The sequence below is a fragment of the Micromonospora sp. URMC 107 genome (genome assembly GCF_051386315.1).
Lineage (GTDB): Bacteria > Actinomycetota > Actinomycetes > Mycobacteriales > Micromonosporaceae > Micromonospora.
On sequence record NZ_JBPQTK010000042.1, the window covers coordinates 1 to 42,972 of the forward strand.

General features: G+C 75.3%; 43 protein-coding genes and 1 pseudogene. 23 read left to right on the plus strand and 21 right to left on the minus strand.

Annotated elements, in window-relative coordinates; translation table 11 throughout:
- The 3 genes from ACSNN9_RS12415 to ACSNN9_RS12425 form a co-directional block, all read right to left on the minus strand.
- The coding region (locus ACSNN9_RS12415; RefSeq protein ID WP_436673200.1) for a mechanosensitive ion channel family protein at nucleotides 1-1,188 on the minus strand (1,188 nt) is incomplete at its 3' end.
- Between the two features lie 82 nt (nucleotides 1,189-1,270).
- Nucleotides 1,271-2,092 (minus strand): DUF1206 domain-containing protein, encoded by an 822-nt coding sequence (locus tag ACSNN9_RS12420; protein ID WP_436673201.1) that lies wholly within the window; start codon nucleotides 2,090-2,092, stop codon nucleotides 1,271-1,273.
- Nucleotides 2,093-2,152: 60 nt separating this feature from the next.
- Nucleotides 2,153-2,518, minus strand: coding sequence for a hypothetical protein (locus ACSNN9_RS12425; RefSeq protein ID WP_357876999.1), 366 nt, complete (start codon nucleotides 2,516-2,518; stop codon nucleotides 2,153-2,155).
- 89 nt (nucleotides 2,519-2,607) lie between these two features.
- On the opposite strand from ACSNN9_RS12425, the gene ACSNN9_RS12430 reads away from it, so the two are divergent.
- Both ACSNN9_RS12430 and ACSNN9_RS12435 read left to right on the plus strand, forming a co-directional pair.
- Complete coding sequence (locus ACSNN9_RS12430; protein ID WP_436673202.1) at nucleotides 2,608-3,834, plus strand: cysteine desulfurase-like protein; 1,227 nt, start codon at nucleotides 2,608-2,610, stop codon at nucleotides 3,832-3,834.
- A complete protein-coding gene (locus ACSNN9_RS12435; protein ID WP_436673203.1) occupies nucleotides 3,831-4,118 on the plus strand; it encodes a GNAT family N-acetyltransferase in 288 nt (95 codons plus the stop codon). Before ACSNN9_RS12430 ends, ACSNN9_RS12435 begins: the two co-directional genes overlap by 4 nt.
- Before the next feature lie 18 nt (nucleotides 4,119-4,136).
- Here ACSNN9_RS12435 and ACSNN9_RS12440 read toward each other — a convergent pair whose 3' ends face one another.
- Nucleotides 4,137-5,633 carry a glycoside hydrolase family 3 protein gene (locus ACSNN9_RS12440; RefSeq protein ID WP_436673204.1) on the minus strand — a complete coding sequence of 499 codons (1,497 nt, stop codon included), beginning with the start codon at nucleotides 5,631-5,633 and terminating at the stop codon, nucleotides 4,137-4,139.
- 259 nt (nucleotides 5,634-5,892) lie between these two features.
- Between ACSNN9_RS12440 and ACSNN9_RS12445 the strand changes: the two genes are divergently transcribed.
- The 4 genes from ACSNN9_RS12445 to ACSNN9_RS12460 all read left to right on the plus strand — a co-directional run bounded on the left by ACSNN9_RS12445 (nucleotide 5,893) and on the right by ACSNN9_RS12460 (nucleotide 9,645).
- The gene (locus ACSNN9_RS12445; protein ID WP_255474757.1) at nucleotides 5,893-6,015 is read left to right on the plus strand and encodes a hypothetical protein; all 123 of its coding nucleotides are present in this window, start codon (nucleotides 5,893-5,895) and stop codon (nucleotides 6,013-6,015) included.
- Nucleotides 6,016-6,106: 91 nt separating this feature from the next.
- Nucleotides 6,107-7,057 carry a TIGR03557 family F420-dependent LLM class oxidoreductase gene (locus ACSNN9_RS12450; protein WP_436673205.1) on the plus strand — a complete coding sequence of 317 codons (951 nt, stop codon included), beginning with the start codon at nucleotides 6,107-6,109 and terminating at the stop codon, nucleotides 7,055-7,057.
- A 385-nt stretch (nucleotides 7,058-7,442) separates the two neighbouring features.
- Nucleotides 7,443-9,074, plus strand: coding sequence for a RecQ family ATP-dependent DNA helicase (locus tag ACSNN9_RS12455; protein ID WP_436673233.1), 1,632 nt, complete (start codon nucleotides 7,443-7,445; stop codon nucleotides 9,072-9,074).
- Nucleotides 9,075-9,141: 67 nt separating this feature from the next.
- Nucleotides 9,142-9,645, plus strand: coding sequence for a hypothetical protein (locus ACSNN9_RS12460; RefSeq protein ID WP_334607723.1), 504 nt, complete (start codon nucleotides 9,142-9,144; stop codon nucleotides 9,643-9,645).
- Nucleotides 9,646-9,796: 151 nt separating this feature from the next.
- Here ACSNN9_RS12460 and ACSNN9_RS12465 read toward each other — a convergent pair whose 3' ends face one another.
- Both ACSNN9_RS12465 and ACSNN9_RS12470 read right to left on the minus strand, forming a co-directional pair.
- A complete protein-coding gene (locus tag ACSNN9_RS12465) occupies nucleotides 9,797-10,570 on the minus strand; it encodes an ABC transporter permease (protein ID WP_436673206.1) in 774 nt (257 codons plus the stop codon).
- Nucleotides 10,563-11,522 carry an ATP-binding cassette domain-containing protein gene (locus ACSNN9_RS12470; RefSeq protein ID WP_436673207.1) on the minus strand — a complete coding sequence of 320 codons (960 nt, stop codon included), beginning with the start codon at nucleotides 11,520-11,522 and terminating at the stop codon, nucleotides 10,563-10,565. The genes ACSNN9_RS12465 and ACSNN9_RS12470 overlap by 8 nt, the downstream gene beginning before the upstream one ends.
- 98 nt (nucleotides 11,523-11,620) lie before the next feature.
- Between ACSNN9_RS12470 and ACSNN9_RS12475 the strand changes: the two genes are divergently transcribed.
- On the plus strand, nucleotides 11,621-12,376 hold the full coding sequence (locus ACSNN9_RS12475) for a TetR/AcrR family transcriptional regulator (RefSeq protein WP_436673208.1): 756 nt from the start codon (nucleotides 11,621-11,623) through the stop codon (nucleotides 12,374-12,376).
- A gap of 105 nt (nucleotides 12,377-12,481) precedes the next feature.
- Nucleotides 12,482-13,519 (plus strand): helix-turn-helix domain-containing protein, encoded by a 1,038-nt coding sequence (locus ACSNN9_RS12480; protein WP_436673209.1) that lies wholly within the window; start codon nucleotides 12,482-12,484, stop codon nucleotides 13,517-13,519.
- A 157-nt stretch (nucleotides 13,520-13,676) separates the two neighbouring features.
- Here the strand turns inward: ACSNN9_RS12480 and ACSNN9_RS12485 are convergent, their stop codons facing one another.
- From ACSNN9_RS12485 to ACSNN9_RS12520, 8 genes and pseudogenes are all read right to left on the minus strand, one after another.
- Complete coding sequence (locus ACSNN9_RS12485) at nucleotides 13,677-14,660, minus strand: DNA topoisomerase IB (protein ID WP_436673210.1); 984 nt, start codon at nucleotides 14,658-14,660, stop codon at nucleotides 13,677-13,679.
- Nucleotides 14,644-15,597, minus strand: a complete 954-nt coding sequence (locus tag ACSNN9_RS12490; RefSeq protein WP_436673211.1) for a glycosyltransferase family 9 protein — start codon at nucleotides 15,595-15,597, stop codon at nucleotides 14,644-14,646. The genes ACSNN9_RS12485 and ACSNN9_RS12490 overlap by 17 nt, the downstream gene beginning before the upstream one ends.
- Nucleotides 15,594-16,295 (minus strand): SDR family oxidoreductase, encoded by a 702-nt coding sequence (locus ACSNN9_RS12495; RefSeq protein ID WP_436673212.1) that lies wholly within the window; start codon nucleotides 16,293-16,295, stop codon nucleotides 15,594-15,596. Before ACSNN9_RS12495 ends, ACSNN9_RS12490 begins: the two co-directional genes overlap by 4 nt.
- A 199-nt stretch (nucleotides 16,296-16,494) precedes the next feature.
- Nucleotides 16,495-17,905 (minus strand): annotated as a pseudogene (locus ACSNN9_RS12500) (PfkB family carbohydrate kinase); the annotation flags it as partial.
- A 13-nt stretch (nucleotides 17,906-17,918) separates the two neighbouring features.
- Nucleotides 17,919-18,566 carry a D-sedoheptulose-7-phosphate isomerase gene (locus ACSNN9_RS12505; RefSeq protein ID WP_436673234.1) on the minus strand — a complete coding sequence of 216 codons (648 nt, stop codon included), beginning with the start codon at nucleotides 18,564-18,566 and terminating at the stop codon, nucleotides 17,919-17,921.
- Nucleotides 18,563-19,780, minus strand: coding sequence for a glycosyltransferase (locus ACSNN9_RS12510; protein WP_436673213.1), 1,218 nt, complete (start codon nucleotides 19,778-19,780; stop codon nucleotides 18,563-18,565). Before ACSNN9_RS12510 ends, ACSNN9_RS12505 begins: the two co-directional genes overlap by 4 nt.
- Nucleotides 19,765-20,742, minus strand: a complete 978-nt coding sequence (locus ACSNN9_RS12515) for a glycosyltransferase (RefSeq protein ID WP_436673214.1) — start codon at nucleotides 20,740-20,742, stop codon at nucleotides 19,765-19,767. The genes ACSNN9_RS12510 and ACSNN9_RS12515 overlap by 16 nt, the downstream gene beginning before the upstream one ends.
- Nucleotides 20,742-22,370, minus strand: coding sequence for an HAD-IIIA family hydrolase (locus ACSNN9_RS12520; protein ID WP_436673215.1), 1,629 nt, complete (start codon nucleotides 22,368-22,370; stop codon nucleotides 20,742-20,744). The genes ACSNN9_RS12515 and ACSNN9_RS12520 overlap by 1 nt, the downstream gene beginning before the upstream one ends.
- 317 nt (nucleotides 22,371-22,687) lie before the next feature.
- Here ACSNN9_RS12520 and ACSNN9_RS12525 point away from each other — a divergent pair, with 317 nt between their 5' ends.
- The 3 genes from ACSNN9_RS12525 to ACSNN9_RS12535 all read left to right on the plus strand — a co-directional run bounded on the left by ACSNN9_RS12525 (nucleotide 22,688) and on the right by ACSNN9_RS12535 (nucleotide 25,001).
- On the plus strand, nucleotides 22,688-23,116 hold the full coding sequence (locus ACSNN9_RS12525; protein ID WP_357878303.1) for an SRPBCC family protein: 429 nt from the start codon (nucleotides 22,688-22,690) through the stop codon (nucleotides 23,114-23,116).
- Nucleotides 23,113-24,114, plus strand: coding sequence for an SDR family oxidoreductase (locus ACSNN9_RS12530; protein ID WP_436673216.1), 1,002 nt, complete (start codon nucleotides 23,113-23,115; stop codon nucleotides 24,112-24,114). The genes ACSNN9_RS12525 and ACSNN9_RS12530 overlap by 4 nt, the downstream gene beginning before the upstream one ends.
- Nucleotides 24,115-24,233: 119 nt before the next feature.
- Nucleotides 24,234-25,001: a polyprenol monophosphomannose synthase gene (locus tag ACSNN9_RS12535; RefSeq protein ID WP_357878309.1), complete on the plus strand. Its 768-nt coding sequence runs from the start codon at nucleotides 24,234-24,236 to the stop codon at nucleotides 24,999-25,001.
- Nucleotides 25,002-25,780: 779 nt separating this feature from the next.
- On the opposite strand, the gene ACSNN9_RS12540 is transcribed toward ACSNN9_RS12535, so the two are convergent.
- Complete coding sequence (locus ACSNN9_RS12540; protein WP_436673217.1) at nucleotides 25,781-27,385, minus strand: phytoene desaturase family protein; 1,605 nt, start codon at nucleotides 27,383-27,385, stop codon at nucleotides 25,781-25,783.
- A gap of 70 nt (nucleotides 27,386-27,455) precedes the next feature.
- Here ACSNN9_RS12540 and ACSNN9_RS12545 point away from each other — a divergent pair, with 70 nt between their 5' ends.
- Nucleotides 27,456-28,889, plus strand: a complete 1,434-nt coding sequence (locus tag ACSNN9_RS12545; protein ID WP_436673218.1) for an aldehyde dehydrogenase family protein — start codon at nucleotides 27,456-27,458, stop codon at nucleotides 28,887-28,889.
- A 60-nt stretch (nucleotides 28,890-28,949) separates the two neighbouring features.
- On the opposite strand, the gene ACSNN9_RS12550 is transcribed toward ACSNN9_RS12545, so the two are convergent.
- A complete protein-coding gene (locus ACSNN9_RS12550; protein ID WP_436673219.1) occupies nucleotides 28,950-29,351 on the minus strand; it encodes a ChaB family protein in 402 nt (133 codons plus the stop codon).
- A 164-nt stretch (nucleotides 29,352-29,515) separates the two neighbouring features.
- On the opposite strand from ACSNN9_RS12550, the gene ACSNN9_RS12555 reads away from it, so the two are divergent.
- The 4 genes from ACSNN9_RS12555 (at nucleotide 29,516) to ACSNN9_RS12570 (ending at nucleotide 31,854) form a co-directional block, all read left to right on the plus strand.
- Nucleotides 29,516-30,496, plus strand: coding sequence for a YihY/virulence factor BrkB family protein (locus tag ACSNN9_RS12555; protein ID WP_436673220.1), 981 nt, complete (start codon nucleotides 29,516-29,518; stop codon nucleotides 30,494-30,496).
- Between the two features lie 72 nt (nucleotides 30,497-30,568).
- Nucleotides 30,569-30,985 carry a DUF2795 domain-containing protein gene (locus ACSNN9_RS12560; protein ID WP_132235968.1) on the plus strand — a complete coding sequence of 139 codons (417 nt, stop codon included), beginning with the start codon at nucleotides 30,569-30,571 and terminating at the stop codon, nucleotides 30,983-30,985.
- Nucleotides 30,986-31,037: 52 nt separating this feature from the next.
- Nucleotides 31,038-31,499, plus strand: coding sequence for an SRPBCC family protein (locus tag ACSNN9_RS12565; RefSeq protein ID WP_436673221.1), 462 nt, complete (start codon nucleotides 31,038-31,040; stop codon nucleotides 31,497-31,499).
- A gap of 94 nt (nucleotides 31,500-31,593) precedes the next feature.
- Nucleotides 31,594-31,854: a hypothetical protein gene (locus tag ACSNN9_RS12570; RefSeq protein WP_436673222.1), complete on the plus strand. Its 261-nt coding sequence runs from the start codon at nucleotides 31,594-31,596 to the stop codon at nucleotides 31,852-31,854.
- A 10-nt stretch (nucleotides 31,855-31,864) separates the two neighbouring features.
- Here the strand turns inward: ACSNN9_RS12570 and ACSNN9_RS12575 are convergent, their stop codons facing one another.
- Nucleotides 31,865-33,073, minus strand: coding sequence for an MFS transporter (locus tag ACSNN9_RS12575; RefSeq protein ID WP_436673223.1), 1,209 nt, complete (start codon nucleotides 33,071-33,073; stop codon nucleotides 31,865-31,867).
- 154 nt (nucleotides 33,074-33,227) lie between these two features.
- Between ACSNN9_RS12575 and ACSNN9_RS12580 the strand changes: the two genes are divergently transcribed.
- The gene (locus ACSNN9_RS12580; protein ID WP_436673224.1) at nucleotides 33,228-33,440 is read left to right on the plus strand and encodes a hypothetical protein; all 213 of its coding nucleotides are present in this window, start codon (nucleotides 33,228-33,230) and stop codon (nucleotides 33,438-33,440) included.
- Nucleotides 33,441-33,494: 54 nt separating this feature from the next.
- Here the strand turns inward: ACSNN9_RS12580 and ACSNN9_RS12585 are convergent, their stop codons facing one another.
- A complete protein-coding gene (locus tag ACSNN9_RS12585; RefSeq protein WP_436673225.1) occupies nucleotides 33,495-33,944 on the minus strand; it encodes a hypothetical protein in 450 nt (149 codons plus the stop codon).
- Nucleotides 33,945-34,107: 163 nt separating this feature from the next.
- Between ACSNN9_RS12585 and ACSNN9_RS12590 the strand changes: the two genes are divergently transcribed.
- On the plus strand, nucleotides 34,108-34,485 hold the full coding sequence (locus ACSNN9_RS12590) for a DUF6401 family natural product biosynthesis protein (RefSeq protein WP_436673226.1): 378 nt from the start codon (nucleotides 34,108-34,110) through the stop codon (nucleotides 34,483-34,485).
- A gap of 128 nt (nucleotides 34,486-34,613) precedes the next feature.
- Here the strand turns inward: ACSNN9_RS12590 and ACSNN9_RS12595 are convergent, their stop codons facing one another.
- On the minus strand, nucleotides 34,614-35,480 hold the full coding sequence (locus ACSNN9_RS12595) for a mechanosensitive ion channel family protein (protein ID WP_436673227.1): 867 nt from the start codon (nucleotides 35,478-35,480) through the stop codon (nucleotides 34,614-34,616).
- 190 nt (nucleotides 35,481-35,670) lie between these two features.
- On the opposite strand from ACSNN9_RS12595, the gene ACSNN9_RS12600 reads away from it, so the two are divergent.
- From ACSNN9_RS12600 to ACSNN9_RS12610, 3 genes are all read left to right on the plus strand, one after another.
- A complete protein-coding gene (locus ACSNN9_RS12600) occupies nucleotides 35,671-37,797 on the plus strand; it encodes a SpoIIE family protein phosphatase (RefSeq protein WP_436673228.1) in 2,127 nt (708 codons plus the stop codon).
- A gap of 41 nt (nucleotides 37,798-37,838) precedes the next feature.
- Entirely contained in the window at nucleotides 37,839-38,519 is a 681-nt protein-coding gene (locus tag ACSNN9_RS12605) for an HAD family hydrolase (RefSeq protein ID WP_436673229.1), read from the plus strand.
- A gap of 105 nt (nucleotides 38,520-38,624) precedes the next feature.
- On the plus strand, nucleotides 38,625-39,914 hold the full coding sequence (locus ACSNN9_RS12610; RefSeq protein ID WP_436673230.1) for a cation:proton antiporter: 1,290 nt from the start codon (nucleotides 38,625-38,627) through the stop codon (nucleotides 39,912-39,914).
- A gap of 24 nt (nucleotides 39,915-39,938) precedes the next feature.
- Here the strand turns inward: ACSNN9_RS12610 and ACSNN9_RS12615 are convergent, their stop codons facing one another.
- Nucleotides 39,939-40,880 carry an NAD(P)/FAD-dependent oxidoreductase gene (locus ACSNN9_RS12615; RefSeq protein ID WP_436673235.1) on the minus strand — a complete coding sequence of 314 codons (942 nt, stop codon included), beginning with the start codon at nucleotides 40,878-40,880 and terminating at the stop codon, nucleotides 39,939-39,941.
- Between the two features lie 153 nt (nucleotides 40,881-41,033).
- Between ACSNN9_RS12615 and ACSNN9_RS12620 the strand changes: the two genes are divergently transcribed.
- Nucleotides 41,034-41,249: a DUF3072 domain-containing protein gene (locus ACSNN9_RS12620; protein WP_089001095.1), complete on the plus strand. Its 216-nt coding sequence runs from the start codon at nucleotides 41,034-41,036 to the stop codon at nucleotides 41,247-41,249.
- Here the strand turns inward: ACSNN9_RS12620 and ACSNN9_RS12625 are convergent.
- The gene (locus ACSNN9_RS12625) at nucleotides 41,243-41,758 is read right to left on the minus strand and encodes a metallophosphoesterase family protein (protein ID WP_436673231.1); all 516 of its coding nucleotides are present in this window, start codon (nucleotides 41,756-41,758) and stop codon (nucleotides 41,243-41,245) included. The genes ACSNN9_RS12620 and ACSNN9_RS12625 overlap by 7 nt on opposite strands.
- A 213-nt stretch (nucleotides 41,759-41,971) precedes the next feature.
- On the opposite strand from ACSNN9_RS12625, the gene ACSNN9_RS12630 reads away from it, so the two are divergent.
- On the plus strand, nucleotides 41,972-42,972 hold a 1,001-nt coding region (locus ACSNN9_RS12630; RefSeq protein ID WP_436673232.1), incomplete at its 3' end, for a glycoside hydrolase family 6 protein.

Here is a 42,972-nt window from a genome sequence, read left to right on the forward strand (position 1 = left end):
GGATTCGGCGGGTTCGTCGGGGCCGATGAAGGCCTCGCTGCGGGCGTCGCCGTCGTCGCTGCCGCCGAAGACCCGGGCGTCGTCGGGCACCTCGGCGTCGGTGCGGCGACGCACCGGCCGGCGGGGGCGTACCCACTGCCACGCCAGGTTGCTCTCCGCGTCCCCGACCTCGGTACGCATCCGGGGCATGGCGGTCGGCCGGTGGTCCCGGATCCAGGCCACCAGCTGCTCGCGGACCAGGCAGCGCAGGTCCCAGAGGCTGCCGGCGTCGGCGGCGCTCACCAGGGCGCGCACCTTGACCGTTCCGCCCGTCGCGTCGGTCACCTGGAGCACGCAGACCCGGCCGTCCCACAGGTCGGTGGCCTCCACCAGACGGCGCAGCTCCTCCCGCATCGCCTGCACCGGGATCGCCCAGTCGAGGTCGAACTCGGCGGTGCCCAGCACCGCCGCCTCGGTCCGCGTCCAGTTCTGGAACGGCTTGGTGGTGAAGTACGAGGTGGGCAGGATCAGCCGCCGGTCGTCCCAGATCTGCACGACCACGTAGCTGAGCGTCAGCTCCTCGATGCGGCCCCACTCCCCCTCGACCACCACCACGTCGTCGAGGCGGACCGCGTCGCTGAAGGCGAGCTGGAGGCCGGCGAAGACGTTGCTCAGCAGACTCTGCGCGGCCAGCGCGGCGACCACACCGGCCACACCGGCGCTGGTCAGCACGCCGGCGCCGATGCCGCGTACGGCGGGGAAGGTCATCAGCATCACGCCGACCGCCAGCACGACGATCACCGCGATCGTCAACCGGCGCAGCATCACCACCTGGGTCCGCACCCGCCGCGCGTGCCGGTTGTCCGGCACGTCCACCCGGAACCGGGCCAGTGCGGTGTCCTCCGCCACGACGAGCAGCGAGGCGACCAGCCAGGCGACGCTGGCGATCACGGCGAGCACCAGCAGGTGCAACAGCACCCGCCGCCACTGGTCGCCGACCGCGTAGCCGGTGCTGAACCGCACGGCGAACTGGACGGCGACGACCGTGGCGGCGACCTGGATCGACCGGTGTGCGTGGTCGGTGAGCTCGGTCAACAGCAGGGAGCGCCGACCGACCCGCCGGATCACGCGGTGCGCGACCTCGACCGCGAACAGGGCGATCGCCGCCGCGGCGAGCGTGGCGACGATCGTCCCGAGGTAGCTCTGCACAGGTTCTTTCCTCCTCCTGGCACCGGGCACGTGCTTCGGGCAAAGGCCCAATGGTGCCCGGCGACGCCGGAATCGACCAGGCTCAGACCTTGCGATACCGGGACTGGAGGAAGCAGAACAGGCCGAAGGCGGCGATACCGAGCGCCACCAGGGTGAGCAGCACCTGGCCGTACGCCTGGTCACGCAGCGTGCGCAGGGCCGCGTCCAGGCCGCGGGCCTTCTCCGGGTCGTAGTTCACGGCGGCCAGGATGATCAGCAGGCCGGAGATGCCGTACGCGACGCCCTTGGCGACGTAGCCGGCAATGCCCAGCCGGCGGGTGAGCTGGCGCGTCTTCGGGCTCATCTCACCGGTCTTGAGGTGCTTCTCGAAGCGCTTGATCAGCCCGTAGATCACCAGGCCGACGCCGATCGCGGCGAGGACGAGCCCGGCCAGGCCGACCAGCCAGCGGCCGCCGGAGGACTCCATGGCCCTGCCGGTCAGCGCCTCCTGCTGGTCGGCACTGTTGGAGCGGGCGTCCTTGAAGACCTTGAAGGCCGTCCAGGCGAAGTAGAGGTAGACGATGGTCCGCCCCAGCGACGCGAGCCGCTCCCAGACCCGCTCCTTGCCGCGCTCGGCGCGGTGCCCGACGGCCGCCTCCAGGGCCTGCCAGATCGCCATGGCGAGCAGGCCGACCGCGATCGTGACGACGAGGAACTTGCCCAGCGGCTGGGCGGCGATGGTGCGCAGCGCGCCGGACTGGTCGCCGTCGTCGCCGGGCTTGCCGAACGCGATCTGCAACGCCAGCCAGGCGAACAGGAGGTGCACGGTGCCGTAGCCGATGAATCCGACTCTGGCCAACAGTTCGAGCCACCTGCTGTTCGCCGTGCGGGAGGCGGTGGCTTCGGCGTTCCGGGTGAGTGACATGGCGCCACAATCACCGAATAGGAAGATTTCCAAACGTCGGCCACCGCCGCCCCGGCCAGGTCAGTTGCCCGGGTTCCTCGACACCCTGATCTTGACCTCCTGGTCGGTGACGCTGTCCAGCGTCACGGCGAAGCCGCCGACCTCGGTGGCCTGCTGGCCCGTCGTCAGCGACAGCTGCTCACCGGCGACCTCCACGGTCACCTGGTCGCCCTGCGCGCCGATCAGCTTGGCCTCGACGCCGAGGATCGTGGCGCTGGCGTCCACGCCCCGGTCGAACGTGACCGTGCAGGCGTCCAGGCCGCAGTCGGTGCTGGCGCCCTCGGAGCTGCAACCGGCGAGCACGGCGACGCCGAGCGCCAGGCCGGCCAGCAGGCCGGCGGCCCGGCGGGTGGGGGTCAGCGGGGAGGGAACACGTCGGTTCGTCACCCCGCCAAGGGTACGAGACGCCGGCCACTCCGGCAGTGCGTGATCATCCGCCCAGGTGGGGCGCCCGCGACGGGGTTAGGGTCCCGGGCATGCCGTTCGACATCGCCCGCACCCGGGCCACCTACCCCGCCCTCGCCGAGGGCTTCGTCCACCTCGACGGCGCCGGCGGCACGCAGACCGCCGGCCCGGTGATCGACGCGGTCACCGCCGGCATGCGCGCGGCGGTGGGCAACCGCAGCGCGGCCTTCGCGCCCGGCCGGCGGTCGCTGGAGATGGTGGCCGCCGCCCGTACGGCCGTGGCCGACCTGCTCGGCGCCGAGCCCGACGGGGTGGTGCTGGGCCCGAGCGCGACGGCGCTGACGTACACCCTGGCCCGGACCCTGGGCGCCGGGTGGCGCCCCGGCGACGAGGTCGTGGTCTCCCGGTTGGACCACGACGCGAACGTACGCCCCTGGGTGCAGGCCGCCGAGGCGGCCGGCGCGACGGTGCGCTGGGCCGAGTTCGACCGGGACACCGCGGAGCTGCCGGCGGCCCGCTACGCGGAGCTGGTCGGCGAGCGGACCCGGCTGGTCGCCGTGACCGCCGGCAGCAACGCGACCGGCACCGTCCCGGACGTGGCGGCGATCGCCGCGACCGCGCACGCCGCCGGCGCGCTGGTCTGCGTCGACGGTGTGCACTCGGTGCCGCACGGCCCCACCGATGTCGCCGCGCTGGGCGCCGACTTCCTGGTCACCAGCGCGTACAAGTGGTCGGGCCCGCACCTGGCCGCGATGGTGGCCGCCCCGGCGACGTGGGAGCGGCTGCGTCCGGCGAAGCTGCTGCCCTCCTCCGACGCGGTGCCGGACCGCTTCGAGTACGGCACCCCGAGCTTCCCCCTGCTGGCCGGCGTGGCCGCCGCCGTCGACCACCTGGCTGCGCTGGACCCGAGCGCCACCGGCAGCCGGCGCGAGCGGCTGCTCGCCGGGCTGGCCGCCGCGCGGGCGTACGAGGAGTCGCTGCTGGAGCGGCTGCTCGCCGGGTTGGCCGCGCTGCGCGGGGTCACGGTGCTGGGCTCCCCCGCCCGGCGTTGCCCGACGGTGTCCTTCCGGCTGGCCGGGCTCTCCCCGCAGCGGACGCAGGAGGAGCTGGGCGCGGCCGGCCTCTGCCTCTCCGCCGGCGACTACTACGCCTACGAGTACTTCCAGGCCATGGGGCTGCGGGACAGCGGCGGGGCGGTGCGCGCCAGCCTCTACCACTACAACACCGTCGACGAGGTGGACCGGTTGCTCGGCGAACTGGACCGGCTCGCCGGTGGCGGGGGCAGAATGGCCGGGTGAGCACCCTGGTCGAGGACAATCCCGCCAAGCACCGGTTCGAGATCCTGGTCGACGACGCGCTGGCCGGCTTCACCGCGTACCTGCCGCGCGGCGAGGTGCTGGTCTTCACCCACACCGAGGTCGGCTCGCGGTTCCAGAACATGGGCGTCGGCGCGGCCCTGGTGCGGGGCACCCTCGACCAGCTCCGCGAGCGCGGCACGACGGTGGTGCCGCGCTGCCCGTTCATAGCGGCCTTCATCGACCGCCATCCCGAGTACGCCGACCTGGTCACCCCCGAGCCGTAGCGCGGGGGCGCCGGGTGGTCAGCGGCCCGCCAGCAGCCCGGCGGCGGCGTGGGCGGCGGCCCGGGTGGCGCCGTGGGTGGCGACGTGGACCGCGCCGGTGACCAGCTCGGGCACGCCCAGCTCGACCACGACCGCGTCCGGGCGGGCGGCCAGCGCGCGGGTCACCGACGCCCGCATCCAGTCGTGCCGGTGCAGGTCGCGTACCACCAGCACCACGCACCGCCCGGCCGCCCCGGCGGTCGGGTCATCGGGCACGTCGGCCTCGGCGTAGCGGACGGTGGTGGTGCCGGCGAGCAGGTCGGCCAGCGGGGCGGCGAGGCCCCACGGGGTCTCCGGACCGATCGCGATGTTGCGCGGCGGCTCGAACTCGACCACGTGCGCGGGACCGGTCAGCGGCAGCGCGCCGACGCCGGCGGGCGCGGTGGTGACCCGCAGCGCCCGGCGGGCGGCGGCCAGCCCGACGGCCGAGCCGGCGGCGGTCGGGCGGGGCCGGGGCGGCCGGTCGGCCCGCGCGGCCACGGTCCATTCGGCGAGCTGACCCACCCGCTTGGCCGCCTCGGTGAGGCGCTCCTCGGGCAGGTCGCCGGCGACGACCGCGGCGACGATGGCGTCCCGCAGCAGCCGGGCCGATCCCTCGTCGGCGCGCTCCCCGCCCACGCAGATCGCGTCGGCGCCGGCGGCGAGGGCGCGCACCGCCGCGCCCGCGAAGCCGTACCGGTCGGCGACCGCCCGCATCTCCACCGCGTCGGTGACCACGACGCCGGAGAAGCCCAGCTCGTCGCGGAGCAGCCCGCCCAGGATCCGACCGCTGAGGGTGGCCGGCAGCTCCGGGTCCAGCGCCGGCACCAGCAGGTGGCCGGTCATGACCGCCTGCACCCCGGCGGCCACGGCGGCCCGGAACGGGGCCAGCTCCACGGCGTCGAGGCGGGCCCGGTCGGCGGTGATCCAGGGCAGGTCGTGGTGCGAGTCGACCTTGGTGTCGCCGTGCCCGGGGAAGTGCTTGGCGCAGGCGGCGACCCCGCCCGCCTGGAGGCCGCGCACCCAGGCGGCGGTGTGCCGGGCGACCAGGGCCGGCTCGGCGCCGAAGGCGCGTACGCCGATGACCGGGTTGGCGGCGTTGGAGTTGACGTCGGCGTCGGGGGCGTAGTTGAGGGTGATCCCCAGGGCGGCGAGGTCGGCGCCGAGGTCGTGGGCGACCTCCTCGGTCAGGGCCGGGTCGTCCACCGCGCCGAGGGCGAAGTTGCCGGGCCGGGAGCTGCCCCGGGCGGACTCGATCCGGGTCACGTCGCCGGCCTCCTCGTCGATGGCGACGACGACGTCGGGGCGCTCGGCGCGCAGGGTGGCGGTGAGGGCGGCCACCTGCTCCGGGTCGACCACGTTGCGGGCGAAGAGCACCACGGAGCCGAGGCCCTCGCCGAGCCAGCGGCAGATCCAGGGCGGCGGCGTGGTGCCGACGAACCCCGGCTGCAGGACGGCGGCGGCCAGGGAGGCCAGGCTCCCGCCGGCGGCGCTCACGCCGGCACCCCCGCCCGGCGCGCGGTGGCGCGGGGCGCCACCCCCCGGCGTTCCGTGGTCGGCTCGGTGCGCCCGCTCACGCCGGCCCGCCCGCGTGGTGGCTGATGTGTCGCTCGCTCATGCGGTCGTCGTACCCCCGTCTTCTCCGCGCCCGGGCGGCCCGCCACCAGCGGCGGTGCTGACATGGTCACACCGCGCGAGGAAATAGTCAATAAACCTTACAGTTGCCCTCCGGCCCGGCGCTGGGGACAGTTCGGGGATGGATCCCCTGCTGCTGGCCGACGCGACGAGCCCGGCCGACATCCCCGGCGTACGCCTGCTCGGCCTGGTCGTGGGCGGTCTGTTGCTGCTCGCCGCGATCCGTGCGATGTTCCGGCGCTGAGCGCGCCGCGTGCCGCCGCCCGCGGTTCGACGGCGGCCACCGGGGTACCGCCTGCCTCGTTGACCCGGTAACGACACGGCGAGGGGGAACGATGAGGATCGGCTACTTTCTGTCCACCGAGGAGTACACGCCGGCCGAGCTGCTGGAGCAGGCGCGCGGCGCGGAGCGGGCCGGCTTCGAGGCGCTGTGGATCTCCGACCACTACCACCCGTGGACGGACGCGCAGGGGCAGAGCCCCTTCGTCTGGTCGGTGATCGGCGCGCTCAGCCAGGTCTGCCAGCTTCCGGTCACCACCGCCGTCACCTGCCCGACCGTGCGCATCCACCCGGCCGTCGTGGCGCAGGCGGCGGCCACCAGCGCGGTCATGCACTCCGGTCGGTTCGTGCTCGGGGTGGGCAGCGGCGAGGCGCTCAACGAGCACATCCTCGGCGACGTCTGGCCGCAGACCGACGTCCGGCTGGAGATGCTGGAGGAGGCCGTCGAGGTGATGCGCGAGCTGTGGCGCGGCGGCTTCGTCAACCACCACGGCAAGCACTACACCGTCGAGCACGCGCGGATCTACACGCTGCCGGACACTCCCCCGCCGGTCTACGTCTCGGGCTTCGGCCCCAAGGCCGTCGACCTGGCGGCCCGCATCGGTGACGGCTTCGTCAACACCTCGCCCGACGCCGAGCTGGTCCGGCGGTTCCGGGAGGGCGGCGGCGGCGACAAGCCGTGCCAGGCCGGCTTCAAGGCGGCGTACGCGCAGACCGAGGAGGAGGGCGTGCGGATCGCGTACGAGCGCTGGCCGAACGCCGGGGTGCCGGGCGAACTGTCCCAGGTGCTGCCCTCTCCGCGGCACTTCGAGCAGGCCGCGGAGCTGGTGCGCCCGGAGATGATGAAGGACGCGTTCGTCTGCGGGCGGGACGGCGACGCGCATCTGGCGAAGATCGAGGAGTACGCCAAGGCGGGCTTCGACGAGGTCTACGTGGCCAACACCGGCCCGAACTGGCAGGGCCTGCTCGACCTCTACGAGCGCGAGGTGTTCCCCCGCGTGCGCTGACCGCGCCGTCCCCGGGCACCCCGCCGGTGGGGCTGCCCGGGCTCAGCGCGGGCACACCGCCCGGAGCAGCCGGTACGCGCCGAGGAGCCCGGCACGTACGACTTCGACTGGCTCAGCGGGCCGCACGACTACGGCTTCGGCCTCTCCGGGGTTGCCGGTGCCCCGATGAGCCGGGCCGCGATGGAGGAGGCCATCCGCGGCTTCCTCGCCGAGATCGACCCCGCCACCGGCTACCTGGCGGAGTGACGGCGACGGGCGGCCCTCGACGAAGGCGCGGGTGGTGGCCGCGACCCTGCCGTCCCTCGGCCACCAGGCGTGCCGGGTCGCCGGCGTCACCCGGGCCGGCGGTTTCGCCGCTGATCACGGCGGGTACCTCCGGCCCTCGATGAAACCGTCCACGCACTCGACGACACTGCGCCGCGCGGCCAAGAGCCTCTTCGGCTGGACCGCACTGCGGCCCCACCAGTTGGCCGCCATGCGGGCGGTGATGAAGCGCCGCGACGCCTTGGTGGTGCTGCCCACCGGCGCCGGCAAGTCGGCGATCTACCAGATCCCGGCCAGCCTGATCCCCGGCCCGACAGTGGTGATCTCCCCGCTGCTCGCCCTCCAGCAGGACCAGATCGCGGCGCTCAACGAGCGGCAGCGACCGGAGCTGCGCGCGGTGCGGATCAGCTCGAACGAGTCGGCGGCCCAGCAGGCGGAGGCGATCGCCGAGATCCGCGACGGGCGGGCCGAGTTCCTCTTCATCACCCCGGAGCAGCTCGCCAACCCCGACCGGATGGCCGAGGTGAAGTCGCTGAAGCCGGCGCTCGTGGCAATCGACGAGGCGCACTGCATCTCCGCCTGGGGGCACGACTTCCGCCCCGACTACCTGGCGCTGGGCCACCTCATCGACGGCATCGGCCGGCCGCCCGTGGTGGCGCTGACCGCCACCGCCTCCCCGCCCGTACGCGACGACATCATCGCCCGGCTGCGGCTGACCGAGCCCGAGGTGGTGGTCTCCGGGCTGGACCGGCCGAACCTGTTCCTCGAGGTGGCGCACTGCCCGACCGAGGACTACCGGTGGCGGCGGCTGATCGCGCTGCTGCGCGACGACACCCGGCCCGGCATCATCTACGTGCCCACCCGGCGCTCCGCCGAGGAGCTGGCGGCCCGGCTCACCGACGCCGGCTTCCCGGCGCAGTACTACCACGGCGGGATGGCGGCCGGGGCCCGCGCCGAGCTGCACGAGGCGTTCCTCGCCGACCAGGTGCCGATCATGGTGGCCACCTCGGCCTTCGGCATGGGCATCGACAAGCCGAACATCGCCTGGGTGGTCCACATGGCGCTGCCGGACTCGCCCGACAGCTACTTCCAGGAGATCGGGCGGGCCGGCCGGGACGGCGCCCCGGCCCGGGTACTGCTGCTGTGGCAGGCCGAGGACGTCGGGCTCCAGCGCTTCTTCAGCGGCGGCCTGCCGGACGCCGACGAGCTGCGCGACCTCTCCGCGCTGCTGCGCAAGAAGGCCCGGACCAAGAAGGAGCTGCGCGAGGTCACCGGCCTCGGCCCGCGCAAGCTCGGCCAGTACCTCGCCCTGCTGGAGCAGGTGGGCGCGGCCGAGCCGAGGGCGAGGCAGCGCATCGGCGCCCCCCGCTACTCCCCCGCGCCGGTGGACGCCGCCGCGGCGGCCCTGGCGGAGGCCGAGCGGCAGCAGACCGTGACCCGGTCGCGTACGGACATGATGCGGGCCTTCGCCGAGACCACCGCCTGCCGGGGGCAGACGCTGCTGGCCTACTTCGGTGAGCAGATGACCCAGGTCTGCGGGCACTGCGACAACTGCCACGCCGGCACCAGCACCCCGGACGACGGCGCGGTCGGGCCGTTCCCCGTGCACAGCCAGGTCCGGCACCCGGAGTGGGGTCACGGTCTGGTGCTGAGCTACGAGGAGGACCGGATGACGGTTCTCTTCGACGAGGTGGGGTACAAGACGCTGTCCGTCAGCGTGGTGTCCGAACAGGGCCTGCTGACCCTCGACTAGCCTGAGCCGGGCACCGCTGGCGGGGCCGTGGACGACGAGCGACATCAGTGCGGAAAGGGGCGTTGCCGTGATCGAGCAGCCGGCGTACACCGGATTCGGCTTCTCCGACGAGGAGTGGGGGCTGCTGGTCGGCCTGCCGCAGTCGGTGCTGACCGCGGCGAGTGCCGCCGAGTCCGACGGCACCCGGCGCACCATGGCCGAGAACGCGGCCGGGTTGGAGACCATCGCCGCCGGCCGGGAGTCGGCCAGCCCGCTGGTCGCGGCCGTAGCCGGCGAGATCGTCTCGCGGGTGGGCGACCCGGAGGCCGGCGAGGAGATGCCGGTCATCGCGCCGTCCGATCCGCGCGCCTACCTGGAGGACGTGCTGGGCCGGGCCAGGGAGGCGGCGGTGCTGCTGGCCGCCCGGACGGACGAGGGCGAGGCCGGCGCCTACAAGCACTGGCTGGTCGACATCGCCGAGCAGGTGGTGGGCGCCGCGTCCAGCGGCGGCATCCTGGGCCTCGGCGGGGACGTCGTCAGCGACTCGGAGCGCCGCTTCCGCGACCGGCTCTCCCAGGTGCTCAACGACTGACGCGCCGACGACCACGGCGGCACCGGACGAGGTCCGGTGCCGCCGTCGCGTACCCGGCGATGGTGGGCGTGCCGGGCGCCGGTGGCGGCGCGGCGCGTTCGTTGCCGTCGCCGGCGCGGCGGCCGGTGGGCGCGGCCCGGGGTGGTGGCGGTCAGGCCACGCGGCGGCGGAACAGCACGGCGGTCAGTGGCACCGAGACGGCCAGGAAGCCGAGGCACCAGGCCACCGCCAGGGTCGGAGCCGTGCCCGTCGGCGTGCCCAGCAGCAGGGCGCGCAGCGTCTCGATGACGGGCGTGACGGGCTGGTGGTCGGCGAAGCCGCGGATCCAGCTCGGCATCGTCTCCACCGGCACGAAGGCGCTGCTCGGGTACGGCAGGAACATCGCCAGGAAGGTGAAGCCGCTGGCGGCCTCCGGGGTGCGGACCAGCAGTCCGAAGGCCGCCGACAGCCAGGACATGGCGAGCAGGAAGAGCAGCAGCACCCCGAACGCGGCCAGCCAGCGCAGCGGGTCGACGGCCGGGCGGAAGCCGATGGCGACGGCGAGGGCCAGCACCAGCACGGTGGAGACGGTGTTGCGGGCGATGCTGGCGGCGACGTGCCCGCCGAGGATCGCGGTGGCGCCGACGTCCATCGTGCGGAACCGCTCGATGACCCCGTTGGTCAGGTCGGTGGTCACGCTGACGGCGGTGTTCGCCGCGCCGAAGCTGGCGCAGAGCAGCAGGACGCCGGGCACCACGTAGGTGACGTAGCGGGTGCCGGTGTCGATCGCACCGCCGAACAGGTAGACGAAGAGCAGCATCAGCAGCACCGGCAGCAGCAGCGAGGTCAGCAGCGCGTCGACGTTGCGGCGGGACAGCCGCAGGCAGCGCGCCACCATGACGAACGCCTCGCCGGCGCGGGTCGGACGCAGGGTCAGTTCAGACACGGGCCACCTCCGGGTGGGCGGTCACCGGGTCGCCGGTGAGGGTGAGGAAGACGTCGTCCAGGGTCGCCTCGCGGACGATGAAGCGGGCGAGGCCGCGCCGGTCGGGGTCGGCGTGGTCGAGCAGGTGGCGGATCTCCGCCGCGTCGCCGCCGGTGGCCACCGCCAACTCCAGGCGGGCCGGGTCGCGGTGCGTGACCAGGTCGCCGAGGCGCTGGCCGACGGCGGCAAAGCTCTGCGCGTCGCGCAGGGTCAGTTCCAGCCGGTGGGCGCCGAAGCGGCGCTTGAGTTCGGCGGCGCTCCCCTCGGCGGCGAGCCGGCCGCGGTGCAGCACGGCGATCCGGTCGGCGAGCCGGTCGGCCTCCTCCAGGTACTGCGTGGTGAGCAGCACCGTGACCCCGGCCCCGGCCAGCTCGGCGACCACCTCCCACAGGCCCTGCCGGCTGCGCGGGTCGAGGCCGGTCGTCGGCTCGTCGAGGAAGATCACGGACGGTTCGCCCACCAGGCTCGCCGCGAGGTCGAGTCGGCGGCGCATCCCGCCGGAGTAGGTCGCCACCCGCCGGCCGCCGGCGGCCACCAGGTCGAAGCGCTCCAGCAGGTCGCCGGCCCGCCGCCGGGCGGCGGCCGGGGCCAGCCCGACCAGCCGGGCCATCATGCGCAGGTTCTCCACGCCCGTCTGCTGGTCGTCGAGCGCCGCGTGCTGGCCGGCGAGGCTGATCGCCCGCCGCACCCGGCGCCGGTCGCGGACCACGTCGTGGCCGTCCACCCAGGCCGTACCCCCGTCGGGCGCGGTCAGCGTGGCCAGGATCCGTACGGTCGTGGTCTTGCCCGCCCCGTTGGGGCCGAGCAGGGCGTGCACGCTGCCCCGGGCCACCCGCATGGTCAGCCCGTCGAGGACCGCCACCCCGCCGTAGCGCTTGCACAGGTCGACGGTCTGCACCGCTGCTGTCTCCATCACCCCTCACCCTCCGCCTTCTGCGTACTACGTACGCTGTTCTGCGTAGACCATACGCAGAAGATAGGATGGCGGTCAAACACGCACCGGGAGGTGGGATGAGCGACGCCGACGTCGAGCTGCCGGAGAGCATCGAGCTCGCCTGGGGCCTGCGGGAACGTCCCGGCAAGGGCCCCCGGCGCAGCCTCACGATGGAGCAGGTGGTGGCCGCCGGCATCCGGGTGGCCGAGGCCGACGGGCTGGCGGCGGTGTCGATGAACCGGGTGGCCGGCGAGCTGGGCGTGGGGACCATGTCGCTCTACCGCTACGTCTCCGCCAAGACCGACCTGTTGGAACTCATGGCCGACGCCGGCTACGGGGATCCGCCCGCGCCACGCGGCCCGGACGAGGGCTGGCGGACGGCCCTCGCCCGCTGGGCGCACGCCAACGTCGCGGCGATCCACCGCCACCCGTGGATCCGGCAGGTCCCGATCGGCGGCCCGCCGATGGGCCCCAACGGGGTCCGCTGGATGGAGCAGGGACTCGCCGCCCTGCGCGGCACCGGCCTGCGCGGCCTCGAGCGGCTCTCGACGATCCTGCTGGTCAGCGGGTACGCCCGGTACTGGGCCACGCTGACCGCGGACCTCACCGAGGCGGCGGCACGGGAGCAACTCAGCCCGGACGAGGTCGGCGCGCGGTACTGGCAGCAGCTCGAACGGCTGACCCGCAACGGCCCGTACCCGGCGGTCCGGGAGTTGCTGGCGGACGCCGCGGACGAGATGGACGAGGAGCTCGACGCGGAGTGGCGGTTCGGCCTCGACCGGATCCTCGACGGCGTCGAGGCGCTGATCCGCAGCCGGACGGCCACGGACTGAGCCGGCGCGACCGGCGCCGCCGAGCGGGGCGGATGACGTCGCGGGCGGGCGGAGCGCCCACGATGGACAATGGGCACCGCAACGGCGCGAGGACGGGGGAAGCGGATGCTTCGGCGGACCACCGTCGACACCGAGCAGGTGCCGGCGGGCGACCGTTTCGGGATGTGGCTCGACCTGGTGGCGCGCACGGCGTCGCCGCTGCGGATCCGTACGGAGCACGCGCACGACTTCACCGCCCGGGCGGAGATCGTCGAGCTCGGCCCGATCCAGGTGGTCAACTACCGGTACCCGTCGCTGGAGGGCGTCCGGACACCGAGGCTGGCGCGCGAGTCGGCCCCGGAGATCTACACGCTGGCGCTCACGGTCAACGGCGACGGCGCGGCCAGCCAGGCCGGCCGCAGCGCCGTGCTGGGGCCGGAGGAGTTCATTTTCTACGACGGGTCGCGGCCGCACGGGGTCCGGCACCTCGGCGACGACGACGGCCGCGAGCCGGCCCGCTCCGTCGTCGCGGTCATCCCGCACGCCGCGTTACCGCTGCCGCCGGACCGGCTGGCGCCCCTGCTCGGCGGCCGGATGTCCGGCACCGAGGGGATCGGCGCGCTGCTGGCCCAGTTCCTCCTCCAGATCGCCCGCCATCCCGAGCAGTACCACGCCACCGACGCCGCCCGGCTCGGCACCGTCGGGCTCGACCTGGCCTCCACCATGCTCGGCCGGCACCTGGTGGCCGAGGACGCCGTGCCGACCGAGGTCCGCCGGCGCGCCCTCGTCGCCCAGGTGCGGGCGTACATCCAGCGGCATCTCGGGGACGCGACGCTCAGCCCGCAGGTGGTGGCGGACGCGCACCACGTCTCGCTGCGTACCCTGCACCGGCTCTTCGAGGCCGAGGAGTCGACGGTCGCGTCGTACATCCGCGAGCTGCGGCTGGCGCGGTGCCGGCACGACCTCGCCGACCCGGTCCTGCGCGGCCAGCCGGTCCAGGTGATCGGGGCCCGCTGGGGCTTTCCCGACAAGGCGCACTTCAGCCGGGTCTTCCGCAAGGCGCACGGCGTCGGGCCGCAGGCCTGGCGGGCCGGCCAGCCGGAGGAAGCGGCACGGGAAGTCAACCCGGCGGCGTCCACGGTCAACCCGGTCGGGGCAGACTGACCTCCGAGGTGGCCGATCCCGCCCCGCCACGGCGTCGGGACCGGACCGCCAACGGGGGCCGTGGCGAGGCGCCCGCCGCCCGCGGAGGCGGCGGGCGGCCGCCCGGTGCCCACCGGCCCCCGCAGCCCCTCGCCCGGAGCGGACGAGCCGGGCCGCCTCAGGCGTCCTCGAGCAGTTCGAGCACGATCCGCTCGGCCTTCTCGCGGGGCGTCGCGGGGTCGACCGGGGCCACCACGCCGTCGTGGAAGAGGTCGACCACGCGCGGGTCGACGTAGGACGTGCGCGCCACGGTGGCGGTGTTGCCGAGCAGCTCCGCGACGTCGCGCATCACCGCCGCGACCGCCCTCCTGCGGGCGGTGGCCGAGCGCGGCGTGCCCACCGTCGCCAGTTCGGTCGCCGCCAGCACCGTGGCGTGCCAGGTGCGGAAGTCCTTCGCCGTCATCTCCCCGCCGCTGGCGTCCCGCAGGTACTCGTTGACCTCGTCGCTGCGCACGTCGCGCCAGTCCTCGCCGTCCCGGTAGCCGAACAGCCGGTCGGCGGTGCGCCGCCGGCGGCGCAGGTTGACCAGCACCCGGCACAGCTCCGGGTCCTCGATGCGGCGCACCTGCTCGATGCCGCCCTTCGCGGGGAACTCGAACACCACGCAGCCGCCCCGGGACCGGGCGTGCTCGGGGCGCAGGGTGGACACCCCGAACGTGGGGTCGTCGCCGGCCGCGTACTGGTCGCTGCCGACCCGGAACATCCCCATGTCGAGCAGCCGGGTCACCGTCGCCAGCACCCGGTCGCGGTGCAGTCCTCGGCCGGACAGGTCCCGCCCGACGCGCTCGCGCAGCACCGGCAGCCGCCGGGCCACCTCCAGCACGTGGTCGAACTTGGCCTCGTCGCGCTTCTCGCGCCACGTCGGGTGGTAGAGGTACTGCTTGCGCCCGGCCGCGTCGATGCCGGTGGCCTGGATGTGCCCGTTCGGGTACGGACAGATCCACACGTCGCGCCAGGCCGGCGGGATCACCAGCTCGCGCAGCCGGCCCAGCTGGTCGGGGTCGCGGACCGGCTGCCCCGAGGGGTCGAGGAAGAGCCAGCCCCGACCGCGCCGGCGTCGCCCGTACCCCGGCCTGCCCGGATCACTACGCCGCAACCGCACCGGAGACCCGCACCGCCCGTTCCACCTCGGCCACGGCGGCCACCACCTCGTCGACTCCGATGGCCGCCAACATCGGATGGCTTCCTACCCCGTCCCACCTGGGCCAATCCCCCGAGCCCGCCCACAGCGCGCGGTGCCGGGGCCGGCCCGGCGGCGGCCCCCACCGGGCCGGGGAGACCGGGCCGAAGAGCACCACCGACGCGGTGCGGTAGCCGGTCGCCAGGTGCGCCACGCCCGTGTCCCCGCTGACCACCAGCCGGGCGTACGCCACCAGCGCCGCCAGCGCGCCCAGGTCCGTCCGGCCGGCCAGCACCGCGTCGGCGGGCAGCCCCGCGTCGTCGGCGATCCACTGCGCCGTCGCCTGCTCCTCGGGGCTGCCGGTCAGCACCACCCGGTGCCCCCGCGCGGCCAGTTCCCGGGCCAGCGCGGCGAACCGTCCGGGCGGCCACCGCTTCGCCGGGACCTTGGAGCCCGGGTGCAGCACGGTCACGCCGCTCGGCACGCCGCCGGGGGCCGGGCGCCGCAGGTCCAGGTCGGTACGGTCGGCGGGGATGCCGTACCAGTCGAGCAGCCGGCACCAGCGGTCGACCTCGTGTTCGTCGGCGCGCCAGCCGGGGCCGTCGTGGTGACCGGCCTCGGGGTTGGCGTAGGCGAGCAGCCGGCCGGGGCGGGTGCCGGCGAGCATCCGGTGGGACTCGGGGCCACGCCCGTGCAGGTTGACCGCGAGGTGCGGCGTCCGCAGGGCCGGGTCGGGGCGACCGAGCCCGTCCGTGGGCACCAGCCGGTCGACGCCGCCGACCAGGTCGACCAGCGGCGCCAGCCAGCCCGGTGCGGCGAGGACGAGCTCCCGGTCGGGGTGGGCGGCGCGCAGGGCGCGCAGAGCCGGGGTGGCGGTGGCGAGGTCGCCGACGCCGAGGGCGCGCAGGGCGAGGATCACGGGTAGGAGGTTTCCCGGTCGGCGCAGACCACCATCTCGCGGACGGCGCAGCCGGCGGGCTGGGACAGCGCGAACATGACGGCGGCGGCGGTGTCGACGGGGTCGTTGAGGACGGCGTCGGCGCCGGGCTTGTACGCGGCGTCGCGGTCGTCGAAGAAGGCCGTGCGCATGCCGCCGGGCACGAGGAGGGTGACGCCGACCCTGCCGGCGAGTTCGGCGGCGAGGGCCCGGGTGAAGCCGACGACCCCGAACTTCGCGGCGCAGTACGCGGTCGCGTCGGCGACGGCCTTGACCCCCAGCGTGGAGGCGACGGTCACGATGCTCCCCCGGGAGGTCTCCAGGAAGGGCAGGGCGGCCCGCACCACGGCCGCCGTGGCGAGCAGGTCCACGGCCACGATCCGGTCCCAGGTCTCGCCGGGCACGTCCGCCAGCTTCCCCGGCACGTCCACCCCCGCCGCCGTGACCACCGCGTCCAGCCCGCCCGACCGCTCGGCGAGCTGCCGGGTGGCGGCCTCGGCGGCGCGGGTGTCGGCCAGGTCGCACTCCACCCACGGCACCCCGTCGGCGGGCGCCTGCCGGTCCAGCACCAGCGGCCGTCCGCCGGCGCGGGCCACGGCCGCGACCACGGCGGCGCCCAGGCCGCTCGATCCGCCGGTGACCAGCACGGTCCGCCCCGCGCCGGGCGGCCCCCCGCTCATCGGGTGCCCTCCGCCCTGCTCCGCCGGCCGAGGCCGGGCCGACCGGCCCGCGTCCGTTCCGGCTCGCCGCCGGACCGTGGCGACGAGCCGCCGGGCCGTGTCGACGAGCCGCCGGGGGCGGGGCCGGGTGGCGGCGCACAGGCCGGCGGCACGGTGTCGGAGAGCGGCGGCCCGCCGAGCGGACGGGCCGCGCCGGCGGCGCCGGTCGACCGGGCGGCGGCGATCAGCCCGGTGGTGGAGCGGCCGTCCAGGTACGGCACCACGACGGCGTTGCCGCCCCACCGGCGCAGCACCTCCGCCTCGGGCAGGGCGGGCTCGCCACCGTCGCCGGCGTAGTCACCGCCCTTCACCCAGACGTCCGGCCGCAGCCACGACAGCGCCGCGTGCGGGGTGGCCTCGTCGAAGATCATGACCGCGTCGACGCAGCTCAGCGCCGCGAGCAGCCGGGCCCGGTCGCCCTGCGGGGTCACCGGCCGGTCCGGGCCCTTCAGCCCCGTCACGCTCGCGTCGGAGTTCAGGCAGACCACCAGGCAGTCGCCGAGCTGCCGGGCGGCCTGCAACGTGGCCACGTGCCCGGCGTGCAGCAGGTCGAAGCAGCCGCCGGTGGCCACCACCGTCCCGCCGGACGCGCGTACCGCCGACACCACGCCGGCCGCGGCGGCCACCCCGACGCGCTCGCCGCCGGGGCTGGAGACCGCCGGCGGCAGCGGACGCGCCGGGCGTGGCAGCGCCGTCGCCACTCCCCCGCCCGCCACGTACGCCGACGCCTCGGCGACCGCCTCCTGCACCGCCTCGGAGACCAGCGCCCCCCGCGCCAGGGCGAGGCTCGCGGTGGCCGCGAACCGGTCACCGGCGCCGCAGGTGTCCCCCTCGGCGGTGGCCGGGGCGGGCACCACCATCGGGGTCGCGCCGGCGTGGCAGAGCAGCGCGCCGTCCCCGCCCAGGGTCACCGCGACCGCGCCCGCGCGCCAGCGCTGGCGCAGCCCCTGCGCGCCCCGGGACGCCGTCGCCAGCCGGGTCGCCCCCGGCGGGACCGTGACCAGCTCCCGCACCTCGGACTCGTTGGGGGTCACGAGGTGCACCCCCGGCACGGCCGCCGGTCCCCGCGGGTGCGGGTCCCAGACCACCGGCGCCCGGGTGGCGGCGAGGGCCGCCCGCAGCGCGGGCTGCCGGGCGACGCCCCGCCCGTAGTCGCTGACCAGCACGGCGGAGGCGCGGGCGATCACCCGCAGCACCGCCTCGGACGGTTCCCCCGGCGTACCGGCCGCCCCGCCCCGGTCGTGGCGCAGCAGCACCCGGCCCCGGGCGCGCAGCCGGACCTTCTCCGGCGTGCCGCCGTGCAGCCCGAGGGGATACACCTGCACGCCGGCGTCGGTGAGCAGCGAGCTGAGCCGGGCGCCCCCCGCGTCGTCCGCCAAAGCGGTCACCAGCACCACCTCGGCGCCCTGCGCGGCGGCGAAGACGGCGGCCAGCCCGGCGCCGCCGGGCCGGTCGACGTGCGCGGTCTCGTCCAGCACCGGCACCGGCGAGTCCGGGCAGAGCCGGTTCACCACCCCCTCGACGTCCCGGTCCAGCAGAGTGTCACCAACCACCACGACGGGTCCCCTCACGCTTCCCCCCTCATCACGCCTGGACCTGCTGACCTGCACCGCCGTCGAGCACCACCTCGACCCCGGTCCGTACGGGCGCGGCGGCCGCCACCGGCAACGCCCGCTCGACGTACTCGCAGAGGAGGTGGCTGGTCACGAGGTGGAGTTCCTGGACGACCTGGCTGTCGGGCGAGCCGACGGCGAGGACGTCGTGGCACAGCTCCGCCAGGGGGTTGGGGGCGGGTCCGGTCAGGGCCCAGCAGGTGAGCCCGCTGTCGCGGCCGGCCCGGGCCGCGGCGAGCAGGTTGGCGCTGGTGCCGCTGGTCGACAGCAGCAGCAGGACATCGCCGTCGCGGCCGTGGGCGCGTACCTGGCGGGCGAAGACCTCGTCGTAGCCGTAGTCGTTGCCGATGGCGGTCATCGCGGAGGTCTCCGCGTGCAGCGCGATGGCGGACAGGGGCTGGCGGTCGTCGCGCAGCTTCCCGACGAGTTCGGCGGTGAGGTGCTGGGCCTCGGCGGCGCTGCCGCCGTTGCCGGCCACCAGCAGCCGGCCGCCGTCGACCAGCCGACGCGCCAGGGTCTCCCCCCACCGGGCCAGCAGCGGCTCGTGCCGCCGGAAGGGCACCAGCGCCGCCGCCAGGTTCGTCAGGTGCGCGTCCAGCGGCGTCGTCGCCGCCATCAGGCCACCACCCGGGTGGGCCGGCGGACCGCCGCCACGTCGCCGTAGACCTCCACCAGCCGCTCCGCGGTCGCCGCCCAGGAGTACCGCCGCCGGGCCCGCTCCCGCGCCGCCGTCGCGTACGCGAAGCGGCGGATCCGGTCGTCGAGCAGCCGCTGGATCGCGGCGCCCAGCGCACGCGGGTCCCGGGCCGGCACCAGGTCGCCGGTGACGCCCTCGACCACGGTGTCCTTGATCCCGCCGACGGCGGTGCCCACCACGGGCACGCCGCACGCCATCGCCTCCAGCGGGGTGAGCCCGAACGGCTCGTACCAGGGGGCGGCCACCAGGACGTCCGCCGAGCGGTACCAGCGGCCCATCTCCTCGCGGGGCACCGCCCCGACCAGCTTCACCCGGTCGGCCACCCCGCAGCTGACCGCGAGGGCGCGCAGCCGGCGGGCGTACGGGTCGGTCTCCAGCAGGCCGGCGGGCGGGCCGCCGACCACCACGCACTCGGCCCCGGGCACGTACGCCATCGCCCGCACGACGGTCTGGAAGCCCTTCCGCTCGACCAGCCGGCCGACGGTCAGGATCCGCGGCCGGTCGTCCTCCCGCTCGGCGGTCGGCCCCAGCGGGGCGAACGTGCCGAGGTTGACCCCGGACGGCACGACCGTCATCCGGGACCGGGGCACGCCCATCCGGACCAGCTCGCCGACCTCGTCCCGGCACTGGGCGACGACCCGGTCGACGGACCGGCCCAGCTCCCGCTCGTAGCCGATGCGGCGGGCCGGGCTGGTGTCCTGCACGCCCTGGTGCCGCCGCTTGACCACCCCCAGGGCGTGGTACGTCTGCACGACCGGCACCCCGGTCTGCCGGCCGGCGGCCAGCGCGGCGAGGCCGCTCATCCAGAAGTGCGCGTGGATCACCTCGGGCATCCAGTCGCCGCCCCGCCACCGGTCGACCAGCCAGCGGCTGAACTCCCTCATGTGCGGCAGCAGGGCGTCCTTGGCGACCGGCTCGGCCGGCCCAGCCGGGACGTGCACCACGTCGTAGCCGTCCGGGCTGCGTACGGTGACCGGCAGGTCCACCGCGTCGCGGCGCGTGTAGACCCGCACGTCGTGTCCGGCGGCCGCGAGGGCGGCGGAGAGCTCGGCGACATGCGTGTTCTGACCGCCGGCGTCCTCGCCGCCCAGGATGGCGAGCGGGCTGGCGTGCTCCGAGATCATCGCGATGCGCATACTTCCTCCTCCAGCAGCCGGTCCCAGTCGGCGAGGAAACGGTCGAGGCCGTAGCGGTCCCGGGCGGCGACGCGGGCCCGCGCCCCCGCCCGGCGCGCCTGCGCCGGCTCGTCGATGAACCGGCGGGCGGCGTCGAGCAGGGTGTCGAGCCGGGTGGAGAGCGCGCCCGCCCCGGGTGGCACCGCCATCGCCGCCTCGGTGGCGGCCAGCGCGACGACCGGCATCCCGATGGACATCGCCTCGATCAGGCTCAGCCCCAGCGAGGTCCACCGGCACAGGTGCAGGTACGCCCGCCGCCGCCCCAACTCGGCGTGCATCCGGTGCTGGGGGACGTCGTCGTGGCTGGTCAGCCGGTCGGCCGGCAGGCCCAGGTGCTCGGCCAGCCCGGCCACCTTCAGGCCGAAGACGTCCAGCGGGGCGATCTCGGCGAAGCGGGGCAGCAGGTCGGTGCCGGTGACCCGCCAGCGGCGTACCGGCTCGTTGATCACCACGGCGAGCCGGTCGAGTTCGCCCGTGTACTCCACGGCGGGAGCGACGATGCCGTGGTCGACCACCGTCGTGCGGGTGGCGCCGGTGTCCCAGAACAGCTCGTTGAACCCGGTGACGTGGGCGACGAGCAGGTCGTCGCGGTCGGCCATGGGGTGCCGGCTGTTGGGGACGTCGCCGTCCTTCGGCGTGTTGTGCTCGACGTAGACGGCGGGGACGTCGCGGCCGGGCCGGCGGCCCAGCCACTGCTCGGCGAGGTCGATCTCCTCGGGCCGTTGCAGGACGACCAGGTCGACGTCGGCGGTGCGCAACTGCTCGGGGGTCACCTCGACGACCGTGTCGGGCCACGGGTAGGTGCGGGCGCGACCGAGGCCGTAGGGGCCCCGGTCCGGGGTGACGGGCACCAGGTACCGGTGCTTGCCGTGCACGAACGACGTGGTCCAGGAGCCGTGCACGTGCCACAGGAGCAGGTTCATCAGCCGCTCCCGCCGGTGCTCGCCACCGCCGGCACGCCGCTCCCCCGGCCGGCGACGGGCGGCGCCGGCCGGACCGGTGGGGCCACCCCGAGCAGCCGCAGCCCGTCGAGGACCTGACCGGGCTCGACGCCGGCCAGGCAGGGGTGCCCGGGCACCGGGCAGCGCGCGGCCCGGGTGTCCCGGCAGGGCGCCTCCGCGTCGCCGAGCCGCACCGTGGGCACCCGCCACGGCCCCCACTGCCCGAACGGGACCGTGGGGGCGAACAGGCTGACCACCGGCACCTGATGGGCGGCGGCGAGGTGGGCGGGGCCGGTGTTGCCGACCACGACCGCGCCGGCGCCGGCGACCGTCGCGGCCAGCCCGGCGAGGGAGGTCCGCCCGCCCAGGTCGACGGCGACGTCGCCGGCCACCCGCGCGGTCAGCTCCCGCTCGTCGGGGCCGCCGGTCACCACCACCCGGTGGCCGGCGGCCGTCAGGGCGCGGGCGATCCGCTCGGCAAGCTCCGGCGGGCAGCCCCGGGCCTGCGCCGCCGAGCCGGGGTGCAGCACCACGTAGCCCGGCGCGCCGACCTCCGGCGGCGGCGCCGGCACCGGGCGCAGGCGCAGGGCGGGTCCGTCGTGGTCGGCGAGGGCGAAGCCGGCGGCGGCGGCGAGCGAGAGCGCGCGTTCCGGTTCGGGTACGCCGGCCGGCACGCGGTGCCGGACGTCGAGCAGGCTGCCCGGGTAGTCGTCGCTGATGGCGCTGACGCGGCGGACCCCGGCCAGGCGCAGCAGCAGGGCCAGGGGCAGGGGCGACTGGTGGAAGCTGGTGAAGACGACCGCCTCGTCGGCGCCCACGGCGGCGAGCCGGTCGACGAGCCCACGCATGTCGGCGGGCTCGACCGGGTCGGGGGCGGGGTCGATCCAGGGCAGCCGGTGCTCGACGATCTCGTCGACGCCGGGCAGGAGTTCCGCCGCGGCGCGTCCCCGGGGCCCGCAGAGCAGCACCACCCGCTCGGCGCCGGCGGCGACGGCGCGGATGGCGGGCCCGGTGACGAGCAGGTCCCCCGCCGAGTCGGCGCGCACCACCAGCACCGTCCTTACCCGCCGCCCACCGGCGGGCCGGTAGGTCGCCGGGTCGACCGCCGCCTGGCGGCGCAGGATCTCCGCCACCGCCGCCGCCAGATCGGGTGCGAGCTGCGGCGCGGCGGCCACCTCCTGCGGGCGGGTCACCGGCGTGGGCACCAGGATCCCCGAGGCGCCCGCGGCCGACGCCGCGGTCATGTCCCGGCCGATGTCCCCGACCAGCACGCACCGCGACGGCACGGTCCCGAGCTCCCGCGCCGCCGCGTACACCAGCCCCGGCGCCGGCTTGCGGCACCCGCATCCGTCGCCGTCGTCGTGCGGACAGACCAGCCAGGCGTCGAACGGCCCCAGCAGCTGCTCGACCCGGGCGTGCACGGCCCGCATCTGCGCCGCGGTGAACAACCCCCGGGCCAGGCCGGACTGGTTCGTCACCACCGCCAGCCGCAGGCCCGCCGCCCGCAACCGGTCCAGGGCGGCCCGTGCCCCCGGCACCGGCCGCACCTTGTCGGGATCGCCGTTGTACGGCACGTCCTCGATCAGCGTGCCGTCCCGGTCCAGCAGCACCGCGTCGAACAGGACGGGCCCGGACGCGCCCTCGCCAGCGCCGGCAAAAACCCGGGCTGACCTGCGCTGATCCGGCTCCACCTGGTCCTGTCGCACAGGCGGCGGGTTCCCGGCGCCCCGGCGAGTAAACGTCCTCTTGAAAGCGCTGGCCACGCCGTACGCCGGCGGCGTCGACACGCCGGCCCGCAGGTGCCGTTACCCGGCGCCCGGGAGAAGCTAACCACCGTGGGCCGCGCCCCCGCGGAGGTCGACGCGCCGGGCACCGTTAGCCCCGACCGCAGTCGGGGTATGGGAGCGCAGTGGCGATTGTGGAGAAAGTGATCGAAGCTTCCCCGGAGCAGGTCTGGGCGGTGCTGGCGGACGGGTGGACGTACAGCGACTGGGTCGTCGGCACGGTGCACGTCCGCGACGTCGACGACGCCTGGCCCCGGGTGGGCAGCCAGCTGCACCACAAGGCCGGGCCGTGGCCGTTCTCCCTGCACGACTCCTCGACGGTGCTGACCTGCGAGCCGCCGCGCCGGCTGGTCATCCGCGCCGGCCTCTGGCCGGCCGGGGAGGCCGTCGTGGTCTTCACCCTCGAAGCGGTCGGCGCGGGCGCGACCCGGGTCCGCATGGGCGAGGACTTCGCCGCCGGTCCGCTGCGCTGGGTGCGCAACAAGGTCAACGACCTGGTGCTGCACCAGCGCAACAAGGAGACCCTGACCCGGCTGGCCGACATCGCCATCCGACAGAAGGCGGACGGATGACACAGACCGTGGTGGTGACCGGGGCGAGCGCCGGCGTGGGACGGGCGATCGCCCGCCGCTACGCGGAGCGCGGCGCCCGGCTCGCGCTGCTCGCCCGGGGCGAGGCCGGGCTGGCGGCCGCCGAGCGGGACTGCCGGGAGCGGGGCGCCTCGGACGTGCGCACCTACCGGGTGGACGTGGCCGACGCCGGGGCGGTGCAGCAGGCCGCCGACGACGTGGTGCACCGCTTCGGCGGCATCGACGTGTGGGTGAACAACGCGATGGTCTCGGTCTTCGCCCCGGCGTGGGAGATCCCGGCCGCGGAGTTCCGGCGGGTCACCGAGGTCAACTACCTCGGCACCGTGCACGGCACCCTCGCGGCGCTGCGCCACATGCGGACGCGGCGGCGGGGCGCGATCGTGCAGGTCGGCTCCGCGCTGGCCTACCGCGGCATCCCGTTGCAGTCGGCGTACTGCGCGAGCAAGCACGCCGTCCAAGGCTTCAACGACTCGCTGCGGGCGGAGCTGCTGCACGACTGCCCCGGCGTGAAGCTGTCGATGGTGCAGCTGCCGGCGGTCAACACCCCGCAGTTCTCCTGGGTACGCACCCGGCTGCCCCGACACCCCCAGCCGGTACCGCCGATCTTCGCGCCCGAGGTGGCCGCGAGGGCGATCGTCTGGGCGGCCGATCACGGGCCGCGCGAGCTGAACGTGGGCGGACCGACCTGGCGCGCCCGGCTCGGCGACGTCCTCGCGCCCGGCCTGCTCGATCGGAAGCTGGCGCGCGACGGCTACGACAGCCAGCAGACCGAGACCCCCATCGACCCGGCAGCCTGGCGGGACAACCTGGACCGCCCCGGGGACGACGAACGGGACCGGGGCGCGGAGGGCGTGTTCACCGACCGGGCCCGCCGCCGCTCGGCGGCGCTGTGGATCGGTACGCACAAGCCGGCCGTCTCCGGCGTCGCCCTGGCCGGGCTGACGGTGGTCCTGACCGCGCTGGCCCGTCGCCTCCGCTGACCCCGCGTTCGTCCCTCGTCGAGGCGGAAGACGGGGCGGTAGGGGTGGCCTTTTCGACCCGGATGTGGCAACTGGCTACGCTCTCAGGGAGCCCTGTCCGCCGACCGAGGATGTCCGACATGATCGAACCCGTGCAGTTGCCCGTGCCGTGGCGGGACGCACGCCTGACCGTCGTGGTTCCCACCTACAACGAGGCGGGCAACCTCCCGGTGCTGGTCGAGCGGCTGCTGGCCCTGCCGCTGCCGGGCCTGAAGATCCTGGTCGCCGACGACAACTCGCCGGACGGCACGGGTGAGGTGGCGGACAAACTGGCCATCGAGCACCCCGACCGGGTCGAGGTCGTGCACCGGGCCGGAAAGGAGGGCCTGGGCCGCGCCTACGTGGACGGCATCGGGCGCGCCCTCGACGGCGGCGCGGAGTACGTGGCGCAGATGGACGCCGACCTGTCGCACCCGCCGGAGGCGCTGCCGGGCATGCTCGGCGCGCTGCTCTCCACCCAGGCCGGCGTGGTGATCGGCTCCCGGTACGTGCCGGGCGGCGAGCTGGACGAGAACTGGCCGCTCTACCGGCGGGCACTCAGCGGCTGGGCCAACCTCTACGTGCACACCCTGCTGCGGGTCCGGATCCGCGACCTCACCGCCGGCTTCAAGATCTGGCGGGCGGACGCGCTGCGCGACATCGGCCTGGAGCGGGTGCAGTCCAACGGCTACAGCTTCCAGGTCGAGATGCACTACCTGGCCACCAAGCTGGGGCACACCATCCTGGAGGTGCCGATCCGCTTCGAGGAGCGGCGCGACGGCGCGTCCAAGATGACCACCGCGACCAAGATCGAGAGCGCGCTGATGCCGTTCAAGCTGCGCAGCAAGCACCGCAACATCGAACGCTGAGCCCGCCCGGCGGCGGGGCCCCACCCGGCCCCGCCTTCTCGTCCCGCCTTCTCGTCCCGCCTTCCTGCCTGCCCCGCACGCGTCGGCTCCCCGCTGCCGCCCTGCTCTGGCTCGTCCGCGTTCGGGCGGACGGGGTCGGGCGGGGCGGGCGGTGAGGCGGGCGGGGCTGGCGGTGAGGCGGGGCTGACAGACGGGGGCAGGGCCCGCGGCGCGCGTAGCTGGCCAGAACGGCTGGTCTGGACGGCTGGTCGGAGCAGCTGACCGGGCGGCCTCAGTGCACCACTCCCGGGGCCAGCCGGTCGCTCCGATCACGACTACGGAACGTGACCTGACTCTGAGTCACCCTCCGCGCCCGAGTCCGAACTGCCCCGTCGGCCCTTTGCTTTGCAGCCACGCACGCACCAGCTTTCCTACCTGGGTTTTTCCAAGGGGTCGCATGGCCCCCAAGTTAGCCAACGGTTACCCATAGCTACCGTTGCGTATATGGCTGCAGAGCAAAGGGCGAGGCAAGGGATCCTTCCCGCTCGCAGAAGACTCACGCTGAGTAGCCATTGTGTCCATGACGCCGGCGGCCCACGGGCGGGCGCGCCGGTCAGCCCTCCTGCGGGCTTCGGCCAAGGCCGGGGTGACGTCGGCGACCGGGGCCAGCTTGGCGCCGGCGGCCGGAGGCCAGGGACCGGGGCCGGCTTGGCGCCGGCGACCGGAGGCAGGGGACCGGGGACCGGGGACCGGGGACGCCGGTCGGGCAGCGGGCGAGGACCGGCACGCCGCCGGCGGTGTCAGCGGTAGACGGCGCGGTGCGCGGCGTCGATCCCGGCCGCGTACAGCGGGCCGGTGAGGGCGCGGTCGCGGGCCAGGGCGGCGCGGGCGGCGTTCGCGCCGGGGGCGCCGTGCACCCCGCCGCCCGGGTGCGCCGACGCGCTGGCCAGGAACAGCCGGTCCACCGGGGTGTCCGCGCGGCCCAGGCCGGGGATCGGGCGCAGGAACAGCTGCTGGTACGCGGCAGCGGTGCCGCCGCCGAGCGCGCCGCCGACCAGGCTCGGGTCGCCCGCCTCCAGGTCGGCCGGCCCGGCCACGTGCCGTCCCACGATCAGGCTGCGGAAGCCCGGCGCGGCCTCCTCCAGCACCTTCTCCATCCGCTCGACGTGCGCGGCGATCTCCTCGGCCCGCCACTGCCGGCGGAACGGCAGGTGGGTGTACGACCAGAGCGACTCGGTGCCCGGCGGCGAGTGGCTGGGGTCGGCCACCGACATCTGGCCCAGCAGCAGGAACGGGTCGCTCGGTACCTCCTGACGGGCCAACGCGGCGGCGTAGCTGGTCAGCCCGTTCAGGTCCGCGCCCAGGTGCACCGTACCGGCGGTGGCGACCGCCCGGTTGGTCCACGGCACGGGGGCCGACAGCGCCCAGTCCACCTTGAGCGTCGAGCCGTCCCAACGGAAGTGCGCCAGGTCCTCCACCAGCCGGGGCGGCAGCGCCGCCGCGCCGACCAGGTCCAGGTAGAGGGCGGGCGCGGGGACGTCGGCGAGCACCGCCCGGCGTGCCCGCCAGAGGGAGCCGCCGACGGTACGCACGCCCATCGCCCGGCCGCGCGCGGTCAGCACCCGGTCGACGTGTGCGCCGTAGAGGATCCGGCCGCCGCGCTCGGTCAGCCGGGCCACCAGCGCGTCGGTGATCTTCTGTGCGCCGCCGTCGGGCACCGGCCAGCCGACCTGCTGGCCGAGCATGGCGAGCAGCCAGCCGTACACGCCCGAACCGGCCTCCTCGGGCGACAGGTCGGTGTGCAGGGCGCAGCCGGCCAGCAACGCCGGGCCTCCCTCGCCCTCGAAGAGTTCGTCGCCGAGCTTGCGTACCGGCACCACCAGGCGCCGGGCCAGCCGCAACGCCCCCGACACCCGCAGCCGGCGCAGCAGGGTCAGGCCCCCGCGCACCGGCGGGAACGGCGTGGTGATGGTCTCCAGCATCGGCTCGGCCACCTGGCGCCAGTCGTCGTACGCGTGCAGCCAGCGCTTGCCGTCGCCCGGCGCGAACGCCTCCAGCGAGGCCGCGGTGGCCTCCGGATCGCGGTTGAGCACCGCCGCCCGTCCGTCGGGCAGCAGGTGGGCCAGCACGTCCGGGGAGTGCCGCCAGCGCAGCCCGTAACGGTCGAGCCCCAGCCCGCGCAGCACCGGGGAGGCGTAGCCGAGGGGGTAGAAGGAGCTGTAGAGGTCGCTCAGGTAGCCGGGGGCGGTCACCTCGGCGGACCGCACCGCCCCGCCCGGGGTGGCCGTGGCCTCCAGCACCAGCACGTCCCAGCCGGCGTCGGCCAGCAGGTTGGCGGCCACCAGGCCGTTGTGGCCGGCTCCGACGACGACGGCGTCCGCGCTCTCCGCGCCGGGGGAACTCATCCGATCCGCCTACCCGGCCGACAACCGGGCGAAACGCGTTTGTCGCGCCGGGGCCGGGGCATGCACTGCCATGTACACGGTTGCGCAGCTCATAGGCGGAGTGTGGGGCGCGGGCGGCGAGGGTGGCGAGCTGGTCGTACACGATCCGGCCGACGGCTCCCCGGTCACCTCGGCGCCGGTGGCGACGGCCGACGAGGTCGGCAAGGCGGTGGAGGCGACGCGCGGCGTCGCGGCGGAGTGGGCGGCGACCGCCCCCGCGGAACGGGCGGCGGCCCTGCACCGGGCGGCGGACGCCGTGGCGGCGGCGGCCGACGACCTGGCCCGCGCGACGACGGCCGAGATGGGCAAGCCCCTGTCGGACGCCAGGGGCGGCGTGGAGGCGGGGATCGGCACGCTGCGACAGTACGCGGAGCTGGCCCCGGTGCGCGGCGGGCGCACCCTGCACGGCGGCACCCACGCCCTCGACTTCATGACGCCGCAGCCGCGCGGGGTGGTCGCCGCGATCACCCCGTGGAACGACCCGGTGGCGGTCTCCTGCGGCCTGCTCGGCGCGGCCCTGGTCACCGGCAACGTGGTGCTGCACAAGCCGAGCGAGCGCGCCCCGGCGACCGGCTGGCTGCTGGCGAAGGCGCTCGACTCCGCGCTGCCGCCCGGGGTGCTGTCGCTGCTGACCGGGGGCCCGGAGGTCGGCGCCGCGCTGGCCTCGCAGGAGGTGGACGTCGTCGCCCACGTCGGCTCCACCGCCACCGGGCGGGCCATCGCGGCCGCCGCGGCGCGGACCGGGGCGAAGCTGCTGCTGGAGAACGGCGGCAGCGACCCGCTCGTCGTGGACGGCGACGTCGACCCGGTGTGGGCGGCCGGGCAGGCGGCCCTCGGCGCGTTCGCCAACGCGGGGCAGATCTGCGTCGCGGTGGAGCGGATCTACGCGCACCGCGACGTCGCGGAGGACTTCACGCAGGCGTTGGTGGAGCGGGCCGCGCAGCTGCGGGTGGGCCCGGGCGGCGACCCGCGCACCGAACTGGGGCCGCTGGTGGACCGGCGGCACCGCGACCACGTGCACGGGCAGGTGACCGCGGCGGTCGCGGAGGGCGCGCGGATCCGCGCCGGCGGCACGCTGCCCGACGGGCCGGGGGCGTTCTACCCGGCGACCGTGCTGACCGACTGCCGGCACGACATGACGGTGGTACGCGAGGAGACGTTCGGGCCGGTCGCCGCGATCGTCGCCGTCGACTCGTTCTCCGAGGCGCTGCGGTGCGCCGCCGACTCCCCGTACGGGCTGGCCGCGACCGTGCTGACCGGATCGATGAGCCACGCCCAGCGCGCCTGGCGGGAGCTGCCGGTGGGCACCGTGAAGGTCAACGCGGTGTTCGGCGGGGCGCCGGGCGGTGCCGCGCACCCGCGCCGGGGCAGCGGACACGGCTACGGCTACGGCCCGGAACTGCTGGACGAGTTCACCGCGACGAAGGCGGTGCACATCGAGGCGCCCGGCGGCGGCCACTGGTGACGCACGCGCAGAGGCTGTCCGCGCGCGGACAGCCTCTGCGTGGCGTACCCGATGACGGCCTCAGCGGCCGCGGGCCTTGGCGGTCTGGCGGTTGTTCGCCTTCTCGATGGCCTTGACCAGTTCGGGCTTGGTCATGCTCGACCGGCCGGGCACGTCCAGCTTGCGGGCCACCTTCATCAGGTGGTCCTTGGTGGCGTTGGCGTCCACCCCGGCGGCGGTGGGCGCCCGGCGCTCCGGTCCGCCACCGGCCGCCTGGCGGTCGCTCGGGCCCTTGCGGCCCTTGGGCTCCCAGTGGTCGCCCACCTTCTCGAACTCGTGCTTCACGGCGGCGAAGGCGGTGCGGTGCGCCCGTTCCCCCTCGCCGTACGTCTCCACGGCCGAGTCGTGCGTCTTCTCCCAGGTGCGCTGCGCCTTCTTCGGGGAGCGTCGCAGCGTGCTGGGCAGTACCTCGCGCCCGGGCATCTCGTCCTCCTCCGCGTCGATGGGTTCCCCTTGACCGTTCCCCCGCCTCCGGTCGGCAAACCGGAGGTCGGGTTTGTCGATTTCCGGCCAGGGGTACCGGCGGGGCCAGGCGAAGCCGGATGCATCTGGTCGTCCGGCGGCCGGCGGGGCACAGGGAGCGGGCCATGACGACGACGGAACCCGGCGCGGCACTCAGCGGGGAGCGGCGACTGCGGCTCCCCCGCCGGGTACGCCAGCTGAGCTGGCGGACGTGGCGCGGGGTGCTGGTGCGCAGCGTGCGCAACTTTGTCAAGGACAACTGCGCGGACTGGGCCGCGGCGCTGACCTACTACGGGGTGCTCGCGCTCTTCCCCTCCACGATCGTGGTGGTCGCCCTGGTCGGGCTGGTGTCCAACGGCGAGCAGACCGTCGACACCGTGTTGGACCTGGCCCGGGACATGGGCGCCGGCTCGGTGGTGGCCAACGAGGGCTTCGTCGGCGTCGTGCGGGGCGTGGTGGACCAGAACGACTCGGCCAGCGTGCTGCTCAGCTTCGGTCTGCTCGGTGCGCTCTGGTCGGCCTCCGGCTTCATCGGGGCGTTCACCCGCGCCTCCAACGCCGTCTACGGGGTCGAGGAGGGGCGGCCGGTCTGGAAGCTGCGGCCGATGCAGATCGGCCTGGCGGCGATCTCGCTGGTGCTGCTGGCGGTCGTCGCCGCCGGGCTGATCGTCAGCGGGCCGGTCACCGACGCGGTCGGCGACCTGATCAACGCCGGCGGGCTGGCGCGTACGGCGTGGAGCGTCGCCAAGTGGCCGGTTCTCGCGCTGGTCATGATGGTGCTGCTGAGCCTGCTGTTCTGGATCGCGCCGAACGTCCGGCAGCCCCGGTTCCGCTGGCTCACCCCGGGCGGCGCGGTCGCCCTGCTCGCCTGGGGACTCGCCTCCTTCGGCTTCGGCCTCTACGTGGCCAACTTCGGCTCGTACGACGCCACCTACGGCAGCCTCGGGGCGGTGATCGCGTTCCTGGTCTGGCTCTACCTGTCCAACTCGGCGCTGATGCTCGGCGTGCAGATCAACGCGGAACTCCAGCGCGGCCGGGTGCTCCAGGCCGGCGAGCCGGACGCCGAGGAGCCGGTCCTGCCCCCGAAGACGCCCGCCGCCACCTGAGGCGCGCGGGTTTACCGACCGCGCCGCCGGCCCGCCCGTTTACCGCCGGTGCCACCGGGTAGCGCAGAAGGCATGGAACGTGGCAGCAGCAAGCACGGACCGAGGGTCGACGAGCAGATGAGCCGGGAGGTCAGCGGCCTCGTGCAGGGGCCGGGGACCGGCGGCTCGCGGGTCGACGAGTCCCGTGTGCCGGAACCGGCGGGTGAGGACCAGCCGGAGCCGACCACGGCCCCGGCCGGCGAACTGCGTACGGGCGCGCCCAAGGGGATGAGCTCCGAGGACGTCGAGCGACGCAGCCGGCTCGGCAGGTTCATCACGATGGCCGCCCTGCCCGGTGACCGGGAGACGCTGATCGCCAACGCGCGCGACAACGAGGCGCCGGCGGACATCGTCGCCGAACTGGAGCGGCTGCCCGAGGGCACCCGCTACCAGACGATCTCCGAGGTGTGGGCGGCGCTCGGCCACAAGAACGAGACGACCCGTTGGTGACCGGATCCCCGCACGATCCGGCCCGTCACCGGCGGACGAAGGAGGATGCCTGATGAGTGGCGTTACCGAACACGTGGACGTCTCCGTCCCGGTGCGCACCGCGTACGACCAGTGGACCCAGTTCGAGGACTTCCCCCAGTTCATGGAGGGGGTGCAGGAGGTCCGGCAGCTGACGGATACGATGACCCACTGGACGGTGGAGATCGCCGGGGTGAAGCGGGAGTTCGACGCCGAGATCACCGAGCAGCTTCCGGACGAGCGGGTCGCCTGGCGCTCGACGGGCGGCACCCACCAGGCCGGCGTGGTGACCTTCCACCGGCTGGACGAGAACACCACCCGGGTCATGCTCCAGCTCGAGTTCGAGCCGCACGGCGTGGTCGAGCAGGCCGGCGACAAGCTCGGCATCGTCGACCGGCGCGCGAAGGGCGACCTGGAGCGGTTCAAGCAGTTCATCGAGCGGCGCGGTCAGGAGACCGGCGCCTGGCGCGGCAAGGTCGACCGTCCGCAGCCCTGATCTCCCACCCCCCGGGTGTGAACCTCCGATGGCCGCCGGCTTCCCCGGCGGCCATCGTCGTTTGCCGGCACCGGGCCGGGGTACCGCGAGGGGTATGACGGACGACGACAAGGTGTGGCGGGACGAGGAACGGACTCCACTGCGGGAACTGGACCGGGCCGTCGCGCGTTCGACCCTGGACGGCCAGGCCGACGACGTGACGGCGAACGACGCCGGCGAGGAGGCGGCCTTCGGGCACGGCCCCGAGGCCGCCGACCGGGGCGGGCAGGCCGCCGGGACGGGCCGGGAGCCGACCGACCCCGACCGCGCGTACCGGCCCTCCACGACCGGCCGGACCGGGCCCGACTCGATGTGAGCCGCGCCGTTCAGCCGGGCGTCGAGGCCGGCCGGCGGGTGGTGGCGGCGTGCAGGGCGATCAGGCCCAGCGCGAGCACGACCAGCGCCGGCCCGAGCAGCTCGACCGAGGTGTTGCCGAGCAGTACCCCGATCCCGGCCGGCACCAGCGCGGCGCCCAGCCCGGCCGCGCCGATCTGGAGCCCGATGGTCCGGTCCGCGTGCGCCGCGCCGACCCGGTCGGCGGTGGTGAGGGTGAGCAGCGGGAAGACCGGGGCGGCGGCGAAGCCGACGACGAACAGCCCGGCCACGGCCACCCAGGCCGGCGCGGGCAGCGCGATCAGGACGGCGCCGGCCGCCATCGCCACGAGGCTGCCGCGCAGCACCGCGGCAGCGCTCAGCCGCTCGGCGACGACACCCTGCACGACGCGCCCGACGAACAGGCTCCCCCAGTAGCCCGAGACGCAGACGCCGGCGACGGCCGCGCCGAGACCGCGTCCCTCGGTCAGCAGCAGGAACGCCCAGAGCCCGGCGGCCACCTCGATGGCCACGTAGACGACGAAGGCCGACGCGCCGAGCCAGACCGCCGGCAGACGGAGCGTCTCGCGTACCGGCACAGCGGTCGGCGGGGCGACGGTGGCCGCATCCTGCGCGGACCCGGCGGGCGCGCGGACCGGGGCGCGGTCCCGCCACGCGCGGACGGTCAGCGCGAACGCGGCGGCCAGCGCGAGCTGGGCCCCCGCCACCAGGCCGTAGCCCCAGCGCCAGGAGAGCCCGGCACTGAGCGCACCGGTCATGATCAGCGGCCCGAGCGCCACGCCGAGGCCGAAGAACGCGTGCATCCAGTTCATGTGCCGGGGGCCGAAGGCGCCCGCCGCGTACGCGTTCAGGCCGGAGTCGATCGCCCCGGAGCCCAGGCCGAGCACCAGCGCGCAGCCCACCATCAGGGCGAGCCCGGGGCTCAGCGCGTAGCCGGTGAGCGCGAGGCTGGCCAACAGCGTGCTGCCGGCGAGCAGCCAGCCGACGCCGAGCCGGGCCAGGGTGAAGCCGGCCAGCACGCTGGAGGTCAGGTAGCCGGCGGTGCCCGCGGTGAGCACGAGGCCGACGGCCTCGGTGGGCACGCCGAAGTCGGCCCGGATCGAGGGCCAGCCCACCCCGATCAGGCCGTCGGGCAGGCCGAGACTGACGAAGGCGAGGTAGGCCAGCAGGAGCAGCGAGGCGCGGGGCGGGGCGGTGGACACGGAGGACCATCCTGCCCCCCGTCGACGGCGGCGCCACCCGGCCTCCCCCGGTGGGACGAAGATTACGGTCCGGACGGGCAGGGAAACGGACAGCTCATCCAGAATCGGCCGTTCGGCTGACGGCAAGCCCCGGGTCGCGCGCAAGACTTTCGGGATGCATCAGGGCTCCGGCATCCTCTCCACGCGTCAGCGCCGCCTGGCATGGCTCGGCTTCCTCCTCGCCGCGCTCCAGGCTCCCCTTTCCGCCAAGCTGGTCTCGGACGACTCCTGGTTGTTCAGCCTCTGCGTCGCGCTGATGGTGGCGACCGTGATCATCGCCGACGACGCGGCCCGGCGCCGCCCGGCGGACGCCCGCTCGACGGACTGACGCGGCAGCCGGCGCCGCCCCTCGCCGCCCGGCGCCCCACGGGGTGCGGGGCACCTAGCCCTCGGCGTCGGGGCGCGCCTCGTGTCCGGGGCGGCCCCGGCTGCGCCGCCGCTCCTTCATCTCCGCCTCGTAGAGGTGCCGGCGCCCGCCGACCAGCTCCTCCCGGGCCGCCCGGTCGAGGTCGCGGAAGAGGGCGTAGTAGCCGTCGTCGAAGTCCTCGACGATCTGGAACGTCCACCGTCCGGCGATGACGTTGCGGCCCAGCAGGTCGGTGTCGATGCGGTCGGCGATCCCGTCGTGCCCGGCGGCGCGGAACATCTCCACGGCGTCGTCGAGCATCAGGTCGGCGTGCCCCACCAACTGGTGCAGCGAGTAGAGGTGGCCGCGCACCCGCTCGACGCACTCCAGCGCCTCGCTGAGCTTGCCGAGCGCCGCCACCGTCTCGTCGCTGACCCCGGCTGGCCTGCGGTGCCGCTCGTCCGGCCCGTCCCCGTGTCGTCCCATCCGTTCCTCCAGATGTCGGCTGTGCCCGTCCGGGCGGTTCTCCTTCCTGCCCCGTCCGCGTCGGGTCAATCCCCGCGCCGCCCGCTGACCGTTCGGGGGAGGGTCAAAAACCCGCCGAGTGGCCGAGGTCGGCCCCGGGATCGGCCGGATAGCCTCGGTCACCATGCGTGTGCCGTTCACCCGGGTCGAGGCCCGTTCCGCCGCCAGCTCGGCGCGAGCCACCCTCGCCCTCCTGTCCGCCTCCGTCGGCGCCGAGGGGCTGGCCGCCGCCGCCGCGCGGCCGGGCCTGCTCGCCCTGGTCGACCAGCACGCCGCGGCGGTGCGGGAGAGCCTGGACGGCGACCGCCGGCCGCTGAGCGCCGCCGCGCTCGCCGGCTACGCGGAGGGCGTCCGCGCCGCCGCGCTGGAGCACGGCTGGCAGCCGCCGGCGGCGCCGGTGGACTGGTCCGCGCCGGACTGGCTGCTCACCCGGCTGCTCGCGGTCTGCGCGCTGACCCGCTCGCTCGGGGCCCCGGCGACCGCCCCGCTCCCGCCGGTCTGACCGGCGGTTCCGCCGGGTGCACCCCCACACGCCGAAGCCCGGCGCGCGGGGCCCGAACCTCCGCCGGACACGCCGGAGGGGCGCCCGTACGTGCGCGGACACCCCTCCCGTCCTGGCTCACGGCCCGGTCAACGGCGGAACTGCTGGGTCTCGTCGCCCACGTTGCCCGACTGGTAGGTGCCGCGCCCGCCGGCCGTCGTGGCCCCCTGCCCGCGGGGCATGACCTCGGTGCGCTCGGCCGCCGTCCGGTCGGCCATCTGCCGGCCGACGTCGCTCTGGCCGGCGTCCCGGGCCCGGCGGTGCTCCTGCACCGCCCGCGACTCCTCGGCCATCCGGTTCAGCCAGCCTTCCCAGCGGTTCTGCATCGGCCTCACCAGGCCACCGCCGACACCGATGATCAGGATGCCGGCCACGGTGGCGAGCACCGCGATCAGCACCGGCGTCGTCACCGTGGTGGCGATGCCCACCTGGTTCAGCGCGGCGATCACACCCAGCGCGAGGATGAAGACCGCCACCAGGTCGGCGAGGATCTTGCCGTACGCGAGCCCGCCCAGCGCCCCGGTGACCAGATCCCGTACGGCGTTGGCGATCGCGGCGGCCACGACGACGATGACGATCGCCACGAAGGCGCGTGGCAGCCAGGCGACCACGCCGCTGATCAGGTCACTGATCGCGTTGGGTCCCCACACCCCGAAGGCGAACTGCAGGGTGAACAGCAGTACGGCGTAGTACGCCAGCTTCGCCAGGATGTCGCTGGCGTCGTACTTGGTGCGTTCCAGCGCGCGCTTGATGCCGCCCCGTTCCACCGCCCTGTCGAAGCCGACCCGTTCCAGCGCCGCGTCGACGATCTTGAGCACGGCTCTGGCGATGAGCCATCCGACCACGAGGATCGCGATGAACGCGATGGCCCGCGGTATGAACAGCAGCACCGACCTCCACATGTCGGCCACGGCGTCGCCGATGTCGACCTGCCTGACCGCGAGGCTTTCCGGCATGATGTCCCTCCTGTCGCATGGACTGCGCCGCGCGCTTACCCGGTCACCGACGCGGCACGCCGTCGGAGTCCCCGAACTTTTTCCGACATGTCACCTCAGAACAGTCCTGACCTGCCCGAACCGTTCGGCCCTCACGACGGGCGGGGCATGATCGGAAACAGGCGACGGGGCCTCCCGCTAGGCTGCGGTCATGCCAGGAACGGTCGGACGGGTCCCGAACCCACCAGCCCCGGTCTCGGGAACGCCCTCCGCGTCGGGCATGGCGGCCGTCGTCCCCCGCCACGACTGGGGTGGCACCCCGCTCGGCCCCTGGGCGACGTGGGATCCGGCGGTCCGGGGCGCCACCGAGTTGCTCCTCGCCTCGCCCGTGCCGATGGCTCTCACCCTGGGCGACGAGCACCTGCTCGTCTACAACGACGCGTACGCGGAGCTGATCGGCGACCGGCACCCCGACGCGGTGGGCCGGCCGGCGGCCGAGGTGTTCGCGGAGTCCTGGCCGCTGCCCGGCGTCGGCGACGTCCTCCGGCGCACCTACCGCACGGGCGAGCCGTTCCTGGAGATGGAGGCCCCCGTCGCCCTGCACCGACGCTCCGGCATCGTCGAGCAGGGGGTCTTCACCCGCGGCTACTCCCCCGTGCGGAACGGTTCCGGGCAGATCGTCGGCGTGCTGACCGTGATCGCGGAGACCGCCCAGGTCACGCAGCAGTTGCAGAGCCTCAGCGACTTCGCCGCGGCGCTCGCCGGCACCCTCACCCTGGACGACGTGGCCCGGGTCGCGCTGCGCTACACGATCACGGCGTTCGACGCCGACCGGGTCTCGTTCGCCGTCGACGAGGGCGGCGGCGGCTGGCGGATGGTCCGGCGCATCCGCGGCGAGCTGATGGACGAGGCCGACGAGCGCCTCCCCCCGCTGTGGCGGCGCGTCCCGCCGGACGGGCTGGGGCCGGTGGTGACCGTCGCCCGCAGCGGCGTGCCGCACTTCGTCGACGACGGCCAGCCGCTGCGGGAGATCGCGGTGGACCGGCACGACCAGAAGGTCCGCTCGCTCGCGGCGGTGCCGCTGCGGGCCTCGGTGGTGCGCGGCGGGCTCACGGTCGGCTACCAGGTCCCGCACGTCTGGTCGGCCGCCCGGCGCGCGCTGCTGGCCGCCTCGGCCGAGCTGGTCGGCCAGGCCGCCGAGCGGGCCCGCCGGTTCGAGACCCAGCACGGCACGGCCCAGCTGCTGCAACGCAGCATGCTGCCGGAGCACCTGCCCGACCTGCCCCGGATGCGGATCGCCGCCCGCTACGACCCGGGCGTCGACGGCAACGCCGCCGGCGGGGACTTCTACGACGCCTTCCTGCTGCCCGACGGCGGCCTGGGGATCGTGCTCGGCGACGTCGCCGGCCACGACGTGCAGGCCGCGGCCCGGATGGGCCAGGTCCGCGCGGCGCTGCGGGCGCTGGCGCTGACGGACCCCCGTCCCGACGCCGTGCTGGCCGGGCTCGACCGGTTGGTCACCAGCCTGGGCGCCGAGGGCGACACGCACGAGCTGTTCGTGACGGTGGTCTTCGGGGTCGTCGACGCCGACCGGCAGCGGCTCACCCTGGCCAGCGCCGGTCACCCCGCCCCGCTGATCCGCCGGTGCGCCCCCGGCGGCGACCCGGTCGCCGAGTACCTCGACGTGCCCGCGGGCGCCCCGCTGGGGCTGGGCTGCCGGCCGCGCACCGTCACGGTGCCCTTCGCCCCGGGCGAGACGCTGCTGCTGTTCAGCGACGGTGTGGTGGAGCGGCGCTGGCAGGACCTGACGACCGGCCTGGACGCCCTGGCCGCCGCCGTGGCCGGCGCGGGCAGCGGCGATCCCCGCGCGTTGTGCGCGGTGGCCACCGCGGCGGTGCCCGGCGCCACCGAGGACGACGTCGCGGTGCTGGCGGTGGAGCACGCGCTGCGCCCGTCCCGGTCGACGGGCATGGAGGTGCCGGCCGAGCCGACCGCGCCGAGCCGGGTGCGGCACTGGATGACCGCGCAGCTCACGGAGTGGCAGGTGCCCGAGTCGATCATAGGCGCGGCGGTGCTCTGCACCAGCGAGCTGACCACCAACGCCCTGCTGCACGCCGGCACCGCCGCCCGGGTGGAGATCGACCTCAGCCCGGAGCGGCTGCTGGTGTCGGTGGCCGACTCGGGCACCCGGGGCACGGTGACCCGCGCGCAGACCGACACGCTCAGCAGCCGGGGTCGGGGGCTCGGGCTGATCGAGGAGCTGAGCGACGCCTGGGGAACGGACCCGACCGTACGCGGCTCGACGGTCTGGTTCGAGATCCTGATTCCGCAGGGGTGAGCGGGAGCGTCAGCCCGGGCGGGACGGGGTAGGAGGACGACATGCCCACAGACAAGCCCGCCGGTGTCCTCTTCGACGTGGACGGCACCCTGGTCGACACCACCTACCTGCACACCGTGAGCTGGTGGGAGGCGCTGCGCCAGACCGACCGGCCCGTGCCCATGGCGACGATCCACCGCGCCATCGGGATGGGCTCGGACAAGCTGCTCGACCACCTGCTCGGCCCGGAGCGCGACCGGAGCGCCGACCAGCAGCTGCGCGACGCCCACGACACCCTCTTCGCCGAGTACTGGGAGCGGCTGGTTCCGCTGCCCCGCGCCGCCGACCTGCTGCGGGCCTGCGCGGAGCGGGGGCTGCGGGTGGTGCTGGCCACCTCCGCCGCCGAGCACGAGGTGGCCGCGCTGCGCCGGGCGCTGGCCGCCGACGACGTCATCCACACCGTCACCTGCTCGGCGGACGCGCGGGAGAGCAAGCCGGCGCCGGACATCCTGATCGCCGCGCTGGAGCAGTCCGGGCTCGCCGCCGAACGCGTGGTCTTCGTCGGCGACTCGGTGTGGGACGTCGCCGCCGCCGGCGAGCTGGACATCCCCTGCGTCGGTCTGACCTGCGGCGGCACCAGCCGGGGCGAGCTGGCCGGGGCCGGCGCGGTGGCCGTCTACGAGGACCCCGCCGCGCTGCTCGCCACCCTCGACGACTCGCCGGTCACCACCGGGGTGAGGTGACCCGCGCCGGTTCCGTCGCCCGGGACAGGAATACGAGAAGTCTTCCGGGGGCAAGGACTTGCACCACCTGCCCGCACGCCGTGGGCGAGGCGGAGAGGTGGGGTCGTGGAGCCGATGGACGTGGCGTTCGCGGTGGTCGGTCTGGGCGCGCTGCTGGCGGGGATCCTGCCCCGGGTGCTCGAACGCCGGCCGCTGTCCATGCCGATCGCCTTCCTGGGGCTGGGGATGCTGGTCTTCCTCCTCCCCGTCGGGCTGCCGAACCCTGATCCGCTCGCGTATCCGGAGGTCGCCACCCACCTCACCGAGATCGGTGTCATCGTCGCGCTGATGGGCGCCGGGCTGAAGATCGACCGGCCGTTGAGCTGGGCCCGTTGGTCGTCGACCTGGCGGCTGCTGGCCATCGCCATGCCGCTGTGCATCGTGGCGGTGGCGCTGCTCGGGTGGTGGTGGGCCGGGTTGGTGCCGGCCGCCGCGCTGCTGCTGGGGGCGGCCCTCGCCCCGACCGATCCGGTGCTCGCCGCCGACGTGCAGGTCGGCGAGCCCACCGACGTCGAGGACTCCGAGGACGAGGTCCGCTTCGCCCTCACCTCCGAGGCCGGGCTGAACGACGGGCTGGCCTTCCCCTTCGTGTACGCGGCCATCGCCATCGCCACCACCAGCCTGGCCCCCGGCGACTGGCTGGGCCGCTGGCTCGGCGTGGACGTGCTCTGGAAGGTCGCGGCCGGGGTGGCGGGCGGGTGGGCGATCGGCTGGCTGCTCGGCAAGCTCTTCTTCCGGGCCCCGGACAAGCTGCGGCTGGCCCGGCACTCCGAGGGCTTCCTCGCGCTGGCCGCGACCTTCCTGGCGTACGGGCTGGTGGAACTCGTCAGCGGGTACGGCTTCCTGGCGGTCTTCGTGGCCGCGCGGGCGATCCGGGCCGCCGAGCGCACCCACGAGTTCCACTCCGTGCTGCACGGCTTCGCCGAGCAGGTCGAGCGGCTGCTCACCGTACTGTTGCTGCTGCTCTTCGGCGGCGCCGTGGTGGGCGGCCTGCTGGGGCCGCTGACCTGGCCGGCCGCCGCGGTCGGACTGGCGCTGGTCTTCGTGGTCCGCCCACTGGTCGGCTGGCTGTCGCTGCGGGGGGCGCCCGGGCGGCCGGCCGAGCACTGGGTGATCGCCCTGTTCGGCATCCGGGGCGTCGGCTCGTTCTTCTACGTCGCGTACGCGACCGCGAAGACCGACTTTCCGCAGGCGGACCTGATCTGGGCGACCGTCGGCCTCGTGGTGATCGTCTCGGTGGTGGTGCACGGCATCGCGGCGACCCCGGTCATGCAGTTGCTGGACCGGGCGGGGGAACGCACCTCCGACCCGTCCGAACGCCGCCGCGCCGGCGAGCCGGTCACCGCGGCAGGCTGACCGCCCGGCCCGCGGCGCCCTTCCTCATCCCTCGCCGAGGCGGGCGACGAGGGCACGGCCGAGGTCGCGGCCGGAGCGCCAGGCGCTCTGCACCCGGGGCTTGCCGAAGGCGTCGCCGGCCAGCCCGACGCCGTCGGCGTCGAGGTGGTACGTCCCGTCCGGGCCGGCGGTCGGCTTCGCGTAGGTCCAGCGGTGCACGTGCACGTGTTCCGCCGGCTCGGGCAGCCCCAGCAGGTCCCGGACGGCCTCCTCGATCGCCGGACCGGCGCCGGTGGGCTGGGCGAGGTGGCCGGCGGCGAACTCGGGCGTGGTGTGGGCGACCAGCACCGGCGCGCCGTCGCCGCGGCGGTCGCCGTCGTCGCAGACGAGGTTCAGCAGCGGATGGTCGTTGACGAACGCGCCCCGGAAGGTGACCCACCGGCGGGCCGGGAAACGCAGCACCCCGGCCAGGGACGGCGTCCAGCGTTGGGCCTGCGTGGCCCGGGTGGCGGCGGCCAGGGCCGGGTCGAGCAGCAGGGCCGCCTGCGGCCCCGGCATGGCGAGCACGACCGCCTCACAGGGGCGCCCGTCCACCACCGGCCCCGGCTCGACGCCGAGCACGAGCCGGTCCACGGTCACCGGCAACTCCCGGGCCAGGTGCTCCACCAGCGACCGCAGTCCCCGGGGCGCCGCCCAGCGCATCGGGCCGGGCGCCTCGCGCCGGCCGTCGGCGCCGTACGCGACGAAGGTGTCGGTCCACTCGCGGGCCAGGCCGGCCGACCGCCACCCCTCGGCGACCTCGGCGAAGTCGGGATCGCTGACCGTGAAGTACGCGGCGCCGGTGTCGGCCGGCCGGCCGTCGAAGCGGCGGCTGGCCATCCGGCCGCCGGGCACCCGGGCGCGCTCCCGGATCTCCACCGAGATGCCGGCGCGGACCAGCTCCGTCGCGCACGCCACCCCGGCGATGCCCGCGCCGGCCACCACCACACCCGCCCGCTCCTGCGCACTCACCCGGTGATCGTATGCGCGTGCGCGTCGCCCGGACGGCGCAGACGCGCGGCGCGCACGACGCGCCGGAGAGGCGCATGGATCGGTGCCGCACGGGGTATTGGCACGTCTGTTCGAAGGAAGGTGGAGACCATGACGGACCGCACCAGCAGCCAGGCCAACCCGCAGGGCGCCATCAAGGACCCGGACGAGTGGGTCACCGGCGAGGAGCCGCCGACCGCCGCCCAGGAGTCCTACCTGGCGACCCTGGCCCGGGAGGCCGGCGAGGAGCCGCCGGAGGGCCTGACCAAGGCGGAGGCCTCGAAGCGGATCGACCAGCTCCAGGAGGAGACCGGCCGCGGTCAGTGACCGGTCGGGCGGCGCGGCGGCAGGCGGTGCAGCTCGACCTCGTCGAGCCGCCCCGCCGCCACCCGCGCCGTCAGGTACGTGGCATGCGGCTGGGCCCGGCGATCGGTGGGCGAGCCCGGGTTGAGCAGCCGCAGGCCGCCCGGGGCGACGGTGTCCCAGGGGATGTGCGAGTGGCCGAAGACCAGCACGTCGGCGTCGGGGAAGCGGGCCGCGCAGCGACCCTCCCGCCCGGCCTTCGGGCCGGTCTCGTGCACGACGGCGACCCGCAGCCCGTCGAGTTCCACGCGGGCGACCTCCGGTAGCCGGGCGCGCAGCGCCGGCCCGTCGTTGTTGCCGTACACCCCCACGAGGCGGCGGGCCCGGGCGGCCAGGGCGTCCAGCAGCGCCTCGTCGACCCAGTCCCCCGCGTGCAGCACGACGTCGGCGGCGTCGACCGCCGCCCAGAGCGGCTCCGGCAGGTCTCTGGCCCGCTTCGGCACGTGGGTGTCGGCCGTGATCACCAGGCGCATCCCGCCATTCTCCCCGCAGACCGCGCCCCGCGGCCGGCGCGCCGGGCCGGAAGGTCGCGGGTCGCGACGCGGGCCGGAAAGTCGCGGGTCGCGACGCGGGCCGGAAAGTCGCGGGTCGCGACGCGGGCCCTTCACATCGCCGCCGTCAGCACGTAGTTTGACGGCGATGCATGGGAGCGCTTCCAGCGACGCTCCTCGATGAATGGAGATCCCGTGAGAAGCAGACCCGCACTCGCCGCGGCGGGCGCCGCCGCGGCGGCGCTCACCGTCGCCGCCACCGTCGCCGTCGGCATCGTCCGAGCTCCCGCCGCCGTCGCCGCCGACTCGGCCTTCTACGTCGACCCGGCCACGGCCGCCGCGGCCTGGGTCGCCGCCAACCCCGGCGACCCCCGGGCCGCCGTCATCTCCGAGCGCATCGCGCGCGTCCCCCAGGGCCGCTGGTTCACCCGGACCAACACCTCGACGGTACGGTCCGAGGTCGACGCCCTCGTCGGCGCGGCGGCGGCCGCCGGCAAGGTGCCGATCCTGGTCGTCTACAACATCCCGAACCGCGACTGCAGCGGGGCGAGCGGCGGCGGCGCGCCCGACCACGCCACCTACCGGCAGTGGGTCGACCAGGTCGCGGCCGGCCTGGCCGGGCGGCCGGCGACCATCGTCCTGGAACCGGACGTGCTGCCGCTGATGACCAGCTGCCAGAACGCCGCCCAGCAGGCCGAGACGAAGGCCTCCATGGCGTACGCCGGCAAGAAGCTCAAGGCGGGCTCGGCCGCCGCGAGGGTCTACTTCGACACCGGGCACTCCGCGTGGCTCTCCCCCGGCGAGGCCGCCTCCCGGCTGCTCGGCGCCGACATCGCCAACAGCGCGGACGGCATCTCGCTCAACGTCTCCAACTACCGGCGCACCGCCGACGAGGTCGCCTACGCCAAGGCCGTGATCGCGGCGACCGGGGTGTCCCGGCTCAAGGCGGTCGTCGACACCAGCCGCAACGGCAACGGCCCGGCCGGCTCCGAGTGGTGCGACCCCGCCGGGCGGGCCATCGGCACCCCGAGCACCACCGCCACCGGCGACCCGGCGATCGACGCGTACCTCTGGGTGAAGCTGCCCGGCGAGGCCGACGGCTGCATCGCGCCGGCCGGCCAGTTCGTGCCGCAGCGGGCGTACGAGCTGGCGCTGGCCGCCGGCCCGGCCCCCACCACCGCGCCGCCGACCACCGC

Excerpts from the sequence above, each read along its gene's own strand:
- ACSNN9_RS12455 (WP_436673233.1), top strand. The coding sequence starts at position 7,443 with ATGAAACCGTCCACGCACTCGACGACACTGCGCCGCGCGGCCAAGAGC.
- ACSNN9_RS12480 (WP_436673209.1), top strand. The coding sequence starts at position 12,482 with ATGCTTCGGCGGACCACCGTCGACACCGAGCAGGTGCCGGCGGGCGAC.
- ACSNN9_RS12515 (WP_436673214.1), bottom strand. The coding sequence starts at position 20,742 with ATGAACCTGCTCCTGTGGCACGTGCACGGCTCCTGGACCACGTCGTTC.
- ACSNN9_RS12445 (WP_255474757.1), top strand. The coding sequence starts at position 5,893 with ATGGATCCCCTGCTGCTGGCCGACGCGACGAGCCCGGCCGACATCCCC.
- ACSNN9_RS12535 (WP_357878309.1), top strand. The coding sequence starts at position 24,234 with ATGATCGAACCCGTGCAGTTGCCCGTGCCGTGGCGGGACGCACGCCTG.
- ACSNN9_RS12600 (WP_436673228.1), top strand. The coding sequence starts at position 35,671 with ATGCCAGGAACGGTCGGACGGGTCCCGAACCCACCAGCCCCGGTCTCG.
- ACSNN9_RS12605 (WP_436673229.1), top strand. The coding sequence starts at position 37,839 with ATGCCCACAGACAAGCCCGCCGGTGTCCTCTTCGACGTGGACGGCACC.
- ACSNN9_RS12625 (WP_436673231.1), bottom strand. The coding sequence starts at position 41,758 with ATGCGCCTGGTGATCACGGCCGACACCCACGTGCCGAAGCGGGCCAGA.
- ACSNN9_RS12530 (WP_436673216.1), top strand. The coding sequence starts at position 23,113 with ATGACACAGACCGTGGTGGTGACCGGGGCGAGCGCCGGCGTGGGACGG.
- ACSNN9_RS12510 (WP_436673213.1), bottom strand. The coding sequence starts at position 19,780 with ATGCGCATCGCGATGATCTCGGAGCACGCCAGCCCGCTCGCCATCCTG.
- ACSNN9_RS12585 (WP_436673225.1), bottom strand. The coding sequence starts at position 33,944 with ATGGGACGACACGGGGACGGGCCGGACGAGCGGCACCGCAGGCCAGCC.
- ACSNN9_RS12495 (WP_436673212.1), bottom strand. The coding sequence starts at position 16,295 with ATGAGCGGGGGGCCGCCCGGCGCGGGGCGGACCGTGCTGGTCACCGGC.
- ACSNN9_RS12420 (WP_436673201.1), bottom strand. The coding sequence starts at position 2,092 with ATGTCACTCACCCGGAACGCCGAAGCCACCGCCTCCCGCACGGCGAAC.
- ACSNN9_RS12475 (WP_436673208.1), top strand. The coding sequence starts at position 11,621 with ATGAGCGACGCCGACGTCGAGCTGCCGGAGAGCATCGAGCTCGCCTGG.
- ACSNN9_RS12550 (WP_436673219.1), bottom strand. The coding sequence starts at position 29,351 with ATGCCCGGGCGCGAGGTACTGCCCAGCACGCTGCGACGCTCCCCGAAG.
- ACSNN9_RS12570 (WP_436673222.1), top strand. The coding sequence starts at position 31,594 with ATGACGGACGACGACAAGGTGTGGCGGGACGAGGAACGGACTCCACTG.
- ACSNN9_RS12555 (WP_436673220.1), top strand. The coding sequence starts at position 29,516 with ATGACGACGACGGAACCCGGCGCGGCACTCAGCGGGGAGCGGCGACTG.
- ACSNN9_RS12545 (WP_436673218.1), top strand. The coding sequence starts at position 27,456 with ATGTACACGGTTGCGCAGCTCATAGGCGGAGTGTGGGGCGCGGGCGGC.
- ACSNN9_RS12580 (WP_436673224.1), top strand. The coding sequence starts at position 33,228 with ATGCATCAGGGCTCCGGCATCCTCTCCACGCGTCAGCGCCGCCTGGCA.
- ACSNN9_RS12595 (WP_436673227.1), bottom strand. The coding sequence starts at position 35,480 with ATGCCGGAAAGCCTCGCGGTCAGGCAGGTCGACATCGGCGACGCCGTG.
- ACSNN9_RS12620 (WP_089001095.1), top strand. The coding sequence starts at position 41,034 with ATGACGGACCGCACCAGCAGCCAGGCCAACCCGCAGGGCGCCATCAAG.
- ACSNN9_RS12430 (WP_436673202.1), top strand. The coding sequence starts at position 2,608 with ATGCCGTTCGACATCGCCCGCACCCGGGCCACCTACCCCGCCCTCGCC.
- ACSNN9_RS12470 (WP_436673207.1), bottom strand. The coding sequence starts at position 11,522 with ATGGAGACAGCAGCGGTGCAGACCGTCGACCTGTGCAAGCGCTACGGC.
- ACSNN9_RS12560 (WP_132235968.1), top strand. The coding sequence starts at position 30,569 with ATGGAACGTGGCAGCAGCAAGCACGGACCGAGGGTCGACGAGCAGATG.
- ACSNN9_RS12450 (WP_436673205.1), top strand. The coding sequence starts at position 6,107 with ATGAGGATCGGCTACTTTCTGTCCACCGAGGAGTACACGCCGGCCGAG.
- ACSNN9_RS12565 (WP_436673221.1), top strand. The coding sequence starts at position 31,038 with ATGAGTGGCGTTACCGAACACGTGGACGTCTCCGTCCCGGTGCGCACC.
- ACSNN9_RS12540 (WP_436673217.1), bottom strand. The coding sequence starts at position 27,385 with ATGAGTTCCCCCGGCGCGGAGAGCGCGGACGCCGTCGTCGTCGGAGCC.
- ACSNN9_RS12590 (WP_436673226.1), top strand. The coding sequence starts at position 34,108 with ATGCGTGTGCCGTTCACCCGGGTCGAGGCCCGTTCCGCCGCCAGCTCG.